The sequence below is a fragment of the Pontibacter sp. CAU 1760 genome (assembly GCF_054482735.1).
On record NZ_JBTLRL010000002.1, the window covers coordinates 115344 to 173014 of the forward strand.

Below are 57671 nucleotides of genomic sequence, written 5' to 3' on the forward strand. Positions count from 1 at the left end.
CATGCCTGCTAGGTGGCAAAAGGGTATGGGGTAGCCCTTTTGCCAGACATGGCCTCAATCGTCAGGCAATCGTGCATGTATACACCTAATTTATAGCCGCATGGAGATTTTACAGAACAGAGAGGAAGCCGCCCAGCTGTTAGCCGAACAACTGAAGGAGTATGAAGGGGTGCCAGGGGTAGTGCTCGCCATACCGCGCGGTGGGGTGCCCATTGGAGCCTATATTGCGCACAAGCTCGGAATGCCACTGGAGGTAACCCTATCCAAGAAGATAGGCCATCCGGCTAACCAGGAGTTTGCCATTGGCGCGGTGAGTTTGGACAGTGTTGCTGTAGACGACCGTGCCGAGGTGCCGCAGGAGTACATCGAAGAAGAAGTTAAACGCATCCGCCAAAGCCTCAAGCAAAAGCATGCACTCTTTATGGGTGGCCGTCCGCGCACCCCTCTCCAAAACCGGGTAGTGATTATTGTGGATGATGGCATTGCAACAGGCAAAACGCTGGAGGCAACCGTGGAGCTGGTCCAGAAAGAGCATCCGCGCAAAATTGTGGTGGCAGTGCCTGTCGCGCCTCCCTCTGCAGCAGTGCATTTCAGCCATATGGTAGATGACTTTGTATGCTTGCTGGTCCCGTCTATCTTTCAGGCGGTCGGGCAGTTTTACATAGAATTCCCGCAGGTGAGCAATGAGCAGGTGATACACCTCATGGAGGAGCAAGATAAGGCGTGAGTGTACTACTCCAGCATGAACTTGCTGTGAAACACTTCTTGGCCTACAACTACGCGCACAAGGTACAAACCTGCTTTCTTTAAATGATGTGTCGGAATCAGCGTCTGGATTGTGCCGTTCTGGCTGAATAGGCTGCGTTGCTGGTATACTCGTTTTCCTGCCATATTATATACAACCAACTCAGCGCGATGCCCGGTTTCATGATGGTGCAAGGTTAAGTTAAGGTTCGTTCTGTTGTTGCTGCGAGTAGGGTATACCCGTAATTTTACTTCTCTTTCCGGCACCTGCACCACAACAATTTTAGAGATGCTGCTGGTCCCGTCTACATCGACTTGCCTCAAGCGGTAATGTAACACTCCTGCAGGGGCACTAAGATCTGCAAAGGTATAGGTTTGTTCAGTAGGCGTAGTTCCGGCTCCCTTCACCTGGGCTATTTTCAGAAATGCCTGCTCGTCGGTAGCGCGTTCTATCTCAAAAAAAGCGTTGTTCTTTTCGGAGGCAGTCTTCCATTTTAAAACAGGCTGACCGGCATGATTAAGCATTGCGCTGAAGGACAGCAACTCTACCGGAAACGGAGTGACGAGGGGCTGCATGGCATCAAACCATTTCTGCGCCATTTTCAATTCACCGCTAGTGTTCGGGTGAACACCGTCATGCGTGTCTACGCCTGTGGTAGCATCGAATCCACTGTTCTGGTCAACCAGTATAACCGGCGACTCAGGTTTATTCAGTTCTGTTACCAATGCAGGAATTCGCTTGTTCAGCTCATTGATATTGAAGACAGCTTCCGGGCCTACTTTCTGGATGTAGGCGGGTATAAGCTTTGCGATAAAGATTGTAGCGTTCGGGTTTTTGGCTCTAATCTGCTGAACCACCAGCTTAAGCTCGTTGATCGTTTCCTGGAAACAGGCTTTGTTGGGGTCTGATGCTCCTGCGCTGCACTGCCTGAACATGTCGTTTGTGCCCAGGTGCATTAATACCATGTCGGGGGTATAGGTTTGGAGCCATTCTGCCAGCTTGCCTTTTCCGTCTTTCCCGTTCAATACCTCATCGGTGCTCCATCCCCAATGGCCCTCGTTGCGGTTCGTATAAGTCCTGCCTTTGTACGTGCTGCCTTTTACGGCGGGGACTGCTTCATCATGGTTCACATCGTGCGAACCCACTAGCTCAACATCAAGGTTGTCGTCTACCATCATCTTCCATAGCTCGTAGCGGTAGCCTGGGTAAGTGGCATTGCCCTGTGTAATTGAGTTGCCTAAGACCATTAGCTTTACCTGTGAATGCGCTGGGGTAATAGCTATAGAAGCAAAGTAAAAGACCAGTAGATAGCGGATAAGGTATAAATTGATAAAGCTGAAGAGGTATGCCATAAGTAAAATGTAAGTGCGCTTTTTCCTTTTAAAAGGATGCAGGAAGCTTACAGGCTGTTACGGCCTGTGTTTAAACAAAGGTTAGGTGTGGAGAGCAGGAATACGTAATCCAAAAAAGTATACGCGAAGTGCAGGAAAGGTAACGGCTCACTTCTGCTATTTGAAAAAGACTTATTATATTTGCTAATAGGCCAACTACGCCGATGCTGTACCAATTTAGCCCGAGGCTACACTGGTTATGACTGCTAAAACCTTAAAATACCTTTAATAATCTGTACTGACCACGTTTGTGGGTGGTAGTAAAACTAAACTTGAAAAAAAGAACATGACAAAAACAGCAAAGATTGTTTATACCATTACCGACGAAGCGCCCGCTTTAGCGACGCGCTCTTTCTTACCGATTGTCGAAACCTTTACAAAGGCTGCCGGCATCGAGGTTGAGACAAGAGACATTTCTTTGGCAGGTCGCATTATCGCTACTTTTCCGGATAAGCTAACAGCCGAGCAGCAGCAGCAGGATGACCTGGCTTACCTGGGTGACCTTGCAAAAACGCCAGAAGCTAACATCATTAAATTACCGAACATCAGTGCCTCTATTCCGCAGCTTACAGCGGCTATTAAAGAGTTACAGTCGCAGGGGTATAACATCCCGAACTACCCATCAGACCCTAAAACAGAAGAGGAGAAAGATATAAAAGCACGCTACGCGAAAATCTTGGGTAGCGCGGTAAACCCTGTGTTGCGCGAGGGTAACTCTGACCGTCGTGTGGCTGATGCCGTGAAAAACTATGCGAAGAAGCACCCGCACTCGATGGGTGCCTGGAGCGCTGACTCTAAAACACGCGTTGCACACATGACAGAGGGCGATTTCTACGGGAGTGAGCAGTCTGTGGTGGCTGAAGAAGCTGGTGAAGTCCGTATTGAATTTACAGATGCAAACGGCAACACCAAAGTGCTGAAAGAGAAGATCGCTTTAAAGGCGGGTGAGGTAGTAGACTCTTCTGTGATGCATGTACAAGAACTGAACGCATTCTTTGAAAAAGCGATTGCAGAGGCGAAGGAAGATAATATTTTGTTGTCGCTGCACCTGAAGGCTACCATGATGAAGGTTTCTGACCCTATCATGTTCGGCCATGCGGTAAAAGTGTTCTTCAAAGATACGTTTGCGAAGCACGCGGCTACTTTCAAAGAGCTTGGCGTTGATGCAAATAACGGTTTAGGCGATGTGTATGCTAAGATCCAGAACCTGCCGGCAGATAAGAAAGCGGAAATTGAGGCTGATATTAAAGCTGAATACGAGAAGCGCCCAGAACTGGCAATGGTAAACTCTGACAAGGGAATTACCAACCTGCACGTACCAAGTGATGTGATCATCGACGCGTCTATGCCGGCTGCTATCCGCTCGTCGGGTAAGATGTGGGGCACAGATGGCAAACTGCACGATACATTGGCTATTATCCCGGATCGTAGCTATGCGGGCATTTACCAGGAGGTTATCAAGTTCAATAAAGAAAATGGTGCTTTTGACCCAACAACCATGGGTACTGTGCCGAATATTGGCTTGATGGCACAGAAAGCGGAAGAGTATGGCTCGCATGACAAAACGTTTGAAATGACAGAGGCTGGTACTGTTCGCGTGGTTGATGCAAACGGCAACACCCTAATGGAGCACAAAGTAGCCCAAGGCGATATTTTCAGAGCTTGCCAGACAAAAGACCTTCCTATTCAGGACTGGGTGAAGCTGGCCGTTACAAGAGCGCGCATTACCAACACACCTGCAATTTTCTGGTTAGATTCAGAGCGTGCCCATGATGCAAACCTGATCAAAAAAGTAGAGAAATATCTGCAAGACCACGACACGAACGGACTTGAGATCAAGATCATGTCTCCGGTGGAGGCAATGCATTATACTTGCGAGCGTGCAAAGGCCGGGAAAGATACTATCTCGGTAACTGGTAACGTACTCCGTGATTACCTAACCGACTTGTTCCCAATCCTAGAGCTTGGCACTAGCGCTAAAATGCTCTCTATCGTTCCGTTGCTTGATGGCGGTGGCCTGTTCGAGACAGGTGCCGGTGGTTCTGCTCCGAAGCACGTGGAGCAGTTTGTGGAAGAGAACTACCTGCGTTGGGATTCGCTTGGTGAGTTCCTGGCACTGGCTGTTTCTTTAGAAGACCTTGCTTACAAGACCAAAAATGAGAAAGCGGAGGTACTGGCTGAAGCACTTAACAAAGCAAACGCTGAGTTTTTAGAGAAAGACAAGTCTCCTTCACGTAAAGTAGGTGGTATAGATAACCGTGGCAGCCACTTCTACCTGGCGATGTACTGGGCACAGGCACTTGCCGAGCAAAGCAAGAACCAGGAGCTGAAAGACAGATTCACGAAACTGGCGCAAGACCTGACAGAGAATGAATCTAAGATCATAGAGGAGCAGATCGCGGCCCAGGGTAAGCCTGTAGACCTTGGTGGATACTTCCACCCAGATGCAGAAAAGGCAAGCAAAGCCATGCAGCCAAGCGAAACGCTCAACAGCATTTTAGCTTCTTTTTAAGGGAGAGTATAAAGTATAAAAAGGAAAGGCTGCCCAACTAGGCAGCCTTTCCTTTTTATACTTTATACTCTAACTCTAGATTTATTAATCTTATATAATTAGTTTTTGACTATACATTTTCAAAGAACTTTACAGCGTATTGGCAGTACTCAACTATTCTTTCCTTATCTGTCTCAAATTCATTTCTGCTTCCTAAATAGTTACGGCAAGATGGAGAAATTTCTTTCCCATCAACTAATTCCGAGTAAGATATGCATTTGATGTGTTTCTTTGATACTAATACAATCAGGGCATTTTGGTATGGATAATCTTTATTCTTGTCAATATCCTTTAATTGAAATGTACCACTTGCTCTAAATTTGACTTCAATAAAATGAGCCTTTCCATCCTTATAGACAACTAAATCTGGCATTCTTCGGATTTCCATAGCAACTTCATCTTTCACACCTTTAAGAAGGTCCATAATGCCAGGTATCGTGTTTTCCATGCCATACTTAAAAACTTGGAATCCGAGTGAAAGGAACAATTGTTCTACTAAGGTCTCTGCTATTCGACCTTTGATTAGGTTATATACCCAATTGTTGTCACTTGAATTAGTGGAGTTTTTACTAATCGTTAAATTAGTTTTATCAGTAGCAGTTATACTTCCTCTATTGTTATTCTTATAGCAAGAAATACATAAACCTCCATTAAACTTAGTATAACTACCGCATTGGGTACAATCAGCCATTCTTTGTAAAAATTTGAAATAAATATTGAATATTATATTTTGCTAATATATTAACAAATTTTAACGAGTCCAAATGAGGCTTTGATATGTTCTACATGCCTGCTAATGCCATAAGTTGCGCTTCGCTAAACTTGCGGCATTAGCAGGCATTGGCAAAAGCATCGATAAGCTTGCGACATAGCTTCTTAATCGGTCAAAGGATAAACAGGTAAATGAAAATCCATACGCCGGTGATTAGGGCGAGAATGAGGATGGCAAAAGTGTGGCCGAGACAGATGAACTTCCTGTTTCGGTTTAGCTGTGGGAAATTGATGCGGTCTTCTTCCTCCGCTAGTGCGAGCTTGTGGCTCGTACTGTTTGGTACGAACTACAAGCTCGCACTAGCGGAGTATAACTAGGATGGGGTATAGACACAGACAGCAGCCATACTTGGCGGTAGTCTGTGTCTATAGCTAGTATCTGCATACCAGCGTCAGAAACTTGACTCCTAGTACCCAACTTTATATTCATGACTATCCTTATCCATTCCAATTGCCAATATTTAACTCATGGCAATAAAAGTCCACTATATAATTTAGCATCGGTACCTGCCTATGAAATTAATAGACGAGCAGTTTCTTATCATTTATCTCTTGCAATAGGAACACCTCAGAGAGTGTGCTGTTATGGCGAAGATGCCTTGCCTTTAAGCGTAGGTCTTGGCGATAAGGAATGATATTGTTGCGTTTCACTGATACAAACAATGATGGTGTTGGTGCCGTTTGAACTCCTAACTTCTATCCTATATTAAGAGGTTCAGTTTTTAATTATTACCCTAAATTCCTATTAGCGCCTCTCTATAAGCTAGGCTTTCAAGTTTCAAACTCACGAGCTCAGTTGTCCGAAAATATCGCCAGTTACAAACTAGCTTTATAGGCATCTATAAGTTACGCTTCGCTAAACTTGTAGTATGAAATGGGCTGTTTGCAACCTTTCCTGGAAGCTGCTGTTACAAACAGAATAAAACAGGTAGCTATGGAAAACAACAATACTTCAGCAACCTCAACTATAGTGCTGGCGGGGGCTACAGGCGACTTAGGAGGACGCATTGCCAGGTCACTTTTAAATAAAGGAGCTGAAGTCAGAGCCCTGGTTCGTAGTGACAGCGATAGGAGTCAGGTTGATGCTTTGCGAAGGGCTGGTGCCATTGTCTGTGAAATAGACTTCCATAACGCTGATGCATTAACAGAAGCCTGCAAAGGGGCTAGTTGTGTCGTATCTGCTTTGTCGGGCTTGCACTATGTGATGGTTGGGATTCAAACGCTACTGTTAAATGCTGCTGTGGAGGCTGGCGTGCCCCGTTTCATTCCGTCGGACTTCGCAGTAGACTTCACGAAGCTGCCTTTTGGTAAAAACCGTAACCTGGACTTCAGAAAAGAGTTTGGGGAGCGCTTAGACAAAACGCCCATCGCGGCTACTTCCATCCTCAACGGCATGTTTTCGGATCTGCTCACAGGCCAAGCGCCGATTGTTCTTTTTCCGATAAAAAGGATAATGTATTATGGCGACCCTTACCAACCGATGGACTTCACTACAATACAAAACACGGCCGACTACACCGCCGCCGCCGCTTTAGACCCAACTACACCGCGTTACCTGCGCATTGCTGGCGATGTGCTGAACGCCTATGGCCTGAAAGAAGCAGCGGTCGATGCTACCGGCGAAGAGTTTAAGTTGCTGCGGGTTGGCGGATTAGGGTTGCTGAATACTATCATCAAGGTAACCAAAGCGCTTTCTCCCAGCAGTAACGAAGTCTTCCCGGCCTGGCAGGGCATGCAGTATATGCGCGATATGTTCAGCGGAGTGGTAAAACTGGAGCCCCTGGATAATGAACGTTATCCTGAGGTTAAATGGACGAGCGTGGCTGAGGTGCTGGCGGGGAGGTAGCTAATACTTTACAACTGCCACTCTTTAGGAGCAGCAATCTAAAAGTATAAAATAAAAATGGTCAGCCACGCTTGGCTGACCATTTTTGTGAAAGTCTAAAATCTTGTGTCTGGCGTCAGAAACCCGACTCTCAGTACCCAAACAGCGTCTTCAGGTCCAGTTGCTTCACTTTGCCATACTTCTCAAGGGCCTTGAAGTTCAGCTTGTCTTTCGAGCCGATCACCAGAATGGCTTGCGGCTGGCCTTTGATGTACTTCTGCTGGAACTCCTTCAACTGGTCGAAGGTCATGGTGTTGGCGCTTTGGTACACATCCTGCCGGATGTCGTAGTTCAGGCCGAGTTTCTTGGCGCGCTCATAGTCGAACAGGATACCGGCTTTAGTGATGCGCTCCGTCGAGATGCTGTTGCGCAGCGAGGCGCGGGCATTCTGGAAGTTTGCATCGGCCAGTGGCATGTCAGTCAGCAGGTTCTGCATACCGGCCATGGCCTCCGCCAGTTTATCAGACTGCGCCCCGATGTAAGAGATCAGGTAGTTGGCGCGGTCCTTTTTAGAAGCGGTGCCGTAGCGCGAGTAAGTGGAGTAGGCCAGCGCCTTTGACTCGCGCAGGTCCTGGAACACAATGCCGCCCATGTACTCGTTGTAGAGCCGCACCACTGGCACGATGTCCTTGTTATAAGGCACCGACTTGCTTAGGAACAGCATTTCTGCCTGCACCATGTCGTAATCTGCCCAGTAAACGGTTGGCTCTTTAAAGTCGATCTCGGCATACACCTTCTCTTCCGGCACAGGCTTCAGCTTGGCAGGCACCTTGTGTCCCTCGTTCAGGGTGGCTACCAGGTTCGCTGTTTCACGTGGACCATAGTATAGCACGCGGTGCTCATAGGTCGGGATGCTCTTGATGATGTTCACCAGTTCCTGCGGCTTCACGGCTTTCAGCTCTTTCTCGCTCAGCACGGTGTTGAACGGGTTCTTCGGGCCGTATTTCGCGTAATTTACCATCGCCTGCTGCAGAATCACGCCTTTGTTCTTCTTGGCATCGGCACGCGCTTTCAGAATGCCGGCCACCATGTCGCTGAGGGCCTGCTTGTCGGGCTTGGCGTTGGCCAGTACGCTCTCAAACAGGTTCAGGCCCTGCTCAAAGTTCTCGTCCAGGCCAGTCAGGCTGACATACACCTGGTCGCCGCTCGAGAACACATCAAAGGAAGTACCCAGCTTGAAGAACTCCTTCTGCAGCTCCTCGGCCGTGTACTTGTCTGTGCCCAGGTACTTGAGGTAGTTCACGGCCATGCCCAGCTTCTGGTCGTTGTTGGTGCCCATGTCCAGGATGTAGTAGAGTTGGAAGAGGCCGTTGTCCTTGTTTTTGGTATAAAGCAGCGGAATATCCTGCTTCAGCTTGGCTTCGGTGATGTCTTTACTGTAGTCCAGAAACACTGGTTCGAGCGGCTCTACTTCTTTCGCCATAAACTCCTTGTAGTAATCCGACTGCGCATCGCGGTTCACGGCTACCGGTGTAATGGCTGGCTTCTCTACTTTCTGTGCGTTCGGGTCTTTGCCATTGCGCTTGTATACCAGCACGTAGTTGTTCTGGAAGTATTTGTTGGCCACATCCATCACGTCCTGCTTTGTGATGCTGGCAAACTCCTCCTGGCGACTCACGAACTTCTGCCACGGCATATCATAGATAAAGGCCGTCACGAAGGCGTCCGCACGGTTGCTGTTGTCCTCGTAGGCTTTCATGGTGCTGATCTTCTCGTTGTTCACCACCGCCTGGATCAGTTCCTCGTCAAAGTCGCCTTTCCTGATCATGTCGAGCTGCTTCAGCAACAGGTCGCGCACTTGGTCCAAGGTTTGGCCCTGGCGCGGCATCCCTGTCATCCGGAAGGTGCCGTAGTCTTTCATCGGGGTGTCGTAGGCATAGGCCTGCAACACCTTCTGCTGCTGGTTCAGGTTCAGGTCTATCAAGCCGGCCTGGCCGTTGTAAAGCAGGTTACTAATCATCTGTACCACCAATGCATCGCGGGTGTTGATGCCCGGCGAGCGGTAAGCGATAGACACGTTTTCGGCATCTGGCCCCAGCACCTCCTTCACAATCGGCTGCTGGATCGGCTGCTCCTGGGCAACATCAAAACCCGGGACAGGGCTTTTGGGGATACCTCCCCAATACTTGTCGATCAGGCGGATGGTCTGGTCGAAGTCGAGGTCGCCGGACATGGCGATGGCCATGTTGTTGGGCACATAGTACTTATCGAAATAGTTCTTGATAGCCGTGATGGATGGGTTTTTCAGGTGCTCGATGGTGCCGATGGTAGACTGGGTGCCGTACTGGTGCGTCGGGAACAGGGTTTCGTTGATCACCTCCGCCACTTTGCGTCCGTCACTGTCCAGGGTGCGGTTTTTCTCTTCGTATACTGCCTCCAGCTCGGTATGGAAGAGGCGCGGCACCATTTCCTGGAAACGGTCGGCCTCCAGTTCCAGCCAGCGCTCCAGTTGGTTGCTCGGGATGTCGTTGGTATACACCGTCTGGTCCACCCAGGTATAGGCGTTAGTGCCCTTCGCCCCGATGGCTGTCAGCAGCTTGTCGTACTCGTTGGCGATGGCGTAGGTGGCGGCTACCCCAGACACCGAGTCGATCTGGTGATAGATCTGCTTGCGCTTGGCTTCGTCGGTGGTGTTGCGGTACTGCTCGTAAAGCGCCTCGATCTTGGCCAGTTCTTCCTGCTCTTTCTGCCAGTCGGCGGTGCCCAGTTGGGTGGTGCCCTTAAACACCATGTGCTCCAGGTAATGGGCCAGGCCGGTAGCATCGGAAGGGTCGTTCTTAGAGCCGGCACGCACTGCAATAAACGTCTGGATACGCGGAGCTTCCTCGTAATCCGAGAGGTATACCTTCAGGCCATTATCCAGAGTATAAATGCGGGCGTTGAGCGGGTCGTTTGGTACGGTTTCGTAGGTGTACTCCTTTTGGGTAGGGGTAGTGGCTGTTGCTTCGGTGTCTGACTGCGACTGATAGGCCTCTTGCTTACATTGCGTGAACGTAAAAGCCAACGCAGCCAAAAACAGAGACAATCCTTTTTTGATGGTCATAGTTTTTTGCTGTTAGTGATAACTGTACTGTACGAATATAGGCAATAAGGGCTTCTAAAAATCAGTGTCTAACCCGAACCGCTGCTTTAAATCGACGATCACCGGGAATTTCTCTGCCAGGTAGTTGAACTTGTCCTGCGAGGTATAAAGTTTACGGCCCTCGTCCTGCACTTCCATCACCTCGGCTCTTAGCTTGATGCTTCGGTTGCCGGTTTCCTGCTTCAATTCCCGGAGTATTTCCGGGCGCAAAGCCGTGAACTGGTCCATCATCACGTGGTTTTCCAGGTGCAGGATTACCTCGTTGTCCGGGCCAAAATGGTACTGGCGGTTCAGGAGGGTATACTCCATCATGTTCTCTGACTTCTTGCGGCGGATGATCGCGTGCCATACGTTTTTCAGGCGGGCCTCGTCGAGCGGGAGCACCGCACCATAGCTGCTCTCTTCCTCCTCTTCGGCCACAGCTATCTCAGCCACAGCATTCTGCTGGGTATGCAGGTCTTTCAGGCTGGGCAGCTTGCTTAGCTTTTTGGGCGGCGGCAGCTGCACCCCTGACCGTGGGGTATGCCCGCTTGGGATGGGGCTGGAGCCTGGAGGCGTTTGGGGGTTAGCCGGGGCAATATGCGCGTCCGGCGTTACTTCCTGCGACATCGGCGGCTTTTGCAGGCCCTCTGAGGGCACCTGCTGTGGCGCGTGCGGCGGCTGCATGCGCTCCGAAGGCACGCTTCCCGGCGTAGGCTGCTGCATCGCCTCAGACGGTACGTTGCCTGGGGTATGCGTCGGCTGCATCGCCTCAGAGGGTATGGATGCAGGAGTGGCACCTGCTGCGGAACCGGTAGCGGCTGGTGCCGGCGCTGCTACCTTAGCTTTTTTTGGTGTATCGCCTTGCTGTGCAAAATTCAGGGCCGCGTTCAGGTGTGCCATCTTCATCAGGCACAGTTCCACGTGCAGGCGCTGGTTCTTGCTGCTCTTGTAATTGGTGTCGCAGGTGCTCACCAGGTTCAGGCCCGACAGCAGGAAGCTCACGCTGCTTTTCTGCGATTGCTCGGCATACCTGGCCTTGATGTTGTCCGATACCTCCAGCAACTTCACTGTCTGCGGGTCTTTGCACACCAGCAGGCTGCGGAAATGCTCCCCAATCCCGATCAGGAAGTTATGGGCGTCAAAGCCATTTTTCAGGATCTCGTCGAACAGGAGCAATGATCCCGATAGGTTCTGATCCAGCAGGAAATCCGTCAGTCGGAAATAGTAATCGTAATCCAGAATGTGCAGGTTCTCGACAGTGGCTTTGTAGGTCACGTTGCTGCCCGAGAACGTTACCATCTGGTCGAAGATGGAAAGGGCATCGCGCAAAGCGCCGTCAGCCTTCTGCGAGATCAGGTGCAGCGCATCCGATTCCGCCTGGATAGCCTCTTTCTGGGCAATGCTGCCCAGGTGGCGCACCATGTCCTCGATCCGGATGCGATTGAAATCGAAGATCTGGCACCTTGACAGGATGGTGGGGATGATTTTGTGGCGCTCGGTGGTGGCCAGGATGAAAATGGCATAGGCCGGTGGCTCCTCCAGCGTCTTCAGGAACGCGTTGAAGGCCTGGTTCGAGAGCATGTGCACCTCATCGATGATGTAGATCTTGTACTTGCCTGTTTGCGGCGCATAACGTACCTGCTCCACCAGGTTCCGGATGTCTTCCACCGAGTTGTTGGAGGCCGCATCGAGCTCATGGATGTTAAAAGAGCTGTTGCTGTTAAAGCTCCGGCACGACTCGCACTCGTTGCAGGCCTCAATCTCCGGGGTGATGTTCTGGCAGTTGATTGTTTTGGCCAGGATGCGGGCGCATGTGGTTTTGCCCACACCGCGCGGTCCGCAGAAAAGGAACGCCTGGGCCAAATGCTGGCTGCTGATGGCGTTTTTAAGGGTATTGGTTATATGATGCTGCCCTACCACGCTGTCGAACGTGGTCGGCCGGTATTTACGCGCAGATACTACAAAATTTTCCATTAGGACAAAGATAATCAAACTGAAGCTCAGATGGGAAGGGATTTACACAGTAGTTTTCCAGTGAGTTATCCACCATCCCTAAGGCCGCCAACCACCGTTGCAAATTTACCTTAACCCTATGGGGGAGTACCAGCCGCAGTGGTTTTAGTCTCTTAAGCGAGCGTTCTTAACACAGGGTTCAGCGGGGTATGTGTCCCCGTGATGCGTGTGGCCATGGAGGCTTCTGACTGTTGTGTTTGCATTTGGACTATTTTAAGTGTCATGACTTCGGTGTTACACACTTATATTTAAATACTGATTAGTTTGTATATGCCTTTGAAAAGGGTATTTACCCGGTCTAATTAGACAATAAATCATATATATAAATATTTTAAATATGTTGATAAGGTATGATTAAAATAGTACTAATACAATAGGAGAAAGTGCGAAATTGAATCAACTATAAAAAAAGGCAAGCGTAAATGGTTAAGTTATTTCTTTATTTAACCACACTTCATCTTATGGGCAAAAATCTATACACGTACAAGCGGCTGGCTATAGTTGTGGCTATGCTGTTCGGAACTACTTACTCCTATGGGCAAGGGCAATTAAAATCCGAGAAAAGAGCCGTACCGCAGGTTGCGGTCGATCACATTAAGAATAGCAAGCAGAAGCTTGAGCTCCTGGATGAGGACATTGCAGACCTGGAACTTAGCAGCGAGACTTTCAGCAAAAAAAGCGGCATGCGCCACCTGTACATCAAGCAGCTGTACCAGGGAATTGAGGTGCATGGGGCTGTTTCGAACATCAGCTTCGACAAAAGCGAAAAAGTGGTGACGACAGGCAACCGCTTCCACAAAGAAATTGGCAAAAAGGTGAAGTCTGACAAAGCGCAGCTGGACGCGGAGGCGGCTGTGGCGGCAGCGGCGGCGCACCTGCAAACTGCCCTGAAAGAGCCGCTAACGGTAAAGGAAAGAGGTAACGGCCTGAATAAGGAGGTGCTGTTCTCGACCGGTGGCATCTCGCTGGAGCCGATTCCCGCCAAACTGGTGTACCAGCCGATGGAGGATGGGAGTCTGGTGCTGGCCTGGGAGGTATCGGTGTATGAGCTGGACGCCCAGAACTGGTGGAACCTGAGAATCGATGCCAACACAGGCAAGGTGCTGGACAAGGATAACATGGTGGTGCACTGTAGCTTCGACAACGATGGACCGGGCGGCCAGCCTTTGCACGACAACCATAGCCATACCACCCTGCCTCCTTACGTGGCCAGCACGAAAGCACAGGTGGCAAGCACTTCGCTGGCTAATTCCTACAGCGTGTTTGCCATGCCCCTCGAGAGCCCCAACCATGGCCCCCGCACCGGCATGAGCACATTGTCGGCGGACAAAGCAGCCTCTCCGAGCGGCTGGCACTATACCCCCTATGGCAACATGACCAATACACGGGGCAATAACGTGTATGCTTACGAAGACCCGACCAACCTGAACCCATTCCCGACTATCGCCAATAACTTCACGGTGAATAATTATAGTCCTGATGGCGGTGCTGACCTGAACTTTAACTTCCCCGTGGATTTTACGCAGCAACCGGAGACGTACAAGGACGCAGCCATAACCAACCTGTTTTACTGGAACAACCTCATCCATGATGTATGGTACCAGTATGGTTTCGATGAAGTGAGCGGAAACTTCCAGTTCGACAACTTTAACAAAGGGGGCAAAGGCAACGACTTTGTAAGAGCCGAAGCGCAGGACTCTAGAATTGGTGCTTCGCCGCAGCGCAACAACGCCAACTTTGGCACCCCGGTAGACGGGTTGCTGCCACGCATGCAGATGTATCTTTGGAACGGCATTCCGGACAGAGACATGGCGCGGGTGACGGCCCCGGCAAATATTGCCGGTAGCTATCCAGCCATAGAGGCTATTTGGAGCAAAAAGTTAACGCCAACGCCACTGAACGGCAAACTGGTTCTAGCCGAAACAGCAGACCCCAACAGCGCCGAAGGATGCTCCGCGTTTACCAATGCAGCAGCCATATCCGGGAACATTGCCGTGGTATACCGAGGCAGTTGTGGCTTTCTGGTAAAGGCAGAGCAGGCGCAGGCGGCAGGCGCCATTGCCCTTGTCGTGATCAACAGTGTGCCGGGTGCCCCAATTGCGATGGGAGGCACGCCTGCCCCAGGGGTAACCATCCAAATACCGGCAGTCATGATCTCGCAGGCCAATGGTAAAATTATCACGGACGTCTTAAGCACCTCTACCCCGGTTATGCTGGCGCTCAAAAACGACGGCTCCGGCCCGGAGATTGACGGTGATTTCGACAATGGCATCATTGTCCACGAGTATGGCCACGGCATTTCTAACCGCCTGACGGGTGGCCCGAACATGGCGGGCTGCTTGAGCAATGCAGAGCAGATGGGCGAGGGTTGGAGCGATTGGTTTGGCCTTATGATGACCATGAAGCCGGGCGACCTTGCGAACAAAGTGCGCGGCATTGGTACCTATGCCTCCGGCGAGGCTGTAACGGGCAGGGGTATAAGACCTGCTCCGTACAGCACTGATTTTGGGATTAACAACTACACGTATGCGGCAACAAACAGCGCTGCGCTCGCCGCACCGCACGGTGTGGGCTTTGTGTGGGCTACCATGCTGTGGGACATGACGTGGGCCTTTATCGATAAGTATGGCTTTGATGAAGACCTTTACAATGGCAAGGGCGGTAACAACATGGCAATGCAACTGGTGATTGACGGACTTAAATTGCAGAAGTGTAGCCCTGGCTTTGTAGATGGCCGGAACGCCATACTGGAGGCGGACCTTGTGAACTACAACGGGGCACACCAGGAGATGATCTGGAGAGTATTTGCGAAAAGAGGATTGGGCTTCAGTGCCAGTCAAGGATCAAACCTGAGCCGCTTTGACCAGGTGGAAGCGCTTGACGTACCGCCAATGTACGCCTGTGCAGCTCCAACTATTGCCTTTCAGAAGAGCAGCAACGTGTATACCGGTGGAAACGCAAATACTATTTACCTGGGGTATGGCGCGCAGAGCATCCTGTTACAGGCCTCCGGCGATGAGACGTTCACTTATACCTGGAACCAGGTGGCAGGCCTGAGAAGCACCTCAAATGGAAATGCCATTTTCACGCCTACAGAAGCCGGTAACTATACCCTAACAGTGAACGCCGTAAACAGGAATGATTGCAGACGGTCTGCATCTGTAGACATTAGGGTGATAGACGCACGTGAAATCAAGCACAACAACGCCAAGATTTACGTGTGCCATAACGGGGTAAACATTGTAGTGGCGAACACTGCGGTAGCTGCCCACCTGGAGCATGGTGACCAGTTGGCCACCTGCAACCTGAGTGCTGCGGCTACTTCTGCGGCGGCTGCAGCGGACTTTGACGAGAATTTTGTGACCAGCTATCCGAACCCTTTCTCTGAAAGCACTAACATCCGGTTCACAGCGAAAGAAAGCGGCCACACAGTGCTGAAGGTGTATGACATTACCGGCCGTGAGGTAGCTACCTTGTTTGAGGGTAATGCGGAGCGGGGTATGACCTATACCAAGAGCTTCAAAGCTTCTGACAAACAAGCTGGCCTCTACGTGTACCGTCTGGTGAATGGCGGAAGCATGAAGTCTGGCACGATGCTGTTGATGAAGTAAGCCGCAAGCTGTAATACCTGAGGCGATGGCAACAGGAAAATTGCAAGGGGTATGGCAGTGGCTTGTGGCTACTGCCATACCCCTTTTTGCTTTGCAAGGACAAGCGCTGGTTACCGCACCGCTTCATACCCTCCCACAATGCCTTTTTTGGAAAGCACCATTTGCCAGAGCTGGTTGTTGCGGCCCCGGAACGAGCCGGCGCTGGACAAAAGGTAGTACTTCCACATGCGGTAGAAACGCTCGCCGTACTCGCCCTGCAGGTCGTCCCAGTTTGCCTCGAAGTTATTGAACCAAGCTAGCAGGGTCAGGTCATAGTCCGGGCCGAAGTTGTGGAGATCTTCCAGCACGAAGACATTTTCCATGGCTTTCCCCAGTTGCTTAATGGAGGGAATAAGGCAGTTCGGGAAGATGTAAGTGTTCGTGAACGGGTCTGCGGAGGTTCGGGAGTAGTTTACCCCAATGGTATGGAGCAGGAACAGGCCATCGTCTTTAAGGCAGCGGGCCGCTGTTTTAAGATAGGTATGATGGTTTTTGTAACCTACATGCTCGGCCATCCCAACCGATACTATATGATCAAACTGCTCGTCCACGTCGCGGTAGTCCTGCAGGCGCAGCTCCACCGACAACCCTTTGCATAGCTCCCGGCCTAACTCCAACTGTTCCTTCGACACGGTAACGCCTACCACCACGGCGCCATACTTTTCTGCCGCAAATTTGGCGAAGCTTCCCCAGCCGCAGCCGATGTCCAGTACCCGCTGCCCCGGTTGGAGCCTTATTTTCCGACAGATCAGGTCCAGTTTGTTTTCCTGGGCTTCGTCCAGGTTCTGGGCGTTCTTCCAGTAGCCGCAACTGTAAACCATGCGCCTGTCGAGCATCCGGCGGTAAAGGTCGTTGCCGATGTCGTAGTGGCGCTGTGCATTGCGGGCGGCTTTGCCTTTGGCCTGCATGTTCAGCACTTTGGCCAGCAGCATTTGCAGCACCGTTTTCCAGCCAAACTTGGCCTTCCTATACAGGTCAGCCCGAATCACCCTGAAAGCGAACTCATCGATGCGCGCGCAATCCCACCAGCCGTCCATGTAAGCTTCGCCAAGTCCCAGCGTGCCCTCCGTTAGCACACGTTTGTAAAACCGCTCGTCGTGTACTTGAAGATCCCAGGGGGCGGAACCGTTTATCTTTACATCTGCTGTGGCCAAAAGGCTTGTTACTTGCTGCTCTAAACTCATAGATGAACCTGCTATTTTGTCATGCGCCTGTATTTATTGCCTTAACGTATTTGTATTATTTGGGTTAAAATTAGTGACTTATTCATGCGTGATGTTGCCCCACACATTGGTGTTGCGACTGTTTAGGGCTTTATTTAAGGAGAAAGCGAAACCTTAAAGCCTGAATCGTTGTTTTAAGGGCAAGCTGAATATACTGGAGATGACGCAAAATTATGTATCTTTGTGGCACACTTGTTGGAGTACATCAGCAACAAAGTTCTTTAACTTACTGGGGTAGACTGGAATTGACAGCTTGTGCAGATTGCGTGTAAGCATGTCGGGTGGGGAATGTACACCTGTTAAAAATGCGTTCGAACAATAACTGGCGAATCTAATTACGCCATGGCTGCCTAGTCTAGGTACTAAGCAATTGCCATAGTCTCGTGCAGGTTTCGTGAAACTGCCTGCACATACGAGGCTTCGACTCGTTTTACTAGTCTGTGCAGCGATGCGATGCGCAGGCGAAACTAAAGCATCTAAGGAGTGCGCATAGGCTTGACCTAGGCCCGCAAGCTCCCTACAATCCAACTAGCGTCTAAGCATGTAGAAGGCACGACGGTTTCCTTGTCTGGACCAGGGTTCGAATCCCTGCTACTCCACCAGTACTTATTGATTATGAAAAAGCCTCCATACAACTGTATGGAGGCTTTTTTTGTGCTGTTGCAAAATTACATTGGCCTGTTCGGGTGGTTTGGATTATCTAATCCCCTGCCCGGATTGTTCGGGTCGTTCAGGTCCCGGCCAGGATTTCTGTTGAACGGTTGGTCCGGGTTAGGACCTGGGCCAGGTCCTTGCGGTGGGGTCTTTGGCGGCAAGTTGCCTGGCTTACCGGAAAACTCGGCAGACTCTTCGCGGAACTTCTTGATGATATCCCGGAAGTGCTCGCCGGCAGCATCGCGGCCACCCAAGCCATAACTCAGCGCGACGGCCACGGCAATCGCACCTAGAATCAAGCCAAAGGCAAGTTCCACGATCTCGTTGGCAATGCCCATGGTGCGCAGGGCAATGGCGATAAACAGGGCCATAGCAGCCCACCTTACTACGCCTGCAATAAAGGTGCTGTCTTTAGACCGGGCCATGGTGTTGTAAATGGCCAGCGAGATGAAGTTACCGATTGCCAGTATAATCAGGCCGAATAGGATCTGACCCGTGATCTCCAGTATTTGGTTGAGGATTTCGGCCAGCCTGTCCAGGCCAAGAATCTCCACGGCGGTGATCACACCAAAAAACACCAGGAAGAAGTAAATCAGGTTCGCCACAATAGCCGACAGCGATTGCGTTGGGCCAAGCATGGTGTTGAGCTGCATTTTGGTAGCAGCGCGGTCGAGGCCCATACTACGGAAGAGGTCTTCCAGGAAATTAGCCAGGTACTTGCCGCCCCAAACAAAGACCAGCAGAATAATACCCGCAATAAAGATCTCGCCCAGCATTTCGGTGAACCGGTAGAGGATGTTGTTGGCCGGCACCGAGATAGCATCCAGTTGCAGCGCGTTGAACGCCTGTATAAGGAACGGAACGAAGATGATGATGAAGACTACCTTACGCAGGATGTTAACCAACTTGTCGGTGTCCTGAAATCCGGTCTTGTCCACCATCCTGTCCAAGAATTTCCGCCGATGTTAATCAGGTTCGAGATAAACTTTGCCAGGATATAGCCGATAAAGGCAATGAGCGCAGCCCCGATCAGGTTCGGAATAAACGACAGGAATTTATCGATCATGTTTCCCAGCGGCACCAGTACCTCTTTTAGCCCCAGTATTTCCAGGACGACCAGCAGGACAATAATCATGATGATGTAGTAGAAGATGTTGGCCACAAACACATTGGTGTCGCCAACGCTGCTGCGTCCAAATACCTTTTCGTCCCAGGATGTTTTTCGCAGTAAGCGCACGATGATTGCTTTGATTGCTTTCGCGATAAGCCACCCAATCAGCAGGACTAGCAAAGCCCCGATCAGGTCGGGTAGGAAGTTAGATACCCGGTTTGCAAAATTTTCTAATTGTCTTTCCATTTGTATACGTTTTTCATGGTTTATTACTTTGTGCAACAATTAGTTATGCTATACGGAGTGCATGTATGCCTGTTTTTATATTTTAATTAAATACATAATAATTATGATAAAATCAATTAGATTCAGGGCCGTTACAGGTATGGATAACCTGCGTTAGAAAAGACATATCATATTAAGCCGCAGGTGAGAACTGCAAAGCGGCTATAAAAATTCAGATGGGAAACTGCTTTGGATGAAAGAAAAAGAGGCACTAATCCTTTGCTTTACCGATAAAACTGTTAAATTTGGATATATAAATGACGGTTTAGTATCACTTTCGCGATCGACTACAGGTTATACACAAGGTAAGTTTACCGCAAATACAAAATGCAGAGTCTGGCAGAAAATGTCTTAGAAACGCACTAAGGCATTATTTTTAACCTTACTGCTAAATGGTTTTAGCTATTTGATATAATCTGGTATACAATGCGTTAAGTAACCTGTGGTAAGGACAAGTTAGCGATTGCAGCGGCAGTAAAAGGGGTAGAAGCACAGCCCAGAAGCGCCTTCGGATGCTGCCCGATACTTAGTAAGCGGCGGCACTTTGGGACTGTTAAGGAACAAACGGGCAAACAGGCGGCAGGTACTTCCGCCATACCGCCGTCTGCTATTTTCCTGAACCCGGCACCGCTTGGGGCAGTGCTTTAATGTAGAAAAAAAGGAGTAGAGCAAGAAGACAAGAACACATGGATGATGGCAAGGTGATAGGGGTAGATATTGGCGGTTCGCACATTACGGCAGCCGTCGTAGACCTGGAGAAGCAGGCGATGGTGCCTGGTACCCTTTACAGGGCTGAGGTAAATTCAGAGGGCTCTGTGGCGCAGGTGCTGGATACCTGGTGCGCAGTCATCAACCAGGCACAGGCAACGCTCCCTGGCACAGCCGTAAAGTTAGGCGTGTCTATGCCCGGCCCTTTTAATTATGAGGAGGGGATTTGCCTGTTTCAGAACCAGAACAAGTATGATTGCCTGTATGGGCTGAACGTAAAACAGCTGCTGGCAGACCGGCTACAGTGCGGGCGCGACAGCATCAGGATGGCCAACGATGCCAGCTGCTTTTTGAGAGGCGAGGTGTTCGGTGGTGCAGCCAAGGCGGCTACCTCGGCGATTGGGTTGACGCTGGGGACGGGGCTAGGCTCCGCGACGCTGCAGCAGGGTATAGCCGCCGATGCTGACCTATGGCGTTCGCCTTTCAAAGACGGTATTGCTGAGGAGTATCTCTCGACCAGGGCTTTTGTGGCGGCTTATAAAAAACTAAGTGGCCGGGAGGTGGCCGATGTAAAAGCGCTGGCGGCACTTTACCCGCAAGATGCCAAGGCGCAGGAGGTGTTCTATGCCTTCGGCGAGGATCTGGCGCTTTTTCTGGCTCCCTTTGTCCTGAAGCAGGCTCCCGACGTGGTTATTATCGGGGGGAATATTGCCAAAGCCTGGGACTTTTTTGTGCCTGCCACCCTGCAGCATTTAGCCGGGATGGGCATATCGGTGCCTTTGCAGCAGGCCATACTGGCCGAGGAAGCTGCACTAGTCGGGGCTGCCAGCCACTGGCATGAAAAAGCACCTCCTAAGCCGCATGAAGCGGCTTCTCCCTTAGGAACAAAGCTAACCTGAACAAAAGCAACATACCCTTACACGCACTAAATTACATTCTATGAAGATCAATTTACAGCAAGTTATACTCACCCTGGCAAGCCTTGTTATCTCGGGCTATGCTGCCGCCCAAACCGTGCTGGTGGGCAAGGTGACGGACCCGGTGGAGTGGGTAAACCCGCTGATCGGTACCGACTCGAAGCACAGCCTCTCCAACGGCAACACCTACCCGGCCATTGCCCTGCCCTGGGGTATGAATTTCTGGATGCCGCAGACCGGCAAGATGGGCGACGGCTGGGGGTATATGTACAGCGCCGACAAGATCCGGGGCTTCAAGCAGACCCACCAGCCCTCGCCCTGGATGAACGATTACGGCCAGTTCGCCATTATGCCCGTCACGGGCAAGCTGCGCTTCGACCAGGACAGCCGCGCCAGTTGGTTTTCGCACAAGTCCGAGACCGTGAAGCCCTACTACTACAGCGTATACCTCGCCGACCACGATGTGACCACCGAGATCACACCCACCGAACGTGCCGCTCGCTTCCGTTTCACCTTCCCGCAAACCGACAGTGCCTACGTAGTGCTGGATGCCTTCGACAAGGGCTCTTATGTGAAGGTGATTCCTGGGGAGAACAAGATCATCGGCTATACCACCAAAAACAGCGGCGGCGTGCCGGATAACTTCAAGAACTACTTCGTCATCCAGTTCGACAAGCCCTTCAGCAGCACAGCTACCTGGAGCGGCGACAAGCTGGCACCTGGTAAACTAGAGCTGCAGGCCGACCATGTGGGAGCCATCATCGGGTTTAAAACCAAAAAGGGTGAGCAGGTGAATGCCCGCGTGGCCTCGTCTTTCATCAGTGCCGAGCAAGCCGAACGGAACCTGCAGGAGATTGGCGCTGCCGATTTTGAGACGGTGAAGCAAAAAGCCAGGCAAACCTGGAACGAGAAACTGGGTCGCATCGCTGTAGAAGGAGGCACCCCCGAGCAGATGCAGACTTTCTATTCCAGTTTATACCGCACGCTGCTGTTCCCTCGGAAACTCTATGAGCTGGACGCCGCTGGCAAAGTGGTGCATTACAGCCCCTACAACGGCAAGGTGCTGCCCGGCTACATGTATACCGATACCGGTTTCTGGGACACGTTCCGGGCGCTGTTCCCTTTCCTGAATTTGATGTACCCGACCGAGAACACGCAGATACAGGAGGGGCTGGCCAACACCTACAAAGAAGGCGGCTGGCTGCCGGAATGGGCAAGCCCCGGTTACCGCAACGTGATGGTGGGCAACAACTCGGCCTCGGTAGTGGCCGATGCCTACCTGAAAGGCGCGCGCGGCTATGACATCAACGCGCTCTATGACGCCATGGTGAAAGGCGCGAACAACGAGGGGCCACTAACTGCTGTGGGACGCGCCGGCGCCGCTTATTACAACAAACTGGGCTATGTGCCCTACGATGTGAAGATCAACGAGAACGCGGCCCGCACGCTGGAGTACGCCTACGATGACTTTGCGATCTACCAACTGGCCAAGGCCCTCAAGCGCCCGAAAAAGGAAATCAACCTCTACTCCAAACGCGCCCTCAACTACCGCCACCTCTACGACTCAGCCACGGGCCTGATGCGCGGCAAGAACCAGGACGGCACTTTCCAAAAACCGTTTAACCCATTTAAGTGGGGCGATGCCTTCACGGAGGGAAACAGCTGGCATTACAGCTGGTCGGTGTTTCATGATGTGCAGGGCCTGATTGATCTGATGGGCGGCAAAGCGAATTTTAGTGCCAAGCTGGATTCGGTGTTCACGTTGCCGCCGGTGTATGACGAGAGCTATTATGGCAGCGTGATCCATGAGATACGCGAGATGCAGATTGCCAACATGGGCCAGTATGCGCACGGTAACCAACCCATTCAGCACATGATTTACCTCTACAACTATGCCGGCGAGCCTTGGAAGGCGCAGCACTGGGTGCGCGAAACCATGAACCGCATGTATACCGCAGCCCCGGACGGCTATTGCGGCGACGAGGACAATGGCCAGACCTCTGCCTGGTTTGTGTTCTCGGCCCTTGGGTTTTACCCCGTTACCCCTGCCACCGACCAGTATGTGCTGGGCGCGCCGCTGTTCAAAAAAGCCACGCTGCACCTCGAGAACGGGAATGAGGTAATCATCAAGGCCCCAGAGAATAGCCCTGAAAATAAGTATATTAACAGGGCGCAACTCAACGGCAAGACCTACGATAAGAACTGGCTGAGCCACACGGAGCTGATGAAGGGCGTTACCTTGGAGTTTGACATGGCCGACACGCCGAACAAGCAGCGCGGCACTTCCCCGGAGGCGGCTCCCTACTCTTTTTCGGAAGACCTGAAACGAAATAACCGACTATAAAAGCGCAATTAATGTTTCCAAAACCCACACGACATATGATCAAACGTAACCTTACACCTGTCCGCGACCTGCTGTTGGCGGGTATGGCCCTGCTGTGCAGCACAGGGGCGACGCTGGCGCAAAACCAGGCAAATCAGCCGCAGGAGCTTTCCTTAAAGGATTTGTCGGCTTTCCGGAACCCAGCCAAAAGCTGGCACCTGGCCAGCAATGTAACGGCAGAACTCGACAAAGCCAATGAGTTGGATACCGAAGATGGGACTGGCATCCTGGTGAACGAGCCTAGCCGCAGGAACAAGGGAGCAGATCTCGTCACCAACTTCGAGCATGGCGACCTGGACCTGGAGCTGGACTATATGATGGCGAAAGGGTCTAACTCGGGCATCTACCTGCAGGGTCGGTACGAATTTCAGCTGGCCGACAGCTGGGGCGAGAAAACAGCCACCTCCGGCCACAACGGCGGTATGTATGAGCGCTGGGATGAGAGCCGCCCGAACGGGCAGAAGGGGTATGAGGGCTATGCCCCGCGCCAGAACGTGAGCCGTGCGCCCGGTTTGTGGCAGCACCTGAAAATCTCTTTCCAGGCCCCCCGCTTCGATGCGAGCGGCAAAAAGGTGGAGAACGCCAGGATTCTGCGCGCCGAGCTGAACGGCGTGATGATACATGAGAACGTGGAGCTCTTTGGCCCGACACGCGGCGCGATGGGCGGCAACGAGGTGGCTACCGGCCCACTGCGTTTGCAGGGCGACCACGGAGCCGTGGCCTTTAAGGACATCAAAATCACCAACTACGGCAAACCGCGCCCGGAACTAACCAACCTGAAGTACAAAGTGTACAAAGGCAAGTTTGAGGCAGCGCCTAACTACGACAAACTGCCGCCAGAGGCCGAGGGAACCTCCGTAACGCTGACCTCGGATATCAGCCCTTTCCCGAGCAATTTCCTGATCCGCTACACCGGCACCCTGAAGGTGGCCGAGCCGGGAACCTATGCCTTTAACCTGAACGCGACAGGCGGTGGCGGCATGATGAAAATCAACGGAAAGGAAGTGATCGGGGCGGGGGGGAGAAACCAGAAAGGCACGGTAGACCTGCCTGCCGGTAACCTGCCTTTTGAGCTGATCTACTCGAAAATGGTGGAGTGGGGCAGACCGGCCGTAGGCCTAACAGTGGTGGGGCCGGGTATCCGGGAGTATATGATCGGTGACCCGGTGAGCAGCGGAAACGACGCACAGGGACCAATTCTGGTGGATGCTCCCGTGAACACTATACTGCGCAGCTTCATGGACCTGCCTGTTCAAAATAAAAACGGGAAGTCCGGGGTGCGCGTGGTGCATGCCGTGAACGTGGGCAGCGCCGACCAGGTGCATTATACCTACGACATGGACAAAGGAAACATGATACAGGTATGGCGCGGCGGTTTCCTGGATGCCACCCCCATGTGGTATAGCCGTGGCGATGGCTCTTCGCGCCCGGTAGGTGCGGTGCAGCATTTCGGACAGCCCGCTTTTACGCTGGCCAAACTTACTTCTCCGGCTGCGGCCTGGGTTTCAGATACGGCAGGCACTGGCTTCAAGGTGGAGGGGTATGAACTCGATAAAATGGATCAGCCAACCTTCCTGTACCAGTTGCACGGCTCCACTGTGAAGGACGCGATTCGGGTTATAGAGGGCGGCAAAGGGCTTCGCCGTGACATTAGCGTGCAGAACCCCACCGACAACTTGTATGCGCGGCTGGCAGAGGGCAGCAGCATCGAGGCTGTCTCCAAAGACATGTACCTGATTGACGGGAAATCCTACTACATCCGGGTAAACGAGGCCGGTGGTGCCAAGCCGGTGGTGCGCGGTGCCAACGGCAAGCAGGAATTGGTGGTGCCGATGCGCGGCAACCTGAGCTATTCTGTCATTTTCTAACCTCAGACGATTCTACTTATGAAACTTATACCTAAAAAATCATTCCGCCACGCCACGCTAAGCTTCCTGCTGACGGCGGCAAGTATGGCAGGATTTAGTGCTGCTGCGGTGGCGCAGGAGTCTCCCATGGAAGAGGATTTCTTCCGGATCACAGGCGTTCGCTCACCGGAAGGCGCTTTGCTGGAAGTGGGCGGCCTTACCGTGCTTCCGTCCGGCGACCTGGGCATTTCCACCCGGCGCGGCGATGTGTACATCGTGGAAAACCCGACGAGCCAGCGGCCTTATTTCCGCAAGTTCGCCTCCGGGTTGCACGAGATACTGGGCCTGGCCTATAAAGACGGCGCCCTGTACGCAGCCCAGCGCGGTGAACTGACCAAGCTCATCGACACCGATGGCGATGGCCGTGCAGATAAGTATAAAACGATTTACAACTGGCCGCTTTCCGGGCATTACCACGAGTATAGCTTCGGACCCAAGATAGCCCCGGACGGAGACTTCTTCGTGACGGGCAATGTGGCCTTTGGCGACGAGGAGTGGTGGCGCGGCGAAAGCCGGGTGCCTTGGCGCGGCTGGACGATGAAGATAAGCGAAGACGGCAAGATGCAGCCCTGGGCCACAGGCATGCGCTCGCCGGCAGGCCCGGGCATCATCGACGGAGAGCTTTTCTATACCGATAACCAGGGTGAGTGGATGGGCTCCGGCGGCCTCTGGCATGTGCCGCAAGGCGCTTTTACGGGTCATCCCGCTGGCTTGCGCTGGACTGGTATGCCGAACTCGCCGGTGAAACTGACAGAGGAGCAGATGTTCGCCAAGCTCGACCAACGCAAAGTGCGGGGCGAGGATGGCCGCTACATCAAGCCAGAGAACATCGTGGACGAGGACCATGTGGCCATGTATGAGATGAAGGCGACGTTCCCGGAATTGCGTACCCCGGCAGTATGGTTGCCGCACGGCATTTTGGGTATCTCTAACTCAGAGCCTATCAAAATACCGGAAGAGAACTTCGGCCCGTTTGGCGGCCAGATTTTGGTAGGCGACCAGGGTATGAGCCTGATTTCGCGTGTGTTTCTGGAGAAGGTGAACGGTGAGTACCAGGGCGCGGCTTTTCTGTTCCGGACCGGCTTTCAGTCGGGGGTGCTGCGCATGGCCTGGGCCAAGGACGGCTCGCTGTTTGTAGGCGAGACCAACCGTGGCTGGGGTTCTGCCGGCGAGGCCAACCAGGGTTTACAGCGACTGGTATGGAACAACAAAGTACCGTTTGAGATGCGTGCCGTGCGTGCCATGCCAGACGGTTTCGAGGTTGAGTTTACCAAGCCCGTGGACAAGAAGACTGCCGAGGTTATCGCCTCTTACAACGTGTCGAGCTTCATCTACAAATATCACCCGGTGTACGGCAGCCCGCCTGTGAACACCGTGGAGAACGCCGTGAAAGGTGTGAAAGTGTCGGACGACGGGATGAAAGTCCGCCTTGTGGTGGACAATCTGCGCCGCTACTACATCCACAACATCACCCTGAGTGGCGTGCGGGCGCAGGACAATGCTTACTCGCTGGTGCACCCGACGGCTTATTATACCTTGAATAACATCCCGGAAGGGCAGAAACTGTCGGCAAGCGAGCTGAGCATGAAAAACTCTGCCGCTGCACCAAAAGCGAAGGCTACAGCTACTTCCAGAAACACCAAGGCAAGTGCACCTGCCGCGGCAAAACCAACTGCCACCAAAAAAGTTGTGACTGCCAAAGCACAGGACTACGAGGAGGTGAAAGGCCTGCTGGCCAAGTATACCTGCCTGGCATGCCACAACACCGACAAGCGCCAGGTTGGCCCGGCTTATGTGGATGTGGCCAAGCGCGGCTATACCCCCGAGAAGATCGTGCAGCTGATCCATAACCCGGAACCGAAGAACTGGCCGGACTATGCCACCGAAATGCCGCCGATGCCGCAGGTTCCCAAGGCCGATGCCCTGAAAATCGCGAAGTGGATTAACTCGCTGGCACCTACTGGCAAAGCGTCTGCCAAATAGCCTGCCGCACTTTTCCAGCTTCCATATCCTTGATGAACAGGGTATGGAAGCTGATTATCGCAAATTGATACACATGCATTAATCCTCCACCTCAACTGTCACGAATGAAGCAAATGTATTTTGGTTTCCTGTCGCTGCTCTTTGCGCTGCAGGCATGCACCCAGGCCAGCACACCGGGGCAGGCATCAGCACCTCAGGAAGCAGCTGAGCTTGCACCTTCCGGCAACCCGATATTCCCGGGCTGGTATGCTGATCCGGAAGGGATTATTTTCGGTGACAACTACTGGGTGTATCCAACCTATTCGGCGCCATATGAGGAGCAGGTGTTCATGGACGCGTTCTCCTCGCCCGACCTGGTGAACTGGACCAAGCACAGCCGCATCATCGACACCGCCAGCATCGAGTGGGCGGATTCGGCCATGTGGGCTCCCTCCATCATTGAAAAGGACAAGAAGTACTACCTGTTCTTCGGTGCCAACGATATCCAGAGCGACAGCGCGTTAGGGGGTATTGGCGTGGCCGTGGCCGACAATCCTGCCGGTCCTTTCAAGGATCATTTAGGGAAGCCGCTGATCGGTAAATTTCATAATGGGGCGCAACCCATCGATCAGTTTGTTTTCAAGGACAAGGATGGGCAGCACTACCTCCTGTATGGCGGGTGGCGGCACTGCAACATCGCGAAGCTCAACGATGATTTCTCCGGTTTTGTGCCTTTTGAGGACGGCACCACTTTCAGGGAGATTACGCCCGAGGGCTATGTGGAAGGGCCTTTCATGTTTATCCGCGACGGGAAGTACTACTTTATGTGGTCGGAAGGCGGCTGGACAGGGCCTGACTACCGTGTGGCTTATGCTGTCAGCGACTCCCCGCTCGGGCCATTCAAGCGCGTCGGCACCATTCTGCGCCAGGACCCGGAGGTGGCCACAGGCGCGGGCCATCACTCGGTTATACACCATGCGGCCAAAGACCAGTGGTATATTGTGTACCACCGAAGGCCGCTGCAGGAAACAGACCGCAACCATCGGGTTACTTGCATCGATGAGATGACCTTTAACGCGGACGGCACAATAAACCCTGTTAAAATTACCCACGAGGGAGTGCCTGCACTCCGAATCAAGTGAGTGGGCATGGCTGTGTCCGGCTCCATGCCCCGCTTGCACTGAGATTTTTTAACTTCATACCTATACCGCTCACCTGCCAGTTACCATCCAAAACACTGTTTGCATACACATACACACATGAAAAGGAGAACATTCTTACAAAACACTGCCCTGTTAAGCGCTGGCGTATACCTCAACCCGCTCACGGCAGCGGCGGCGGCTGATTTCCCAACGGTACGCACGCCTGTTGCCAAGCGCCAGTTCCAGAGCAAATCCGTGGAAAGAGCCATTACGGAGTTCAGAAAGCATGTAAAGGACCGGGAACTTGCCTGGCTGTTTGAGAATTGCTTCCCCAACACCCTTGACACCACCGTGACCTACCAGCTGAAAAACGGCGAGCCGGACACCTATGTGATTACAGGAGACATAGACGCCATGTGGCTGCGCGACAGCTCTGCGCAGGTATGGCCTTACCTCAAATTCATTAAAAAGGATGCGCCGCTGCGGCAACTGGTGGCGGGCGTGATCAACCGACAGACGTATAGCATCCTGCGCGACCCTTATGCCAACGCCTTTTACAACGACGACACAAAGGTGGGCGAGTGGAGCACTGACCTGACTGACATGAAGCCCGGCATCCACGAGCGCAAATGGGAAATAGACTCGTTGTGCTACCCCATCCGGCTGGCACACGCCTACTGGACCATCACCGGCGACACCAAGCCCTTTGATTCGGATTGGCAGCAGGCTATCCAGGCAACTTTGAAGACCTTCCGGGAGCAGCAGCGAAAGGACGGGCTGGGGCCCTATAAGTTTCAGCGGGAAACGGCCTGGGCAACCGACGGCGTGCCGATGAGTGGGTATGGCTATCCTGTGAAACCGGTTGGCCTGATCTGCTCCATGTTCAGGCCCAGCGACGATGCCACCATCTACCCATTCCTGATCCCGTCTAACTTCTTTGCTGTGGTGAGCCTGCGGCAGGCCGCCGAAATGATGCAGTCCATCGCCAAAGACGCCAGAACGGCAGGCGAACTCACTGCGCTGGCCAACGAGGTGGACAAGGCCCTGCAGCAACACGCTGTTATAGAGCATCCACAGTTTGGGAAGGTATACGCCTACGAGGTGAACGGCTTTGGCAGCTACAACCTGATGGACGATGCCAATGTGCCGAGTTTACTGTCGCTGCCCTACCTGGGAGCCGTGGAGGTGGCAGACCCTGTTTACCAAAACACCCGCAAAATGCTGCTCTCAGAAAATAACCCATTCTATTTTAAAGGCAAGGCTGCGGCGGGTATCGGCGGGCCGCACGTGGGCCTGGACATGGTCTGGCCGATGAGCATCACAATGCAGGCCCTGACAAGCACAGACAGCCGGGAGATCAAGGACTGTATCGCCATGCTTAAAAACACGCACGGTGGCACGGGCTTTATGCACGAGTCCTTCCACAAAGATGATCCGAAGAAATTTACCCGTGCCTGGTTTGCCTGGGCCAACACGCTATTCGGGGAGTTGCTCTGGAAGACGTATGAAGAGCAACCCAAGCTTTTGGCATAGCCTGGCGCAGCAGGCGCGTTGATAGGTAATCCTTTCAGTGTTAGTTCAGCCCCACTCGTCTGCAGAAACTGAACCAGCGTTTTCCAACCTTTTAAGCAGGGGTTGCGCCCTTGCACAACTTGACGATAGCATTGGCTGAGCTACCATTGAGCGTTGAAGTTTTAGTTCAGGGTTTGGTTATTAGAAGACACGGGCTTCCCACAATCGCCTTGTCGCTTTATGCTAATCGGTGTGAGCAATGCGAGATACCATCCTGCCTGGGAGGATGACCTAAGCTAGGGCAAGGATGACAGAGACAGTCTGGCATCGCGCTGTGTCAGACGAAAAGAGCAGGGAGTACGCAGGGGTAATACATTTCCGCTGGAAATACATGCTGACTCAATTGATGCTTTCCACGGTTATGCTGATCAAATGTGTTGATTATTAACATGTTGCGTGAATTTGATGAAGTGCGTGTAGATAGATGATTGATTACTTACTCCTTTTTGCTAAAAAAAGCATGAAAAGCTTTGACTTATGCCATATCATTGTTTAATTTGAGTTATAGAATGATAAAATAATGTCAGAGCGTTTCGCTTGCTGCCATTATTGTTTCCCATACATCGTTCTGTGCCGTGTGCGAAGCACAAGACGGCCACCATCCAACTTAGACCTGCCGTGCATCGAAATGAGCGGCCAGTCTGACAGCTCTGATCAATCTGAATTTTGCGTCTGGACAGCAGGCAAAAGCCTAAAGGAGTTAAAAAGAAAATTTTTTATTCAATTACTAAAAGGTTTTAGCAGTTCAAAATTATGGCTATTTTAAACTAATTAATTCTATGAAACAGCGATTTACAAAATTGTTCGACAACAGCTGTACGAAGAACAGAAGGCTGGTGCTCTGCGCCGGAATTCTCTCTTTCACGGTGTGTGCGGAGATGTCCGCGGCGTCAGTGCTAGCCGCGGCAAAGTACCCGGCGCGTGCCCTGTCTGTGGCAAAGGCGTACGAAACACCCGTGCGGGGCACGGTGAAGGACGAAAAGGGTATGGCACTGCCCGGTGTGACGGTGGTATTGAAAGGCACTACTATAGGCGCCAGCACCAACATGGAGGGTAAGTTTGAGCTTATGCTTCCGGACGGAGCAAGTAATAATATACTGGTGCTTTCCTTTATTGGCTACACTACCCAGGAAATTGCCGTAAACGGGCGCTCTACCATAAACGTGACGCTGCAACCAGATAGTAAAGCTTTAGAGGAAGTGGTAGTAGTAGGGTATGGCACGCAGAAAAAATCTGATGTGACGGGTTCTGTGGGTGTGGTGAGTGCAGAAGAACTGTTAAAGGCACCGGTAACGAACGCCCTGCAAGGCTTGCAGGGGCGAGTGGCAGGCGTGAACGTGAAGCTCAACTCCGGCTCCCCCACCAGCAGCCCCCGCGTGGTGATTCGGGGTGTCGGGACTATCAACGCCTCCTCTGGGCCGCTCTACGTGGTGGATGGCGTGGTGATGGAGGACATTCAATTCCTGAACCCGAATGACATACAGAGCATGGAGGTGCTGAAAGACGCTTCCTCCACGGCAATTTATGGTGCCCGCGGTGCCAACGGCGTTATTCTGGTGTCTACCCGCCGGGGTGCGGCCACAGAAGGCATCACTGTGGGGTATGACGGCTGGGTGAGCGTAGGGCATATGCGCAAGAAAATGGACCTGCTAAACGCTGAGGAATGGCTGCAGGTGGTAGAGACAGGTATGGCCAATACTTCTAAATACCGGCCCGGCGTTACACCTACATTCACGAAAAATGACCCGCGGCTGTTCGACTCGAGTGGTAGGCCGCTGTATGATACCGATTGGCAGGAAGAGGCAACCCGAACCGCCGTATCGCACAACCACCAGGTGTCGCTGCAGTCTAAATCTGAAAAATCCTCTTTCGGAACGTTCCTGAACTACGCCAAGCTGGAGGGCATCATGCTCAACAGCTGGCTGGAGCGGGTAAGCGGGAAAGTGGCTTACGATGCCACACCTAAAAAGTGGCTGTCGGTGGGTACCAACCTGTTGGTAAACTATACTACCGAAAACGAGGCCGAAGAGGGAGGCGGGCACCAGATGCCGCGCAGAAGCATGATCGAGATGTCGCCTATTTTTCCGGTTAAATTTCCGGACGGAACCTGGAGCAACAGCAGCATGATCAGTGACGCTTATAACTTGGAGGGTATGGCCAACCCAGTGCATGTGCTGGAAACGCAGGAGCGCCTGCGTGAGCGTACGCAGCTGTTTGGCAACACCTATGTTACCTTCCATTTGCTGCCTGGTTTGGATTTAAGAACCCAGTTCGGCTTCGACAGGCATAACCGGAACTCCAAAGAGTACTACCCGACGGATCTGCTGAATATTTCCTCCCCACTAGGACGCGCTGCCCTGGGAGGCGAAAAGGTAAACTATTGGCAAGAGGAAACTTACCTGTCTTACAATAACGAGTTCGGCAAGCACAGCCTGAACTCGGTGCTTGGCCTAAGCTGGCAGGAGCGCACTGTGGAGGGCAACTGGGTGGAGGCCAGAGGCTTCGCCGATGACTTCTTCAAGTATAACCGCATACAGGCGGCCAGTCAGCCGGGTGCCCCAGAGTCGTACTACGACAAGTGGGCGATGAATTCGTACTTCCTGCGCAGCGGATATGCGTACGACGACAAATACCTCATCACGCTGACCGGCCGTGTAGATGGGTCTTCGCGCTTCGGGGATAAGAACAAGTATGGCTTTTTCCCATCCGTGGGCCTGGGATGGGTAGTCTCAAACGAGCCTTTCCTGCAGGACCTTGGCCAGCTTAACCAACTGAAATTGCGCGCCAGCTTCGGCATCACGGGTAACACCGAGATCCCAACCTACCAGTCATTGGCCACTGTGTCATCGGGTACGGTACTCATCGGGGGAGGGCGTGCCTCGCAGAGCTACCTGAACAGGCTGCCAAACCCAGACCTGAAGTGGGAGCGGACCAAGCAGTTTGACGTGGGCTTTAATACCCGCCTGTTCAACCACCGGGTAGAGCTGGAGTTTGACTATTACTACAAGCTGACGACTGACCTTTTGCTTGACCGCCCGGTACCCCACTCAACAGGTTACGCTGCTGTGCGTGACAATATTGGCTCGGTTTCAAACCGTGGCGTGGAATTGCTCCTGACGACTACAAACATTGAGGCAAGCGATTTTAGCTGGCAGACCTCCCTGAACCTGAACTACAATAAGAACAGGATTGAGAAACTGGGTGAAAACGACGAGGATATTGAGCCAGGCCCTTGGTGGGTATCGGGCAGCCAGACCATCCTGCGCGTGGGCGAGTCGTTGAGCTCCTTCTGGGGGTATGAGCGCCTGGGAACCTGGGGAACCGATGAGGCCGAGGAAGCTGCGAAAGTTGGCGCTGTGCCCGGCGAGGCCAAGCGCGCTACGCAAAAGTCTATCCTGGGCAAAGGCCTGCCTGACTGGTCCGGAAGTTTGATAAACACCTTCAAGTACAAAAACTTCGACTTCACCGCTGATCTTCAGTTTGTGACCGGCGTGGATATCCTGCAGCAGTTCTACCACTCCACCGAAGACCGCTCGGGCATTGCGAATGGCCTGCGCACCATCCTGACCGAGGGCTGGACACCGGACAACCAGGATACATTTGTGCAGGAAATCCGAAACCAGGCATATGCGGGCCAGAACAGCGAAATTGACAGCCGCTGGGTAGTGGACGGGTCCTACATCCGGGGTAACCTGTTCTCGCTGGGGTATAACTTCGACAACACGTTCCTGCCAAACCTGAACATGAAAGGGCTGCGGGTATATGCCAGTGTGCAGAATGCCTTTGTCATCCACTCAGACGATTTTCAGGGGTATGATCCGGAGGCAACCTCGTGGGGCGGCAACCAGTGGGGGCAGAACATTTTCTTCTTCCAGTACCCGAAGCCGCGCACCTATACCATGGGCTTCAACCTTAAATTTTAATCAACAGAGACAGCGAACGATATGAAAAAGATACATGCATTTATACTGCTGGCAGGGCTGCTCTGCTTCTCCTGCGAAGACTTTCTGGAGGAGAGGCCGAAGGATGAACTGGCTGCCAACCAGAATTTCACACAGCCGGCACATGCCTACAGCGCCGTAAACTCGCTTTACCGCACGGGCGCTCCGCAGCTGTATGACGGCGGTGTGTACAACGGCGCACAAGCCATGTTGGGCAATTACATGTCAGGTTTTTTCGATAACGAGTACAAGGGCCAGGAGGTGCATGTGCAGCACGCGCAGCAGCTGACCCTGAACGGAAACAACCTGAACGGCTACATGGGCAGTATCTGGGACAACATGTACCGGGGCATCTCACGGGCAAACAACGCCATCAAGTACATCCCGGACACACCCGGCCTGCAGGATAATGAGCGAAAGCAGCTGCTGGCAGAGGCGAAGTTTTTCCGGGCCTACGCCTACTTCAGCCTCGTGAAGATGTTCGGTGAGGTGCCGGTCATAACCGAGCCCTATGAATCGCTGGATAATCTATACGTGCCGCGCAATTCAGTGAAGGAGGTTTATAACCTGATTGAGAGCGACCTGAAGTATGCCGTAAACGACGGCGGCCTTTCGGACGCTGCGATGGCTAATAATGGTGGGCGGGTAACCAAGGGCGCCGCCGCCACCATGCTGGCAGACGTTTACCTGACGATGAGCGGTTTTCCGTTGCAGGAAAACAGGTATGCTGAGGCGGCTGCCATGGCCCGGAGCGTGATCCAGAGCGGCACCTATCACCTGACCCAGCACGATAGAGACGCTGCCGGCGGGGTAATTGCGGAAAACAGCGCCTATAACAAGCTGCGCAAAGCCGATGCCTCCCCGAACGAGCACGTATTTTACCACGAGTATGCTGTGGGCATTTCAGGCAGCAATTACCCGCAGTGGGCATACCCTGTGTCGATGGCGCAGCACGTAGCATACGCCATCACCAACGGGGCTTACCTGCCTGTAAATGAGTTCCTGCGGGGGTATGATGCCGCCAACGACCTGCGGGCACAGGAAAAGCAATACTTCCACTCAACCCTGAAGCTGGAAAGTGGTGAGACCAAAACCTTCGATACAGCTCCTTACATGTGGCACGACGACCAGGCTGTGAGAGAAACCGCCAGTTCTGGCAAGGATGCCGTGATTTATAGCTACTCAGATGTGCTGTTGATTGCTGCAGAGGCTATTTCGCGCTCGGAGGGCGTAACCGCCGAGGCCGTGGATTACCTGGCGCAGGTGAAGGGCCGCGCCTACTGGAAACAAGCCATCGGCACCATTAAGGCGGAACTCAGTGGCCTGTCAGCTGGCAACTTCGCAGAGGAGGTATGGGCGGAGAAGTTCAGGGAGCTTGTGTTTGAGTTCCGGCTTTGGTCTGATATTGTCCGGACGCGTAAATTTCCGGTAACGTCAGCCAGCAATCCCGGCAAGATTACCTACGTGGACGTGATCGGGCATACCAACCACTGGGGCAAGGCATTCGCCGAAAAGCACCTGCTCTTTCCGTTACCGGAGGCGGAGCGGCAGCGTAACCCAAGCCTTGGCGCGCAAAACCCAGGCTACTAAGCATCGCCCACTACCGCGCAAAGCACTGCCCGATTCTTTCAGGCAGTGCTTTGCCGGTATAGGGCAATGCCTTTTGTGTGTCTTTTTCGCTTGCCCAACAGACTCCGCCACTGTTTTCATAACAAGATAAAAGATAGGGCCTACGCCTTATTTTTCAGGTAAAAATAATTACTTTGAATGAGGGTTCGGTCAGGTGAATTATCTGCTAACGCTTTGGTTTTAAAACGGTATGGGCATAAAAGGTCGCTTCTCAACCTGCTGATATCCATGCCCTCTTTTCAGTGCCTATCAAAACAGCCTATGAAAAAAACGCTCTACTTAACCCTGATCATAATCCTTGTGGCCGGTAAGGCAATTTCGCAGCAGTACCAGCCAGACTGGGCCTCCCTGGACAAGCGCGAAACCCCAGCCTGGTGGACGGATGCCAAATTCGGTATTTTCATCCATTGGGGGCCGTACGCAGTGCCCGCCTATGCGCCCGTGGACGAGGTGGAGGGGGTATACGAGAAATACGCCGAGCATTACGAGAATCGGCTGCTCACCAAAAACGAGCTGTTCCTGAAACACCATACCAGGCACTACGGCGAGAACTTCACTTACCAGGATTTTGCCCCGATGTTCAAGGCTGAGTACTTTGACCCGGATAAATGGGCAGATCTCTTTCAGAAATCAGGCGCGAAGTACGTCGTGCTCACCTCCAAACACCACGACGGCTTTTGCCTGTGGCCCAGCGCCGAGAGTCCGCACTGGAACAGCGTGGCCATCGGTCCGCACCGCGACCTGGCCGGCGACCTGACCACTGCCGTGCGTAAGAAAGGACTGCGGATGGGTTTTTACTATTCGCTGCTGGAATGGAACCACCCGCTGTATGCCAAGGCCAGCCTGAACGAGTGGGTGGATGAGCACATGATTCCGCAGCTGAAAGACCTCGTGACGCGCTATAAGCCAGAGGTGCTGTTTGCAGACGGCGAGTGGGATTATACCAGCGACAAGTTCAAAAGCGAAGATTTCCTGGCCTGGCTCTACAACGAGTCGCCGGTGCGGGAAACGGTGGTGGCCAACGACCGCTGGGGAAGCGAAACCCGCAGCAAGCACGGCGACTATTATACTACCGAGTACGACCTCGTGCACAACACCAAAGGCATCGGCGAGGCCGGGTCGCACCCCTGGGAAGAGAGCCGGGGTATTGGCACTTCCTATGGCTACAACCGCTTCGAAACCACCGCCCATTACTTCACCTCCAAGCAACTCATCGACTTGCTGATAGACAAAGTGAGCAACGGCGGTAACCTGCTGCTCAACATCGGCCCGAAGGCAGATGGTATGATTCCGGTGATTATGCAGGAGCGGCTACTCGATATGGGGGAATGGCTGCAAGTGAACGGGGAGGCCATCTACGGCACCACGGCCTGGGCGCAACGGCCCGAGGATATGAAGGAGCAGCAGGTATTTTATACCGCCAAAGGAAAGGACCTGTACGTGATCTGCACCCAATGGCCCGAAAAACCAATCACGGTAAAGGGTATCAGCAAAGCTGGGAAAGTCAGCATGCTGGGCACAAAGGCAGCAGTCAGGTCATCCATCAAAAACGGGAAACTCACGCTCATACCCCCAACCCTTAACCCAGGAAATGTGCCCTGCGACCATGCCTGGGTATTTAAACTGGAGAACGTTACCACGAAGAGCCTATGAAAAAACTATACTTCCTCCCACTGTGCCTTGCCCTCATCGCGTCAGCGCCTGCTTTGTTCGCGCAAGCCCTGCCTACTCCGACAAACCGCCAGTTGGAGTGGCAAAAGCTTGAGACCACGGCCTTCCTGCACTTCACCGTGAATACCTTCACCGGCAGGGAGTGGGGCGACGGCACCGAAAGCCCACAGCTTTTTAATCCGGTTGATTTTGATGCCAGCCAGTTGGTGAAGACCCTGAAAGACGCCGGCTTTAAAATGGCGATCATCACGGCCAAGCACCACGACGGCTTTTGTCTCTGGCCGTCGAAGTATACCGACCACAGCGTGGCCAGCAGCCCCTGGAAGAACGGGAAGGGGGATGTGGTGAAGGCCATTGCGGATGCCTGCCGGGAACAGGGTATAAAGTTCGGCTTTTACCTCTCGCCCTGGGACCGGCACGAGCCGAGCTACGGCACCGCCGCTTATAACGACTTCTACAAAAACCAGCTGCGCGAGCTCCTGACCAATTACGGCGAGGTGGCCGAGGTATGGTTCGACGGTGCCAAGGGCGAGGACGCCAAAAACATGGAATACGATTTCGACGGTTACTGGCAGATGGTGCGGGAGTTGCAGCCACAGGCCGTGATGTTCTCGGATGCCGGCCCCGATGTGCGCTGGGTGGGCAACGAGTCGGGAAACGCCGGCGAAACCTGCTGGTCCACCATCAACACAACAGGCATGGCTCCGGGTGTGGCAGACGCAGGCTACCTGAATACCGGCGATCCGAATGGCGACAAGTGGATACCCGCTGAGACGGACGTGTCCATTCGGCCGGGTTGGTTTTACCACCCGGAGGAAGACAGCAAGGTGAAGTCCGGAAAGCAACTGGTGGACCTGTACTATAAATCCGTGGGCCGCAACAGTCTGCTGTTGCTCAACATTCCGCCAAATCCAAAAGGCGTTTTCGCGGAGCAGGATGCGCAAAGCCTGCATGCCTTCCGCAGCATCCTCAACGAAACCTTCAAGACAAACCTGGCCACTGGCAAGATCAACAAGAAACTGACGGATAAGACCCTCGGAACCTACCTCACCCTAAACCAACACCAACCGCGGGAACTAAATTTTAGAAAGGAGATTGCCTTCGACAGGGCCCTGCTGCAGGAGAATATTGCCACAGGGCAGCGCAACGCCAAAGCATTGCTTGAGTACTGGGACGGCAAAAGCTGGAAGGAGATCGAGCAGTTCACCACCATTGGGTATAAACGGCTGTTGCGCTTCCCGGAGGTGAAAACCACGAAAGTGCGGGTAACCGTGCTGGAGGCGAAAGGGCCTGTGCAGTTGGCAGAGGTTGGGTTTTACAAAGCCTCCGAAAGAGAATAACAGATGTATTAAACGATTGTCATTCACCATATAATCTTCACTTTCCAATGAGTTCAAGACGAAGTTTCCTTAAGCAGTCTGCAGCTACCCTGGCTGTATTCACCATCGTGCCCCGGTTTGTGCTGGGCGGAAAAGGCTACGTGGCACCCAGCGACCAACTGACAAAAGGCGTAATCGGGGTTGGCTCGATGGGGCGCAACCACTTCCCCTACGGCGACACCCGCGTGGTGGCGGTATGCGACGTAGACCAAAATCACCTAAAGAAAGCCGTTGACATGGTGGGGAAGGGCGTGAAGACCTTTACCGATTACAGAGAGTTGATTCAGATGCCGGAGGTGGACATTGTGCACATCGCCACGCCGCCCCACTGGCACGGCATTATGGCCACCGACGCGGCTCGTGCCGGCAAGGATATCTGGTGCGAGAAACCTATGACACGCACCATAGGCGAAGGAAAACGTGTGGTAGAGGCCGTGCAGCAGCACGGGCGCATCTTCCGGTTAAACACCTGGTTCCGTTTCGAGGATGTGTTTTATGGGATGGGAACGCCGGTAAAGCCGATCAAGAAACTCGTGGAAAGTGGCCTAATGGGCTGGCCCCTGAAAGTGACGGTGGGCCGCCAGACGGGGTATGACTGGAAATTTTATTGGGTGGGCAAAACGGACCTCGAGCCGATGCCCGTGCCACAGGAACTGGACTATAACATGTGGCTGGGCCCGGCTCCTTACAAGCCCTACAACCCACACCGTGTGCATGGCACCTTCCGCGGGTACTGGGATTATGACGGCGGCGGCCTCGGCGACATGGGGCAGCATTACATGGACCCGATCCAATACTTCCTGGGCAAGGACAACACCAGCCCTGTGTCGGTGGAGATAGACGCCCCGCAGCAGCATACCGATGCCGTGGGCACCTGGCGCCGCATTGTGTATACCTACGCCGACGGATGCCAGATCATCCTCGACGGCGAAGGCTCAGACGAGAAAGTGCCATACATCGAAGGGCCCAAAGGCAAGCTATACCCTGGCTTCCGCTCTGATATCCCGGACCTGAAGCGCAAACTGGCCGCTTTTCCGGACCCTGCGCCGCAGGTAACTGACTTCGTGCAGGCCGTGAAAAATCGCCAGAAATTCGCGCTGAACGAGGAAAACGGTCACCGTTCGTGCACGCTCGTGAACATGGGCCTTGCCGCCCTGCGCCTGGGTCGCTCCCTGAAATTCGACCCCGTAAAGCAGGAGTTTATAGACGATGAGGGGGCTAACCGCCTAGTATACCAGCCCATGCGCTCTGGCTGGACCATCGGGTAGCGCTGCGTTAAAAATCATGTACAGGATAATACATCAGAAACAGAATTATTTGAGCCTAACGGTATGAAAAATATAACACTACTTTTTATTGCGCTGCTCACGGTTTGCTCGGCTGCCATGGGGCAACGGAAAGACGACCAGCGGACACTAGCCACCCGCATTGCCGATGTGTTGGCCGAAATGCCTGCCAAAGACAAGGCACAATTGCAGGCAAGTATGGGCGAGGTGGCCTCTCTCGGCAAAGATGGCATCGTGGAGATGGCGACCATGCTCACTGCCCCCGGAAAGGGCGATAACTCGCGGCTGGAATATGCCTTGGGTGGCTTCTCTTATTATGTGATGCAGCAGGAGCGGGAGGACTGGCGCAGCATGAGCGTGGCGGCCTACTGCGAGTCGTTGGGCCGGGAGACAAACCCCGAGAGTCAGGCGTTTCTAATCCGTCAGCTGCAAGTGGTGGGCAAGGCCGATGCGGTGCCGTGCCTGCAGCGCTACCTCACCGATGAGCGGCTGTGCGCCCCGGCTGCCAATGCCCTCACCAGCATCAATTCGCCAAACGGAAACAATGCGCTCTTGCAGGCGCTCTCGGGTGCATCAGGCGATTGCCGATTGTCTTTGGTGGAGGCCCTGGGCGACACCCGTTACGAACAGGCCGTTTCAGCTATCACACCCTTTGCCACAAGTCCGGATGAGAAACTGAGAAAGCTGGCCCTTTATGCGCTGGCCAATATTGCGGCCCCCGGGTCGGAGGAGGTGCTGGCGAAAGCGGCTGAGGAAGACAGTTATACCTATGACAATGACAATGCGGTTGCCGCCTACCTGCTGTACGCCGAGCGCCTGAAGGAAAAAGGCCAGAAGGAGCAGGCTGAGAAAATCGCAACATCGCTGCTGCAGCGTGCCAGCCAGAAAACGCAGGCCCATACCCGCACTGCTGCGCTAAAACTGCTCACGGAGTTGCAGGGCGAGCAAAGCATGGCGCTGCTCCTGCGTGCCGCCACCGACCCGGACCCTGCCTACCGTGCCGCAGCCCTCAAGTTTGCCCCGGCCAACCTTACCCTGTCCACCACAGCCATGTGGCTAGATACGCAAAAGAAAGCTGCTCCCGAAGTGCGCGCCGGCATCCTGACGATGCTGGGAGACAACAAGGCCACGGCCGCGTTGCCAACTATAGAGAAAGCGCTGAAAAGCAAGGACGATGCGGTACGACTGGCTGCTATAGGGGCTGTCGGGAAATTAGGCGGAGAGCAAGCTTTGCCAAAGCTGTTGAAAGCCATGCGAAAAGGAGGTCCGGAAGAGGCACAAGCGGTGAAAAACGCCCTGCTGATCATGCCCGGCACCAGCCTGACAAGGGAAGTGGCCAACGCGCTGCCTAAAATGCCTGCAGAAGGCCAAGTGGCCCTGCTGGAAGTTTTGGGGGCCCGTGCCGCACAGAGTGAGATTGAAACGGTTTTTGAGTTTGCCGCATATAAAAACCCTGCGGTACGCATGGCGGCGTTATCATCGCTGGAGCCCATGGCTAACAAAGAAAACCTGCCCCAACTGTATACCCTGCTTCATAAAACAAATCAGGTAGAGGAGACCAACGCTGTGCAACAGGCAATTGTGGCTGCCCTGAAGCAGTATGATGCGCAGCAGGAGCAGGCAACACTCCTGCTGGCGCAGATGAAAAAGGCCCCAGCGGATAAAAGACCGGCGTACTTCAATGTATTGGCGGGCATTGGTGGAAAACAGGCATTGCAAACGGTATCTGACGCTTTCCAGAACGGCGATGCGGCCACCAAAAATGACGCTGTAACGGCCCTGGCCGCCTGGTCTGATGCCAGTGCAGCCAAGGAGTTGCTCCGCATCAGCCAGAATGCGGCCAACGCAACTTACCTGGATCAGGCGCTGACGGGTTATGTGCGCATGGTCAGCACGGCGGCATACCCTGCCGAGCAGAAACTGCTGCTGCTACGCGAGGGCATGGAGGTAGCGAACAATGCGGCGCAGAAGAAAGCGATTTTACAGCAGGTGGCGAAGAACAGGACCTTCCCAGCCCTGGTATTTGCCGGAAAGTATCTGGATGATCCTGAATTGAAGCAGGAGGCTGCGCTAGCTGTCATGAGCATTGCCCTTTCTAACAAAGCCTTTCAAGGGGATGTGGTAAGGGCGCATCTGAACAAAGCCATGCAGGCGTTGCAGGGGCCAGACAGCGAATACCAGAAACAGGCCATCCGAAAGTTCCTGGATGAAATGCCGAAAGGCGAGGGGTTTGTTTCGCTCTTCAATGGCAAGGACCTGACGGGCTGGAAAGGCCTGGTGGGCAACCCGATTGAGCGGGCGAAGATGGATGCGAAGACACTCGCTCAAAAACAACAGGCCGCCGACGAGGAGATGCGCCGCGACTGGAAAGTGGAGAACGGCGAGATCGTGTTTGTAGGCAAGGGGTATAACAACCTCACTACGGCGAAGAAATACGGTGACTTTGAACTATTCGTGGACTGGAAGATCTTTGACGAGGGCACGAAGAACGGTGACGCGGGCATTTACCTGCGGGGCACACCGCAGGTGCAGATGTGGGATACGGCGCGCGTGGCCGACGGGGCGCAGGTAGGTTCCGGCGGCCTTTACAACAACAAAGTGAACGAGAGCAAGCCGCTGAAAGTGGCAGATAATCCGCTTGGCGAGTGGAACAATTTCCGCATCCTGATGCAGGGCGACCGCGTGACGGTATACCTCAACGGGGAACTCGTGACAGACAACGTGATGCTCGAAAATTACTGGGACAGAGCCCAGCCTATCTTTGCGGAGGAGCAGCTGGAATTGCAGGCGCACGGTTCGCGAGTGGCTTATAGGGATATTTATATTCGCGAGATTCCCAGACCGGAGCCATTTAAGCTAAGTGCGGCCGAGAAAAAAGAGGGGTATAAAGTGCTGTTCGACGGCACCAACATGCACCACTGGCAAGGCAACACCACCGACTACGTGATCGAGAACGGGGAACTGGTGGTGCGCGAGCCTAAGTTCGGTAGCGGCGGAAATCTCTACACCAAAGAGGAGTATGGAGACTTCGTTTTCCGCTTCGAGTTTAAGCTGACGCCCGGTGCCAACAATGGCCTCGGTATCCGTACTCCGCTGGAGGGAGATGCAGCCTATGTAGGTATGGAACTCCAGATACTCGACAACGATGCCGACATCTACAAAAACCTGGAGCCCTACCAGTACCACGGTTCAGTATACGGCGTTATTCCGGCCAAGCGCGGCTACCTGAAACCGACAGGCGAGTGGAATTACGAGGAGGTGATCGTGAAAGGGAACAAGGTGAAGGTGATCCTGAACGGCACCACCATTGTGGACGGCGACATTGCGGAAGCCAGCAAAAACGGCACCCTGGACCATAAGGAGCACCCTGGGCTGAAGCGGGCTAAGGGGTACATCGGCTTTCTGGGCCACGGCTCCACGGTCTGGTTCCGGAACATCCGGGTGAAGGATTTAAGTAAGAAAGGCAATATGAATTTGTAAGCGATAAATCATTTGCGATGTCTAAAAGCTGCTTAGGGTTATCCGGTTTGCTGACCCATCCTTGCAAAGGGGGCGATTTTTCTCCTTTAAAATATTCGCATTCTGGAAGGGGTATGTTTGTACAAAGCGGTTAATTGCAGCCTGTAGTTAATAATGTTTGAATGACATTTGAATCTCCCTGTTGGCACTTTAAGTCGGCAGGGAGATTTTTTTTTCAATTCTGTTTCAATTATTCTTAAAGGCATTTATCGCATAGAATACAATTGAGATACATGCAGGTAAATGATTGGAGTAGTAAGCGATAAGTATAATACAGCAAGATTTGCTAAACCGGTTTTTATGTTGTTTAAACACTAATAAATTTATTTAAAGAGTGTTGGATCGTGTAAAGTAAATTTATACATTACATTCAAATAGTGACCACTCACTTTCTGCCTGTATTTAATGCTGAAAGTCTATTGGATGGAATATCCAGAAGCTAAAGTGAGAACGAAGATGGCAGATCATTGCAACATAGCTTAATCCGAAGCTATGTATCCTTTTATTATAATTTTTTGGTTTTTGCAGGCGCTTGTCTGTTATCCTATCCGCTATAAGTAAAAATAGAGAAGAGGGGGCAGGGCAGAGGGCTTTCATAAGGTGAGAATGCATATTAGCACGCTCCGGCATGGGTAAGAATTTTCCTGGTGCATGTAGGGGCTGGCAACTGAGATATAGTAAGTAGTGCCAAAGTATTATTATTCCTCACTTAATTTATTTGCAATGAAAAAAGCCTTCTACCCATTAAGAAAGCTGCTGGTTCCGTGCTTGCTGATGGGCTCCTGCCAGATCAGTATCGGACAAGGGGCCCCGTTTACCGGGACGTATGCGAGTGGTTTCCCGCAAAGAGCCATGAGCGCAAGCAACGCAGCACCACCCGCAAAGTCTTTTTCCAGTGTTTTTGATGCGCCTTTGCAGGCATCCAATCAAATGCCTGCCAAAGCCAGGCAGAATGCACCCGTTAACGGTCGTGTGGTGGATGAAAAAGGAACAGGATTGCCCGGCGTAACAGTGCTTGTGAAGGGAACCACAACAGGTGTATCGACAGATGCATCCGGTAACTTCTCTATCTCAGCCCCTGCAGGCGCAACCCTGGTGTTTTCTTACATCGGATTCCAACGGCAGGAAGTGGCTGTCAATAACCGGAGCACGGTAAACGTGACGATGGGTACAGATACAAAAGCATTGCAAGAGGTAGTGGTGACTGGCTACAGCTCGCAGGCCAAGAAGGACATTACCGGTGCGGTGGCCATGGTGTCGGCGGAGGAACTGCTGTCGGTGCCGGCCACCAACGTGGCGCAGGCCCTGCAGGGGCGCGCAGCCGGCGTAACGGTCGGAAACGATAACAGCCCGGGTGGTGGCGTAATGGTGCGTGTGCGCGGTTTCGGTACCATCAACGACAACTCCCCGCTGTATGTGATTGACGGGGTGCCAACCAAGGGCAACCTCAACACCCTCAACCCGAACGACATCGAGTCGATGCAGATCCTGAAGGATGCCTCCTCGGCTTCTATCTATGGTGCGCGGGCGGGTAACGGCGTGGTGATCATCACGACCAAGAAAGGCAAAAGCGGCGAACCCCGCATCACCTTCGACTCTTATTACGGGGTGCAGCGCCATGGCAAGCTACTCGACCTGCTCAATACAAACGAGTTAGCTGAACTGACCTGGGAGAGTGAGCGAAACGCGGGCAAGCTTCTGAACGGGAACCCATCGAACCCGCAGTATGGCAACGGGCCGACACCGGTTATACCAGACTTTATCTACCCAACGGGGGCGAAGGCTGATGACCCAAGGGTAAACCAGGCTAACTATACGAATGATATTGATGACCCAGCCTTCGGGAAGACCAAGTTCCAGATTACGCGCGCAAACAAGGACGGTACCAATTGGCTCGAGGAGATTTTCCGGCCTGCCGTTATCCAGAACTACCAGGTGGGCGCTACCGGCGGTACCGACAAAGGGGTATATGCCTTTTCGGCGAACTACTACGACCAAGAGGGTATCCTGAAGGACACATACTATAAGCGTTACGCCGTAAGAGCCAACACCGAGTTTAAGATAAAGAACCGCGCGCGCGTAGGCGAGAACCTGCAGGTGTCGTTTGGGGAGCGCGTAGGCCAGGTAGCGGGAAACAACAGCGAAAGCAACCCCATCTCGATGGCCTACCGCATGCAGCCCATCATACCGGTGTATGACATTATGGGGAATTTCGCCGGAACGAAAGGCGGCGGTTTGGGTAATGCCCGAAACCCGGTGGCGCTTCAGGCTCGAAACAAGGACAACGTGGGACAGGAGGTGCGCCTGTTCGGTAACATCTTCGCCGAGCTGGATCTGATGAAGAACCTGACTGCCCGTACCAGCTTTGGCCTGGACTACAACAGCTTTAACATGCGGAACTTCAGCATCCGGGATGTGGAGTCTGCGGAGGCGGCGCAAACAAACAGTTTGTCGACTAACAACAGCTACGACCGTGACTGGACCTGGTCGAATACCCTGGCTTACGACTTGAACCTTTCGGAGGTGCACCGCATAAACGTGCTGCTCGGTACCGAGGCGATCAGCTCTTACGGCGAGAACTTCTTCGGTAGCCGCAGCGGCTTCTTTGTGGATGACCTGGATTTCCGTTACCTCAGTGCCGGCTCGCTGGCTCCGGCAAATGGCGGTGGAGGGTATGACTGGCGCCTGTTCTCCACTTTCGGTAAGGTAAACTATTCTTTCATGGATAAATACCTGCTGGAAGGTACCGTGCGCCGGGATGCCTCTTCCCGCTTTGCCCCCGCCAACCGCTACGCCACGTTCCCGGCCATGAGTGCGGGATGGCGCATCACCCAGGAGGAGTTTATGAAGGGCATTTCCTTCCTGGATGAGTTAAAGCTTAGAGCCGGATGGGGCCAGACAGGTAACCAGGAGATCGGTAACTACAACTTCGCCTCTACTTTCCAGTCGCACCCAGATCAGTCTAACTACGACATCAACGGCACGAACACCACCGTGGTGATCGGATATGACCGTTCGCAGTTCGGTAACCCGAATGCCAAGTGGGAGACCACCACGAGTACAAACATTGGTTTCGATGCCGCCCTCTTCCAGGGCAGAGTAGACTTTGTGTTCGACTGGTATACTCGTACCACCACCGACATGCTGTTCCCGGTTGAGCTGCCGTTTACCCAGGGGGTGGCCACAAACCCGTTCGTGAACATCGGGGAGATGAACAACAAGGGTGTTGATCTCGGCTTGAACTATAACGGAACCGCTTTGGGGAATGAGCTGACCTTTACGGTGGGAGCTAACCTGTCTACTTACCGCAACATGGTGGTGAAGACAAACGGTAACCCGAACACGATTTACCAGGGCTTCGGGTTGCGCACGCCTCCGGTAACGGCTACGCAGCAAGGCCAGCCACTTTCTTCGTTCTACGGCTATATTGTGGACGGCATTTTCATGACGGATGATGAGGCCAAGGCGCATGCTGTGCAGCGTGGCGGAGCCGACAACATCGCGGGTCGCTTTAAGTACAGAGACGTGAACGGCGATGGGGTGATCAACGGCAGCGACCAGACCTTCATCGGTAACCCGCACCCGGACTTTACTTACGGCCTGAACCTGAACGCAGAGTACAAAAACTTCACCCTGACTGTGTTTGCGCAGGGGGTGCAGGGGGCTGATGTGTTCAACTACGTGCGCTACTGGACCGATTTCCAGACCTTCCAGGGCAACAGAAGCAAGCGCATGCTCTACGACTCCTGGAGACCGGGCAAGACAGACGCGCTGCTGCCGCAGCTGCGCTCCGGCGACGCCGCCAGCAGCGTGCCTTCTACTTACTTCATCGAAGACGGCTCCTACCTGCGCGTCAAGAACATCCAGCTAGGGTATAACCTGCCGACAAGCTGGATTTCCAGAGCAGGCATGGGCAGGGCGAATATCTACATTCAGGGGCAGAACCTGTTCACCTTCACCAAGTACACCGGCCTGGACCCAGAGATCAACCTGAGGGGGTATGGCGCAGGCAACGACCGCCAGTTAGGTGTGGACGAGGGCGCTTACCCTGTCTCCAAGAATCTGCTGGTGGGCGTGAATGTTAGTTTCTAAGTGAAAATTAATCGAAAGGAAATCATGAAAAGAAAGATATTTGGAATAGCGGCTATCGTTATGGCTGGCTTCCTGGGAGCCTGCGACGAAGACTTCCTGACCACGGCGCCCAAAGGGGTAGTGGGGCAGTCGTCACTGGAGTCTAAAAAAGGGGTGAATGCGTTGCTGATAGGCGCTTACTCGCTCCTAGACGGCGTAGGGTCCGGCAACACCGCCTGGCACAGTGCGGTTACCAACTGGGTATATGGCGCCGTGGCCTCCGATGATACTTACAAAGGAACTGATGCCGGTGACCAGCCGGAGATCACCTTTATCGAAACCTATAACTGGTTGCCTAGCAACAACCACTTCCGCGGAAAGTGGCGCCATGTGTACGATGGTATTGCCCGAAGCAACGATGTGTTGCTGGTGATGGCAAACGCAAAGGACATGACAGACGCTGAAAAGGCGCAGGTAACGGCAGAGGCGCGCTTCCTGCGCGGGCATTACCACTTCGAGGCCAAGAAGATGTGGAACAAAGTGCCTTACCTGGATGAGAAGACCTATGACCCATCGAATCCGGAAGGGGCTAAAGTTGCAAACACCGCTGATATCTGGCCCAAGATCGAGGCTGATTTTAAGGCGGCTTATGATGTGCTGCCGGTAAACCAGACGCAGATTGGCCGTGCAACGAAGTATGCAGCGGCAGCTTACCTGGCCAAGGCTTATATGTTTCAGGGTAAGTTCGCAGAGGCCAAACCCCTGCTGGATGAGATTATCGCAAGCGGAAAGTATGCACTGACCCCGACATACTATGCGAACTACAACGCCGCCACCAACAACAATGGGGAGTCCATATTCGAGGTGCAGATGTCGGTGAACGACGGCTCTCCGGGTGGTGTGAACGGTAATAACGGTAACATCCTGAACTACCCCTACACCGGCCCGTGGAACTGCTGTGGCTTTGAGCAGCCTTCGCAGAACCTGGTGAACGCCTTCAAGACAGAAAGCGGTTTGCCGATGCTGGATACTTTTAACCAGGTGGATGTGAAGAACGACGAGGGCTTGGATGCCACCGCGGCCTTCACGCCTTACGAGGGGCCGCTGGACCCGCGCCTGGATCATACCGTCGGTCGCCGTGGTATTCCATACCTGGACTTTGGTATCCATACCGGAAAACCCTGGATACGCGACCAAGTGTATGCCGGCCCTTACTCTCCGAAGAAGATGATCCCGATGAAAGGCTTTTACCACGCCACCAACCGGAACAACTCAAACAACTACCGCATGATTCGGTTGGCGCATGTGTTGCTGTGGCGTGCTGAGGTGGCTGTAGCCGAAAATGACTTTGAGAGGGCGCGGGAGTTGGTGAACATGCTGCGAACGAGAGCTGCTAACCCGGCAGGCTTTGTGAAGATGCCAGACGGCACGCCGGCCGCAAACTATGTGATCGACACCTATAAGGTTCCTTTTACGAGCAAAGAGCAGGCGCTAAAAGCTGTTCAGTTTGAAACAAGGCTGGAGTTTGGTATGGAAGGCCACCGCTTCTTCGACCTCGTGCGTTGGGGCATTGCCGACCAGGTGCTGAATGCCTACGTTGCAAAAGAGCAACAGAAGCGTATTTACCTGAGCGGTTCTAGTTTCAAGAAAGGGGTGAATGAGTACTTCCCGATTCCGCAGCAGGAGATCATCAACAGCACAGTGGGCGGAGAGAACACCCTGACCCAGAACCCCGGGTACTAAACCGCAGCGAGTAAGGCGAGTTCAATATCAAGCCAAAAGTAAAAAGACATCCCTGCCGACCTGCATCTATGGTTGGCAGGGATTTTTTGGTTGAAATCATTATTTTAATGCGCTGCAAGGATCAGCCAGGCCTTCTTAAAAACAAACTGAAACCAGATACCCTCCTCTATGAACAGACATTGCTTTACCCTTGACCTGAAAGATGATGAGCGCCTGATCGCTGCGTATGAGCAATGGCACCAACAGGTATGGCCGGAAGTGCAGCAGAGCATTCGGGCGGCTGGCATCACCGGAATGGACATTTATCGGTATGGCAACAGGCTCTTTATGCTCATGGAAACAGACGATACGTTTAGTTTTGAGCGAAAGGCCGCCTTAGACGCCCATAACCCAAAGGTGCAGGAATGGGAACAGTTGATGTGGCAGTACCAGCAGCCCCTGCCCGGGGCGCCCGAAGGGGCGAAATGGATGCCCATGCACCAAATTTTTTCGCTGGATGCGCATCTGTAGACCCGCTGGCTGCATAAGCCGTTCATTCACACACATCTTCCGGTGAACCGCTAACCCCAAAAAATCAACTGCTTTGCCCGGTTTTTTTGATATTTATTTTGACGAATAAAATAAATGTATACCTTTATGTAGTAATCAGTGATTAACCAATCACCGATTAGATTGTAGAACAAGGCTTGCAAAAGCCTTTTCTTTAAATATCTTCTGCAATCGTTCCCAAAGCAATGAATTTAGCATAGGATGAAATGGCAACAGGAACCCTAAAGGAAAGGAAAACAGGCTGGATTAGTATCAAACAGTCTCTTTTAAGAAAGCTTATACCCTCTAGGACTGCCATTTTGCCGTCAAAAACAGGATTTGTAGTAACTACTCCGCCTGTTTACAGAAAACCTGCTTCTTGATTTTACTTTACTGCAATCGATTCCAAAGTTTAGGATTTAGCTACTTGGCTTCGACATCAATACAGATTACGGGCGCTGGCGTGCCAGCGTGGCATATGAGTACTATTCTTTCATCTTAACATCATTGCTTATGTCCATTTATACCAAATTTACCTTCGTCATGCTCTTGGCAGGCCTTGTTAAAGTTCCTGTCGAAGCACATGCACTTGCTATTGCTGAGGGGGCCGCGACTGAGGCCGGCAGCAAACTGGCTGATGTCGTTGTTCAGGGAAAGGTGACCTCTGCCCAGGGCGAGCCGTTGCCAGGTGTTACGGTAGTCTTAAAAGGCACGACCAACGGCGCCACAACTGGCGTGGATGGCACCTACTCACTTCGGATCGCCCAGCCCTCAGGCACACTGGTTTTCTCATTTATAGGGTTTGTGGCCAATGAGGTGCCGATTAACGGCAAGACGACTGTGAACGTAGTGCTGCAGGAAGACACCAAAGCGCTGGAAGAAGTGGTGGTAGTGGGGTATGGCACGCAAAAGAAAAGCGATATCACCGGGGCAGTTGGCTCCGTAAAGGCTGAGGAGATTCAGGAAGTGCCCGTGACCAGCGCGGCGCAGGCACTGCAGGGGCGTGTGGCCGGTGTAAACGTGTCGATGGCCGGCACGCGGCCAGGAGCCGGTGTAACGGTGCGGGTACGGGGAAACCGATCTTTCTCAGCCGACAACGACCCGCTATATGTAGTGGACGGAATCCCGATTACGGGAGGTATAAACGACATCGCCCCGCAGGACATCGCTTCCATTGAGGTGCTGAAAGACGCCTCCGCCACGGCAATCTATGGTTCCAGGGGTGCTAACGGGGTGGTGTTGGTTACGACCAAGCGCGGCACCGTGGGCAAGGCCCGGGTAACCTACGATACCTATATTGGCTTCTCGAAGGCATTGGGCAAGGTGGATATGATGAACGGCGAGGAGTTTGCCGAATACAAGAGGGAGTCGAGACGGGCAACCGGCAACTACAATGACAGCAATCCGCAGGCTGCCGACGAAGCGCTCTTCGAGCCGGTAGAGCTGGAGTCGATCCGGTTAGGGCGCTCTACCGATTACCAGGAGCACATGCTCCGGAGAGGTGTTATCCAGAACCACCAGCTGGGTGTGAATGGCGGTACAGAAGACACCCGTTATGCTGTGTCGCTGAACTACTTTAAAGACGAAGGCATCATCAAGATTCAGGACATGTCGCGCTATACTCTGCGCGTGAACCTGGACCAGAAGATAGGCGACCGCATCAAGGTAGGTGTGTCCTCGCTGCTTAGCAAGAGTGTGCTGAACGGCCTGGACCTGAACCCGTATGACGATGCGCTGTCTGAGAATCCATTGGGCATGCCTTACGATGAGGCGGGTAACCTGATTTTCCTGCCTACAAACGATGGCTTGCGCTCCAACCCCCTCAGTGAGTTGGTGAAAGGCGCCCATGTGAACAAAGAAGACCGACTGCGCATCTTCAGCAGCCTGTACGGGGAAGTGCAATTGGCGGAGGGCCTGAGCTATCGCCTTAACTTCGGGCCGGACCTGATCCAGAGCCGCAAAGGCAATTTTACCGGCCGCTACACCAACGCCCGCCGGGGCAACGACCCCACGGCGCACGCCGACGAGGACCAGGTGTTCAATTATACCCTCGAGAACATCCTGAACTACAACAAAACCTTCGCCCAGAAGCACAACCTGGCCGTAACGGGCCTGTACAGCGTGCAGCAGCGCAAGCAGGAGGCTACCAGCATCGACGTGCAGGGGGTTCCGGCCGAGGACATGGAATATTATAACCTGGGTGCCGCCTCCAAGGTGACAGGCGTGGGTTCCTTCTACCAGAAATGGAACATCCTCTCGTACATGGCCCGCGTTAACTATGGCTACGACAGCCGTTACCTGCTGACCTTAACTGGCCGTGCCGACGGTTCTTCCCGCTTTGCGGAAGGCAAGAAATGGGGCTTTTTCCCATCAGTGGCAGTAGGCTGGAACATCAGCAACGAGGCTTTTATGCAGGATATCCCATGGCTGTCCACGCTCAGGCTGCGCGCCAGCTACGGCGAAACGGGCAATACAGGCATCAACCCCTACCAAACGCAGGGCTCCCTAGCCCGCACCACCTACTCCTTCGGCAACACCGGCTTGTTTGGCTTCCGCCCGGGGGCTATCCGCAACGACGACCTGCGCTGGGAGACAACCAGCTCGTTTAACTTCGGGGTGGATTTCGGGGCCTGGAACAACCGCATATCGGGCAGCCTGGAGGTATACCGCCAGCAGACCCGCGACCTGCTGCTGCAGCGCCAGCTGCCCTTTACCAGTGGCTTCGGGAGTGTGCTCGAGAACATCGGCAGCACCCAGAACACGGGGGTAGAGTTCGCGCTTTCGGCCATTGTGGTGCCGGGTAACGACTTTAACTGGTCTGTGGACCTGAACGCCTTTGCTAACCGCGAGAAGATTGTGGAGCTGTACGGCGGCAAGACCGACGATGTGGGCAGCCAGTGGTTTATTGGCAAGCCAATTAATGTGTACTATGACTATGACAAGATCGGCATCTGGCAGCAGGGCGAGGTGGAGCAGGCAAAGTTGTATGGGCAGAAGCCCGGCGAGATAAAGGTGCGCGATGTGAATGGCGACAACAAAATCACGGCCGACGACAGGATTATACTTGGCACACCGCGGCCAAACTGGCAGGGCGGCATGACGCACCGCTTCTCATACAAGGACTTTGACTTCTCCTTCTTCTTGTTCGGCCAGTTTGGCAACACCATCATTAGTAACCTGCACGAGGGCGGTCCCATCAACCTGTTTGGGCGCTACAACAGCCTGGACGTGGACTACTGGACGCCGAACAACCCGACAAATGCCTACCCACGGCCTAATCAGAACCAGGAAAGCCCGGTTTACGCCAGCACCCTGCGCTATTTCGACGGTTCCTTCGTGAAGATCCGCAACATCAACCTGGGCTACAACGTGCCAAGCGCCCTGACCGATAAAGTGAAGCTGGGCGCGGTGCGGATATACGCCACGGCGCAGCAGCCACTCATCTTCTCTTCTTATGTGCGCGATTACAAGGGCATCGACCCGGAGTTCCCGCGCCAGGACACGCCGTCTTACTCGCAGTACCTGCTCGGGTTGAATGTTAAATTTTAGTAGCCTTAAAACTGAATCTTATGAAACGACATATCTTTCACTTACTCCTCCTCACCGGCCTTGCAACCACTGCTTGTAACAACCTGCTCGACGAGGACGTGCGCACCGAACTAACCGACAGCTTTATCAGCACCAGCGATGGCCTGGAGGCCGCGGTGGTGGCCGCGTACCAGCCCCTGCGCCAGTATTACGGCGTGGAGCGGGGCATGACCACCACCGTTTTTGGCACCGACATTTACATGCAGGGCTCTGATGGCGGCTTCAAGTTCTTCGACACGTATTCCGCCCAGCTCGACCCGCGCAACCAGTATAGCCGCGAGATATGGAACAACTTTTATGTGGGCATCAATACCACCAATGCCATCATCGGGCGTGCCCCGGAAATTAGCAACCTCAACGAGGTGACGCGCAAGATCAGAATCGGAGAAGCCAAGTTTCTGCGCGCGCACCACTACTTCGTGCTCGTGCAGACGTTCGGCCCGGTGCACATCAGTCTCGACGAGACGAAAGGCGTGCAGACGGCCTCCAGCCGAAGCAGTGTGGAGGAAGTGTACAAGGTAATTGTGAAGGACCTGGAAGACGCCATCGCCGACCTGCCTGCCACCACCAAAGACTGGGGAAGGGCCACTAAGCCAGCCGCTGAGCACCTGCTGGCCCGTGTGCTGCTGACCCGTGCCTCGTCTTCGGCTGCCCAGGCAACCGATTATGAGCGGGCCGCCACCTTGGCCAAAACCGTCATCAGCGACTACAGCTATAAGCTGCTGCCGGACGTGATGGACGCCTTTGCGCAGGGAAATGAGCAGAACGACGAGGTGATCTTTGCGGCACAGTATATCAACGACCAGATTTATAACGGCGACGGCCCTAACAACGCCAGCCGCTTTGTGCTGATGCAGTACGACATTGAGCCGGGTATGAAACGCGATCTGACGAACGGTACCCCCTGGAAGCGCTTCCGCCCAACCGACTTTCTGTTGAACCAGGTGTATGCCGACCGCCAAAACGATGCCCGCTATGACAAGTTTTTCAAGAAGGTGTTTTACGCCAACAATGCAGCCACCATTCCGCAGGTAAACGGCGCGCCGGCTTACAGCGTGGGCGATACGGCCATCTGGCTGCCCGGGGTGGAGTTGCCCGCCAGCGTGGTGGCCAGCAAGCGCTACCAGGTGATCACGCCGAGCATGTATACCCCTAAGAAATATCCGTCGCTGCGTAAGTTCGAGGATGCCTTGCGCCCGGACAACCAGGCGGCCGGGGTGCGCGACTTTCCGATGATGCGACTGGCGGAGACGTACCTGATTGCGGCAGAGGCGCTGATGATGACTGGCAAAACGGAAGAGGCGGCCCAATACATCAACACCCTGCGCAGAAGGGCGGCCAAGGTAGGGGCCACGCCCGAGGAGACGGAGCGGCACCGCCAGGCCATGATGGTAGACCCAGGCCAGCTGAACATCGACTTTATACTGGATGAGCGGGCGCGGGAACTGGTGGGGGAGATGTTCCGCTGGTTCGACCTGGTGCGCACAGGCAAACTCGTGGAGCGCGTGAAAGCCCATAACCCGTATGGCGCCGATAACATCAAGCCGCACCACGTGCTGCGCCCCATCCCGCAGGACCAAATAGACCGCACCAGTTCAGAGTTTGCGCAAAACGCAGGCTACTAGCGGCTGAGGTGCCGTGCATTTGTAGTGCTTTGCCTGTTAGGTAAGCCAAAGTTTTAGTATTTTAGGAAATCATGGTTCGTTGTCTTCCTTGGGTAAACCAGGAACAGCGCGCCGGACTTCCACAAACGATAAATTCTTAGATCAACTTATCATCCATAAAATGAGAAAAAAACATTTATCCCTGTTGCTCATGCCTCTTCTATTCGCTGGCCCCCAGTTTGGGTGCACTTCCCGAACCAACGATACCGTGCAGCAAACCGAAACGGTAATGGAAAACGGTTGGACCCAGTTATTCAATGGGAAGGACCTTTCAGGGTGGAATCAGATAAACGGCAAGGCCAGCTACAAGGTAGAGGACGGCGTGATTGTGGGCACCACCATTACCGACTCACCGAACAGCTTTTTGGCCGCCGACAAGGAGTATGGCGACTTTATACTGGAGTTTGACGTGATGCTGAACAACGACATCAACAGCGGCGTGCAGTTCCGGAGCATCTCGGACCCCGCCGTGATGGACGGCCGTGTGCACGGATACCAGTTTGAGTTGGACCCCTCTGACCGTAAATGGACCGGCGGAATCTATGACGAGGCCCGGCGCGGCTGGTTATACCCCCTTTCGCTGAACCCCTCTGCCCAGGACGCCTTTAAGAAGGGAGAATGGAACCAGGTGCGCATCGAGGCCATCGGCGACAAGATCAAAACTTGGGTGAACGGCGTGCCGGTCGCCTCGGTGGTGGATGATATGACCCCGAAGGGCTTGATTGCGCTGCAGGTGCACTCTATCGGGAAGGCGGAGGATGCCGGCAAGGAGATCAAGTGGCGCAACATCCGCATTAAAACCACCGACCTGCAACACAAGCAAGGGCATGATGCCTATGTGGTGAACCTCGTGCCGAACACGCTGACCGAGCAGGAGCGACAGCAGGGATGGACTTTGCTTTGGGATGGCAAAACCACCAATGGCTGGCGCGGCGCGCACCAAGATAAGTTTCCGGCAGGCGGCTGGCGCATCGAGAACGACGAGCTGCAGGTGCTGGAGTCCGGTGGCGGTGAGTCGGTGAACGGCGGCGACATTGTGACGGAGAAAGAGTTTGACGCCTTTGACCTGCAGGTGCAGTTCAAGCTGACGGAAGGCGCCAACAGCGGCATCAAGTACTTCGTGACGGAGAAAGAAAAGGTGGGCAAAGGCTCGGCCATCGGGCTGGAGTACCAGCTGCTGGACGATGAGAAGCACCCGGATGCCAAGATGGGCCGCGACGGAAACCGCACCATCGCCTCGCTTTACGACCTGAAAACCTCTGAGAAAAACCAGCGCTTCCTGAAGCCCATCGGTGAGTGGAACCTGGCCCGCCTGGTGGTGAAGCCTGATAACACCGTGGAGCACTGGCTGAACGGCATCAAGGTGCTGGAGTATAAGCGGGGCTCCAAGGAGTTCCGTGACCTGGTAGCCATCAGCAAGTACAAGGACTGGGAGAACTTTGGCGAGGCGCCGCGCGGCCACCTGCTGCTGCAGGACCACGGCAACAAGGTGTCCTTCCGCAGCATCAAGATCAAAGAACTTAACAAAGCAACACAGCTATAGGCACGCCGCCTGCAGGCCTCTATAAAAAATAAAGACATGGAAGAAAAAAACGTAAATAACCGCCGCGATTTTCTGAAAAAAGCAGCCATCGGCACACTGGGCTTCTCGGTGATGGGCTTCAGCGCCAAAAGCTATGGCCGCATACTGGGTGCCAACGACCGGGTGCGGGTAGGCATTGTCGGGTTTTCGGATCGCTTCAAGCACTCGCTTTACCCGGCTTTTATGAACCATTCCAAAGAGCTCAACTTTGAGTTTGCCGGTGTGTCGGATATCTGGAACCGCCGCCGCGATGAGGCCGAGGCTTATATAAAGGAGAAAAGCGGCAATAAACTGAAGAAATACCGCAACAACGACGAGCTTTATTCCCGGGGCGGCGTGGATGCGGTAATCATCAGCACCGCCGACTTCCAGCATGCCCTGATGGGGGTGGAGGCCGTGCGCCAGGGCAAGGACGTGTACCTGGAGAAGCCGATGGCCGAAACCATGGAAGACGCCCGCGCCATCCTGAAGGCCGTGGAGGAGACCGGCAAGATCGTGCAGATCGGATCGCAGCGCCGCAGCGCGCCTAATTACATTGCCGCTAACGAGTATATAAAATCCGGCAAGTTCGGCGACATCAAGATGGTGGAGATGACCTGGAACGTGAACCAGCCGGGCCGCTGGAGAAGACCCGACCTGGTAAGCCAGATCCGGAAGGAAGACACCGACTGGGACCGTTTCCTGATGAACCGCCCGAAGGTGGCCTGGGACCCGCGCAAGTACCTCGAGTACCGCCTGTTCTGGCCTTACTCGTCGGGCATACCCGGCCAGTGGATGTCGCACCAGATCGACACGGTGCACTGGTTCACCGGCCTGGAGCACCCACGCAGCGTGGCGGCCAACGGCGGCATCTACATGTGGCAGGACGGCCGCGAAAATCCCGATACCCTGACGGCAGTGTTCGACTACGGCCCGGCAGGCGATGCCTCCAAAGGCTTTCAGGTGGTCTACTCCTCCCGTTTCAGCAACTCGGCGGGCGGCGTGAAAGAGCTTTACTACTCCAATGGCGGTATGCTGAACCTCGACACCAACAAGATCACCTCAGAGGGCGGCCTGACCAAAAACATGGCTGACGACATGAACATGCAGCCCAACCTGCTGGCGGATTATACCCTGCCCGACCAGGCAAAGATCGC

31 protein-coding genes and 1 other RNA gene (1 of these 32 only partly in view) are annotated in these 57671 nt (G+C 53.5%); 24 read left to right on the forward strand and 8 right to left on the reverse strand.

What is annotated here, in order from left to right; all coding sequences use genetic code 11:
• Positions 1-100 precede the first annotated feature (100 nt).
• Entirely contained in the window at positions 101-727 is a 627-nt protein-coding gene (locus ACXYMU_RS03100; protein ID WP_458984887.1) for a phosphoribosyltransferase, read from the forward strand.
• Between the two features lie 5 nt (positions 728-732).
• Here the strand turns inward: ACXYMU_RS03100 and ACXYMU_RS03105 are convergent, their stop codons facing one another.
• A complete protein-coding gene (locus ACXYMU_RS03105; protein WP_458984888.1) occupies positions 733-2097 on the reverse strand; it encodes a GDSL-type esterase/lipase family protein in 1365 nt (454 codons plus the stop codon).
• A gap of 325 nt (positions 2098-2422) precedes the next feature.
• On the opposite strand from ACXYMU_RS03105, the gene ACXYMU_RS03110 reads away from it, so the two are divergent.
• Positions 2423-4648, forward strand: coding sequence for an NADP-dependent isocitrate dehydrogenase (locus ACXYMU_RS03110; protein WP_458984889.1), 2226 nt, complete (start codon positions 2423-2425; stop codon positions 4646-4648).
• A gap of 109 nt (positions 4649-4757) precedes the next feature.
• On the opposite strand, the gene ACXYMU_RS03115 is transcribed toward ACXYMU_RS03110, so the two are convergent.
• Positions 4758-5378 (reverse strand): hypothetical protein, encoded by a 621-nt coding sequence (locus ACXYMU_RS03115; RefSeq protein WP_458984890.1) that lies wholly within the window; start codon positions 5376-5378, stop codon positions 4758-4760.
• 518 nt (positions 5379-5896) lie between these two features.
• Complete coding sequence (locus ACXYMU_RS03120; RefSeq protein WP_458985224.1) at positions 5897-5959, reverse strand: hypothetical protein; 63 nt, start codon at positions 5957-5959, stop codon at positions 5897-5899.
• Between the two features lie 433 nt (positions 5960-6392).
• On the opposite strand from ACXYMU_RS03120, the gene ACXYMU_RS03125 reads away from it, so the two are divergent.
• On the forward strand, positions 6393-7304 hold the full coding sequence (locus ACXYMU_RS03125; protein ID WP_458984891.1) for an NmrA family NAD(P)-binding protein: 912 nt from the start codon (positions 6393-6395) through the stop codon (positions 7302-7304).
• Between the two features lie 130 nt (positions 7305-7434).
• Here ACXYMU_RS03125 and ACXYMU_RS03130 read toward each other — a convergent pair whose 3' ends face one another.
• Together ACXYMU_RS03130 and ACXYMU_RS03135 are read right to left on the reverse strand one after the other, a co-directional pair.
• Complete coding sequence (locus tag ACXYMU_RS03130) at positions 7435-10386, reverse strand: M16 family metallopeptidase (RefSeq protein ID WP_458984892.1); 2952 nt, start codon at positions 10384-10386, stop codon at positions 7435-7437.
• A gap of 54 nt (positions 10387-10440) precedes the next feature.
• Positions 10441-12381, reverse strand: coding sequence for a DNA polymerase III subunit gamma/tau (locus tag ACXYMU_RS03135; RefSeq protein WP_458984893.1), 1941 nt, complete (start codon positions 12379-12381; stop codon positions 10441-10443).
• 500 nt (positions 12382-12881) lie between these two features.
• Between ACXYMU_RS03135 and ACXYMU_RS03140 the strand changes: the two genes are divergently transcribed.
• The gene (locus ACXYMU_RS03140) at positions 12882-16031 is read left to right on the forward strand and encodes a T9SS-dependent M36 family metallopeptidase (protein WP_458984894.1); all 3150 of its coding nucleotides are present in this window, start codon (positions 12882-12884) and stop codon (positions 16029-16031) included.
• Between the two features lie 110 nt (positions 16032-16141).
• On the opposite strand, the gene cfa is transcribed toward ACXYMU_RS03140, so the two are convergent.
• A complete protein-coding gene (gene cfa / locus ACXYMU_RS03145) occupies positions 16142-17254 on the reverse strand; it encodes a cyclopropane fatty acyl phospholipid synthase (RefSeq protein WP_458984895.1) in 1113 nt (370 codons plus the stop codon).
• Between the two features lie 270 nt (positions 17255-17524).
• Between cfa and ssrA the strand changes: the two genes are divergently transcribed.
• Positions 17525-17895, forward strand: a transfer-messenger RNA (tmRNA) gene (gene ssrA / locus ACXYMU_RS03150).
• Between the two features lie 66 nt (positions 17896-17961).
• Here ssrA and ACXYMU_RS03155 read toward each other — a convergent pair.
• Together ACXYMU_RS03155 and ACXYMU_RS03160 are read right to left on the reverse strand one after the other, a co-directional pair.
• Positions 17962-18888 carry a mechanosensitive ion channel gene (locus tag ACXYMU_RS03155; protein WP_458984896.1) on the reverse strand — a complete coding sequence of 309 codons (927 nt, stop codon included), beginning with the start codon at positions 18886-18888 and terminating at the stop codon, positions 17962-17964.
• Positions 18828-19304 carry a mechanosensitive ion channel family protein gene (locus ACXYMU_RS03160; protein ID WP_458984897.1) on the reverse strand — a complete coding sequence of 159 codons (477 nt, stop codon included), beginning with the start codon at positions 19302-19304 and terminating at the stop codon, positions 18828-18830. The genes ACXYMU_RS03155 and ACXYMU_RS03160 overlap by 61 nt, the downstream gene beginning before the upstream one ends.
• A 725-nt stretch (positions 19305-20029) precedes the next feature.
• On the opposite strand from ACXYMU_RS03160, the gene ACXYMU_RS03165 reads away from it, so the two are divergent.
• The 19 genes from ACXYMU_RS03165 to ACXYMU_RS03255 form a co-directional block, all read left to right on the forward strand.
• Entirely contained in the window at positions 20030-20950 is a 921-nt protein-coding gene (locus tag ACXYMU_RS03165; RefSeq protein WP_458984898.1) for an ROK family protein, read from the forward strand.
• Positions 20951-20990: 40 nt separating this feature from the next.
• A complete protein-coding gene (locus tag ACXYMU_RS03170) occupies positions 20991-23312 on the forward strand; it encodes a GH92 family glycosyl hydrolase (protein ID WP_458984899.1) in 2322 nt (773 codons plus the stop codon).
• Between the two features lie 35 nt (positions 23313-23347).
• Entirely contained in the window at positions 23348-25219 is a 1872-nt protein-coding gene (locus tag ACXYMU_RS03175) for a family 16 glycoside hydrolase (protein ID WP_458984900.1), read from the forward strand.
• 18 nt (positions 25220-25237) lie between these two features.
• Positions 25238-27241 (forward strand): hypothetical protein, encoded by a 2004-nt coding sequence (locus tag ACXYMU_RS03180; RefSeq protein ID WP_458984901.1) that lies wholly within the window; start codon positions 25238-25240, stop codon positions 27239-27241.
• Positions 27242-27345: 104 nt separating this feature from the next.
• Entirely contained in the window at positions 27346-28362 is a 1017-nt protein-coding gene (locus ACXYMU_RS03185; protein WP_458984902.1) for a glycoside hydrolase family 43 protein, read from the forward strand.
• A 117-nt stretch (positions 28363-28479) separates the two neighbouring features.
• Positions 28480-29895, forward strand: a complete 1416-nt coding sequence (locus ACXYMU_RS03190) for a glycoside hydrolase family 125 protein (RefSeq protein WP_458984903.1) — start codon at positions 28480-28482, stop codon at positions 29893-29895.
• A gap of 818 nt (positions 29896-30713) precedes the next feature.
• Complete coding sequence (locus ACXYMU_RS03195) at positions 30714-33857, forward strand: SusC/RagA family TonB-linked outer membrane protein (protein ID WP_458984904.1); 3144 nt, start codon at positions 30714-30716, stop codon at positions 33855-33857.
• Positions 33858-33878: 21 nt separating this feature from the next.
• Positions 33879-35465, forward strand: a complete 1587-nt coding sequence (locus ACXYMU_RS03200) for a RagB/SusD family nutrient uptake outer membrane protein (RefSeq protein WP_458984905.1) — start codon at positions 33879-33881, stop codon at positions 35463-35465.
• 300 nt (positions 35466-35765) lie between these two features.
• On the forward strand, positions 35766-37157 hold the full coding sequence (locus ACXYMU_RS03205) for an alpha-L-fucosidase (protein ID WP_458984906.1): 1392 nt from the start codon (positions 35766-35768) through the stop codon (positions 37155-37157).
• Positions 37154-38515, forward strand: coding sequence for an alpha-L-fucosidase (locus tag ACXYMU_RS03210; RefSeq protein WP_458984907.1), 1362 nt, complete (start codon positions 37154-37156; stop codon positions 38513-38515). Before ACXYMU_RS03205 ends, ACXYMU_RS03210 begins: the two co-directional genes overlap by 4 nt.
• 47 nt (positions 38516-38562) lie before the next feature.
• A complete protein-coding gene (locus ACXYMU_RS03215) occupies positions 38563-39822 on the forward strand; it encodes a Gfo/Idh/MocA family oxidoreductase (protein ID WP_458984908.1) in 1260 nt (419 codons plus the stop codon).
• Positions 39823-39885: 63 nt separating this feature from the next.
• Positions 39886-43320, forward strand: a complete 3435-nt coding sequence (locus tag ACXYMU_RS03220) for a family 16 glycoside hydrolase (RefSeq protein WP_458984909.1) — start codon at positions 39886-39888, stop codon at positions 43318-43320.
• Between the two features lie 762 nt (positions 43321-44082).
• Positions 44083-47451: a SusC/RagA family TonB-linked outer membrane protein gene (locus tag ACXYMU_RS03225; RefSeq protein ID WP_458984910.1), complete on the forward strand. Its 3369-nt coding sequence runs from the start codon at positions 44083-44085 to the stop codon at positions 47449-47451.
• A gap of 24 nt (positions 47452-47475) precedes the next feature.
• The gene (locus ACXYMU_RS03230; protein ID WP_458984911.1) at positions 47476-49173 is read left to right on the forward strand and encodes a RagB/SusD family nutrient uptake outer membrane protein; all 1698 of its coding nucleotides are present in this window, start codon (positions 47476-47478) and stop codon (positions 49171-49173) included.
• 168 nt (positions 49174-49341) lie between these two features.
• Positions 49342-49683, forward strand: coding sequence for an L-rhamnose mutarotase (locus tag ACXYMU_RS03235; RefSeq protein ID WP_458984912.1), 342 nt, complete (start codon positions 49342-49344; stop codon positions 49681-49683).
• 531 nt (positions 49684-50214) lie between these two features.
• On the forward strand, positions 50215-53250 hold the full coding sequence (locus tag ACXYMU_RS03240; protein ID WP_458984913.1) for a SusC/RagA family TonB-linked outer membrane protein: 3036 nt from the start codon (positions 50215-50217) through the stop codon (positions 53248-53250).
• 20 nt (positions 53251-53270) lie between these two features.
• On the forward strand, positions 53271-54914 hold the full coding sequence (locus ACXYMU_RS03245) for a RagB/SusD family nutrient uptake outer membrane protein (RefSeq protein ID WP_458984914.1): 1644 nt from the start codon (positions 53271-53273) through the stop codon (positions 54912-54914).
• Positions 54915-55074: 160 nt separating this feature from the next.
• Positions 55075-56496: a 3-keto-disaccharide hydrolase gene (locus tag ACXYMU_RS03250; protein ID WP_458984915.1), complete on the forward strand. Its 1422-nt coding sequence runs from the start codon at positions 55075-55077 to the stop codon at positions 56494-56496.
• A gap of 36 nt (positions 56497-56532) precedes the next feature.
• Positions 56533-57671 carry the 5' portion of a Gfo/Idh/MocA family protein gene (locus ACXYMU_RS03255; protein WP_458984916.1) on the forward strand. Its footprint extends 205 nt past the window's final position, so only the first 1139 of its 1344 coding nucleotides appear in the window; its start codon is at positions 56533-56535; its stop codon lies beyond the right edge, outside the window.

Excerpts from the sequence above, each read along its gene's own strand:
- ACXYMU_RS03100 (WP_458984887.1), top strand. The coding sequence starts at position 101 with ATGGAGATTTTACAGAACAGAGAGGAAGCCGCCCAGCTGTTAGCCGAA.
- ACXYMU_RS03105 (WP_458984888.1), bottom strand. The coding sequence starts at position 2,097 with ATGGCATACCTCTTCAGCTTTATCAATTTATACCTTATCCGCTATCTA.
- ACXYMU_RS03110 (WP_458984889.1), top strand. The coding sequence starts at position 2,423 with ATGACAAAAACAGCAAAGATTGTTTATACCATTACCGACGAAGCGCCC.
- ACXYMU_RS03115 (WP_458984890.1), bottom strand. The coding sequence starts at position 5,378 with ATGGCTGATTGTACCCAATGCGGTAGTTATACTAAGTTTAATGGAGGT.
- ACXYMU_RS03125 (WP_458984891.1), top strand. The coding sequence starts at position 6,393 with ATGGAAAACAACAATACTTCAGCAACCTCAACTATAGTGCTGGCGGGG.
- ACXYMU_RS03130 (WP_458984892.1), bottom strand. The coding sequence starts at position 10,386 with ATGACCATCAAAAAAGGATTGTCTCTGTTTTTGGCTGCGTTGGCTTTT.
- ACXYMU_RS03135 (WP_458984893.1), bottom strand. The coding sequence starts at position 12,381 with ATGGAAAATTTTGTAGTATCTGCGCGTAAATACCGGCCGACCACGTTC.
- ACXYMU_RS03140 (WP_458984894.1), top strand. The coding sequence starts at position 12,882 with ATGGGCAAAAATCTATACACGTACAAGCGGCTGGCTATAGTTGTGGCT.
- cfa (WP_458984895.1), bottom strand. The coding sequence starts at position 17,254 with ATGAGTTTAGAGCAGCAAGTAACAAGCCTTTTGGCCACAGCAGATGTA.
- ACXYMU_RS03155 (WP_458984896.1), bottom strand. The coding sequence starts at position 18,888 with ATGGTGGACAAGACCGGATTTCAGGACACCGACAAGTTGGTTAACATC.
- ACXYMU_RS03160 (WP_458984897.1), bottom strand. The coding sequence starts at position 19,304 with ATGGAAAGACAATTAGAAAATTTTGCAAACCGGGTATCTAACTTCCTA.
- ACXYMU_RS03165 (WP_458984898.1), top strand. The coding sequence starts at position 20,030 with ATGGATGATGGCAAGGTGATAGGGGTAGATATTGGCGGTTCGCACATT.
- ACXYMU_RS03170 (WP_458984899.1), top strand. The coding sequence starts at position 20,991 with ATGAAGATCAATTTACAGCAAGTTATACTCACCCTGGCAAGCCTTGTT.
- ACXYMU_RS03175 (WP_458984900.1), top strand. The coding sequence starts at position 23,348 with ATGATCAAACGTAACCTTACACCTGTCCGCGACCTGCTGTTGGCGGGT.
- ACXYMU_RS03180 (WP_458984901.1), top strand. The coding sequence starts at position 25,238 with ATGAAACTTATACCTAAAAAATCATTCCGCCACGCCACGCTAAGCTTC.
- ACXYMU_RS03185 (WP_458984902.1), top strand. The coding sequence starts at position 27,346 with ATGAAGCAAATGTATTTTGGTTTCCTGTCGCTGCTCTTTGCGCTGCAG.
- ACXYMU_RS03190 (WP_458984903.1), top strand. The coding sequence starts at position 28,480 with ATGAAAAGGAGAACATTCTTACAAAACACTGCCCTGTTAAGCGCTGGC.
- ACXYMU_RS03195 (WP_458984904.1), top strand. The coding sequence starts at position 30,714 with ATGAAACAGCGATTTACAAAATTGTTCGACAACAGCTGTACGAAGAAC.
- ACXYMU_RS03200 (WP_458984905.1), top strand. The coding sequence starts at position 33,879 with ATGAAAAAGATACATGCATTTATACTGCTGGCAGGGCTGCTCTGCTTC.
- ACXYMU_RS03205 (WP_458984906.1), top strand. The coding sequence starts at position 35,766 with ATGAAAAAAACGCTCTACTTAACCCTGATCATAATCCTTGTGGCCGGT.
- ACXYMU_RS03210 (WP_458984907.1), top strand. The coding sequence starts at position 37,154 with ATGAAAAAACTATACTTCCTCCCACTGTGCCTTGCCCTCATCGCGTCA.
- ACXYMU_RS03215 (WP_458984908.1), top strand. The coding sequence starts at position 38,563 with ATGAGTTCAAGACGAAGTTTCCTTAAGCAGTCTGCAGCTACCCTGGCT.
- ACXYMU_RS03220 (WP_458984909.1), top strand. The coding sequence starts at position 39,886 with ATGAAAAATATAACACTACTTTTTATTGCGCTGCTCACGGTTTGCTCG.
- ACXYMU_RS03225 (WP_458984910.1), top strand. The coding sequence starts at position 44,083 with ATGAAAAAAGCCTTCTACCCATTAAGAAAGCTGCTGGTTCCGTGCTTG.
- ACXYMU_RS03230 (WP_458984911.1), top strand. The coding sequence starts at position 47,476 with ATGAAAAGAAAGATATTTGGAATAGCGGCTATCGTTATGGCTGGCTTC.
- ACXYMU_RS03235 (WP_458984912.1), top strand. The coding sequence starts at position 49,342 with ATGAACAGACATTGCTTTACCCTTGACCTGAAAGATGATGAGCGCCTG.
- ACXYMU_RS03240 (WP_458984913.1), top strand. The coding sequence starts at position 50,215 with ATGTCCATTTATACCAAATTTACCTTCGTCATGCTCTTGGCAGGCCTT.
- ACXYMU_RS03245 (WP_458984914.1), top strand. The coding sequence starts at position 53,271 with ATGAAACGACATATCTTTCACTTACTCCTCCTCACCGGCCTTGCAACC.
- ACXYMU_RS03250 (WP_458984915.1), top strand. The coding sequence starts at position 55,075 with ATGAGAAAAAAACATTTATCCCTGTTGCTCATGCCTCTTCTATTCGCT.